The sequence below is a fragment of the Rhodococcoides kroppenstedtii genome, assembly GCF_900111805.1.
GTDB classification, from domain to species: Bacteria; Actinomycetota; Actinomycetes; order Mycobacteriales; family Mycobacteriaceae; genus Rhodococcoides; species Rhodococcoides kroppenstedtii.
This window is the reverse complement of record NZ_FOJN01000022.1, coordinates 1-52,200: the sequence shown is the minus strand read 5'-3', so window position 1 is coordinate 52,200 and position 52,200 is coordinate 1. Positions and strand designations below refer to the sequence as shown.

Genomic DNA, 52,200 nt, shown 5'->3' with positions numbered 1-52,200 from the left:
TGGTGGAACCGGCATTTCGCCCCCAACCCGTGGGCCGACGTCTGTCCGCCCTTCTCGGGGTGGGTGTGGTCGTATTCGGTGATGTGGTCGAGGTCCCCGTCCCACGCGGGTCTGTTGCAGCCGGGCCAGGTGCAGAACAGATCGCGCGCACGGATGTACGCATCGAGGGCTGCAGAGGGGCGGTAGGGGTTCGACGGTTGCGTCGCCGGCAGTGGGGTGTCGGTGCCGTCCCCCAACGGCCGGATGATCGTGCCGGGGTCGGCGGCGAGGTCGCGGACGTGGGCGCCGGAGATGATGCCAATGCCGGGGAGGAACCCGACACCGTCGACGAAGTCCAGGCCGACAGGCTCCTCGCATCCCCGGGAGTGGTCGGCCGCGTCGCCGGCAGCGACATCATCGGTGACGTTCGGTCGATCCGATGACACCGGCTGCGCTGCAACCGATTCTGTTGCCGCACACGCCGACGCGGCCGGTTCCGTCGCAACGGCGTCCGGACCGGACGGTTCCGCCGCGATCGACTCGACCGAGGCCGAGCCCGCGGCCACCGGTTCCGGCGCAGGCGATTCCGGTGCCATCGTCTCGGCCGAGACCGGATTCGCTGCACTGTCGGCCTCGACCTCGTCGGTGTCGGTCTGGGCGTCGGGCCGAAGCGGCGCGGCGGCGTTCAGGTACGGCCGCGGGAGGTGCTGCGGTGACCGGCAGACGCGCTCGTTCTCGGGGGCGGGGACGGGGCCGGTGAGGGTGGTGGTGTCGGTGACCAGATGGATCACGATCCGCGGGGCGGTCGCCGCGAACTTGGTCAGGTCGATGTTCTTGTAGCGGCAGTCGGTGAAGGGGCGGTCACAGTTGCAGCCGAATCCGGTTTGGGTGATCAACGCGTAATGCGCATCGGACGCCCGCGCGGCCTTGGAGCGGGTGTCCTTCGGGCACACCTGCGCAGCCAACCTCGTCACGGCCGCATGGAGCGCGACGATGTCCTCCGCCGGCCGGGTGTCCGTCGCCGACGCCAAACCGTCACGGCCGATCTCGACGGTGAACTCCCGATTCCGCTTCGCCTTCTCCCGCCGGGCGCGGACGGCATCGGGATCACGGCGGTCGACCATCATGTCCACCATGGCCTCCATCCGCGCCGGCGACCACGACCCCGCTCTGCGGAGAGCGCGGGCGATGTCGGCGTCCACCAACGCCGCGTAGCACTGCCCTTCGATGAGTTCGGTGCGGGAGACGATGGTGCGGATGTGATGCGGGGTGACCACCCCGCCCCGCAGGCACTCCGCCACGAGAGGGAGCCGGTCCCGCAACGCGACGGCGTCGGTGAGCAGGGTGCGGGCAGCCCCCTGCGTGATCGACAACGTGGTGGCGATGGTGGCGGCGCAGCGGGTGTGCGCATCGAGCTCACGCCGGTCCTCGTCCTCGAACGGCTCCACCAACTCCGCGTGCATGGCGGCGGCGAGCTGGTATTCGAACCACTTCAGGTACGCGACCCCGGCGGCGGCGTGGACGAGCCCGTCCAGCGCCTGCGAGGAGGGGAGGTCGGTGGTCGCGGGCAGACCCAGGGCAGCGTGATCGAGCGCCGCCCACGGAACGGCACCTGCCCCCACCTGCACACCCGCCATACCTTCGACCCCCCAGTCGCTCGTATGTTCGAGTGTACCGGCACCCACCGACACGGTCCATGACACCCACGCACGAACCGGGAGGCGTCGCAGATCGGGTGGCGCAGATCAGGTGGCGTCGGGGTCGATCGGGGGTCGCTCGTTGCCGGCCAGAGAGTCGCGCGCGGGGTCCTTCGACAGCGACGGGCGCGACGACGGGGACTGTGATCCGGTGGCGGGCGCTCCCCCGGCGGGCTTGTCGAAGTTGCCGGTGAAGATGGAGTCGTCGCCGTCGAGGAGGTGCTTGGTCACCACGGCGCGCGGGGTCATCTTGCGAAGCTGGTTGAGGTCGGCGAGCGGCTTGCGGAGGTCGTCGAAATCGGTTCCCAGCTCGCTCTTGAGCTGAGCGCTGGCGCCGGACGCGTAGTCACGCACCTGACGCAGGGACTTGGTCACCCAGGTGACGGCACCGGGCAGACGCTCGGGCCCGAGGACGACGAGTGCGGCGATGAGGAGGACGAGCATCTCGCCCCAACCGATGTTCGCGAACACCGCTACAGCCTACGGGGCCGAGCCACGGTCACGCGTCCGACGTGGGTGTGACGGTGATGTCCACGGTGCGACCCGATCGCACCACCTGTACCGGGATGGACTGGCCGATCTGCTGCTCCTGGACGGCGACCACGAGCTCGTCGGCGCCGGCCACGGACCGGTTGCCCACCCGCACGATGACGTCGCCCTCGACGATGCCCGCCTGCTGCGCCGGACCGCCCGCCGTCACGTTGGCCACCCGAGCACCACTGAGCGCGTCGTTGACGACGGTGCGCGCCGTGACCCCGATGTCGGGATGGATCATCGACCCGGTGCGAATGAGCGACTGCACCACCTCGGTGACGTCGTCGATCGGGATCGCGAACCCCAGTCCGACCGAGCCGCCGCTCTCGCTGCGGATCGCGGAATTGATGCCGATGACCCGTCCCTCGGCGTCGACGAGGGGGCCACCGGAATTGCCCGGGTTGATGGCGGCGTCCGTCTGCACGGCGTCGATGACCGCATCGGTGTCGGTCCCCTCGCCGGACAGCCGCACCGGTCGATCGAGCGCACTCACGATCCCTCGGGTGACGGTCTTGCTCAGACCCAATGGAGATCCGACCGCGACGACGTCGTCACCGACCTGAACGTCCTCGGAGCGTCCCAGCTGCGCGACGGTGAGGCCGGCGACGTCGGTCGACAGGACGGCGAGGTCGGTCTTGGTGTCGCGGCCGACGATGCGCGCCGGCACCTTGGTCCCGTCGGAGAAGGTGACCGACAGGGTCGCGTCGGGATTGGTGGCGGCCATCGAGATCACGTGATTGTTGGTGACGATGTACCCCGCGCCGTCGACGACGACGCCGGACCCGGTGCCGGCGCTCTCTCCGAACGTCTCCTGCACCGACACCACCGACGGCAGGACGGCCTCGGCCACCCGGGCGACCTGGCCGGGCGGGAGGTCGCTCCCCTCCTGCGCGAGCGTCACGCGGGAGCTCGTCAGCGACCCCCCGAGATCGGCGGCAATACTGCCGACCACGCCACCCAGCAGGCCAATGACCAGCGCCACCGCGGCGAGGGCGGCGAGCGCACGAGCGCCGACACGACGACCGAACAGCACCTCCCGGACGCCCAGCTTCTCCCCCGGCGCCAGGGGCACCGGATCCGGAGGTACCTCGGCCGGGGATACCGAGGTCACCGGTGCGGCCGGGTCACGCCAGGGATCGACCGGTGCGGGGACCTCCTCGGCCGGACCGTCGTCCGCCGGCTCCCGCATCAGGGACTCGGTCGCCCCCGGCGGACGTCCGAACGCCTCGGCGAGCATCGGGTCGGGCGGTGGCGACGACGGAAGACCGTCCGAGGTGCGATCCGAGGGCGCCGGGAACGAGCCGTCGACGCCGTCGGGACGCCCGAACGCCAGGGACGTATGGGAATCGACGACGGGTCGATAGAGGGGACGCGGCGGCAGCCGACGCTCGGCGTCGGTCCGATCGGCCGGGGCGTCCGTTCCGTCAGGCTCCACTCGCGCAGGCTACCGTCGCCGGAATCGGCCGGACAGGCCGGACGCGATCCCCCCGCGGAACGACGGCAGCGCGCCGGGGCGGCTGTCACCGGGAGCGCAGGGATGACGGTCGGGGATCTGGTGGAGGAGTCCCATGAGCGAACTCGGCATGGTCACCTGCTCCGACGACCGCAGCGCGATCCGCGCCTGCTGCTGCGCATCCACCTCGGCCGCGCAGTCCGGACACTGCGACACGTGGTGGGCGGCGCGCAGGTATGCGTTCATCCGCAGTTCGCCGTCGACGTACGCCGCCACGGCCTCGCTGGCGAGGTGTTCGGTGGGGTTGAACTGACGACGCTCGCGGGTCATGGTTCTCCTCCACTGCTGTGCGCGGACTGCCGGTGCGGTGACGCTCCCTTACGAAGATACTGAACGGACGGCGGGACCGATCAGTTCCCGCGCGACCCGGCCCGTGTCCCGCTCTCGGTGCGGGTGGCGGCCAGGTGATCACGCAGGGCCTGCCGACCGCGGTGGATCCGGCTGCGCACCGTGCCGAGCTTGACCCCGAGGGTCGCGCCGATCTCTTCGTACGACAGGCCTTCGATGTCGCACAGGACGATCGCCGCGCGGAACTCCGGCGCCAGCGAGTCGAGGGCGGCCTGCAGGTCCGGGTCGAGGCGGGCGTCGTGGTAGATCTGCTCGGGGTCCGGCCGATCCGACGGCACCCGCTCGTAGTCCTCCGGCAGGGCCTCCATCCGGATGCGGCTCCGGCGACGCACCATGTCCAGGAAGAGGTTGGTGGTGATGCGGTGCAGCCAGCCCTCGAACGTGCCGGGCTGGTAGTTCTGCAGGGAGCGGAACACGCGGATGAAGGTGTCCTGCGTCAGATCCTCGGCGTCCTGCGCGTTGCCGGAGAGCCGGTAGGCCAGGCGGTAGACCCGATCACCGTGCTCACGGACCAATTCGTCCCAGGACGGCATGGACGTGGCGTCGCCGGTGGCGTCGAAGACCGCGGTTCCGGACAGCGGGGCCTCGGTATGGGAGGTGTCGGCCAGGGAGGTGCCGGGCAGGGCGTCTCCGGACGCGGAGGTCTCGGCGGCATGTTCGCGTGCACTGGTGTTCATGTGATCCTCTGGGTCCTCCTGGTCGGGGGATCGACGATCGGCCGTCGGCTCTGGCCGTGATTCGGTGATGCGGACAACTCGGACTGGTGCCCGTTTGTTCCGGTACCCGTTTCTGCCACGTCCGACGCCGTGCGTGCGCTCCGGCGAACTCGCGTAGTAGAAGCATGACCGCCGCGGGTGTGCGACCCGTGTGAGAAAGCTGAGCGCCCCCTGAGAGTCCGAGCCGCTGCATCGTCCGCCGCGGGCCGGACCCCGTTCGCTACTGTCTGCGCTGTGACTGTCGACGCCGCGACGATGCTGACCTACGCCGAGAACTCCGTCGTCGAGGACGACGTGCTGGTGGCCGCGCGCGAGCGGGCCGACGATCTCGGCGCTGCCCCGGTCCCCCCGTCCGTCGGCGCGGCGCTGAGCATGATCGCGCAACTGTCCGGCGCCCGCACCGTGGTGGAGGTCGGCACCGGCGCCGGTGTCAGCGGACTGTGGCTGCTCGACGGCATGCGTGCCGACGGCGTCCTCACGACCATCGACAGCGAACCCGAGCACCAGCGCGCGGCGCGGGAGTCGTTCCGCGCCGGCGGCATCGCCCCGTCGCGAACGCGGTTGATCAACGGACGGGCGATGGACGTTCTCCCCCGGCTCGCCGACGCGTCCTACGACCTGGTCTTCGTCGACGCCACACCGCGCGACCACGTCGGGTTCGTGACCGAGGGCGTGCGCATGCTGCGTCCCGGCGGCGCGCTGATCCTGCACAACGCGTTGCTCGGCGGGCGGGTGGCCGACACGGCCGCGCGTGACGAGGCCACCGTCGCGGTCCGGGCCGCGGCGCGGGCGATCGCCGAGAACGAGGCGCTCACCGCCGTCGTCCTGCCGCTGGGCGACGGCCTGCTCTGCGCCTCGCGCCTGCCGGAGTGACGCGCGGGAGCTAGATCCACACGCCCTTGCCGACGGCGACCACGCCGCCGGCCGAGACGGTGAACCGGTCCTTGTCGCGTTCGCGGTCGACCCCGATGATCTCGCCGGGGTTCACCACGACGTTCTTGTCCAGAATGGCGTTGCGCACCACGGCGTTCCGACCGATGCGCACCCCCGGCATGATGACGCTGCCCTCGACCGTGGCACCCGCGTCGATCATGACCGACGAGCTGAGGACCGAATTCCGAACCGTGGCGGCGGAGAGGATGCTGCCGGCACCGACGATCGACTCCTGCGCCAGTCCGCCCTGGACGAACTTCGCGGGCGGCAAATTCTCGGCGGCGCCGCGAATGGGCCACCGCTTGTTGTAGAGGTTGAACACGGGGTGCACGGACACCAGATCCATGTGCGCGTCGTAGAACGCGTCGATGGTGCCGACGTCGCGCCAGTAGCCCTTGTCGCGCTCGGTCGCCCCGGGCACCACGTTGTCCTTGAAGTCGTACACCGACGCCATGCCGGCCTCGACGAGAGCCGGAATGATGTTGCCGCCCATGTCGTGATCGGAGTCGGTGTTCTCCGCGTCAGCCTTGATCGCGTCGACGAGCACCTTGGTGGTGAAGACGTAGTTGCCCATCGAGGCGAAGGTCGTCGTGGGATCGTCCGGCGTCCCCGGCGGATCGGCCGGTTTCTCGAGGAACTGCGTGATGTTGCCCGCGGCGTCGCTGTCGATGCAGCCGAAAGCCGTTGCCTCGCTGCGCGGCACGCGAATACCGGCGACGGTGACCCCGGCGCCGGAATCGATGTGCTGCTGCACCATCTGCTCGGGGTCCATGCGGTAGACGTGGTCCGCGCCGAACACGACGATGTACTCCGGATCCTCGTCGTACACCAGGTTCAGGGACTGGAAGATCGCGTCCGCACTGCCGGTGTACCACCGCGGGCCGAGACGCTGCTGCGCCGGCACCGGGGTGATGTACTCGCCGCCGAACCCGGAGAGCCGCCATGTCTGGGAGATGTGCCGGTCCAGGGAGTGGGACTTGTACTGCGTCAGCACGCACAGGCGCAGATACCCGGCGTTGACGAGGTTGCTCAGCACGAAATCGATGAGGCGGTAGGCACCGCCGAAGGGCACCGCGGGTTTCGCCCGATCCGCCGTCATGGGAAAGAGCCGTTTGCCCTCGCCGCCGGCGAGCACGATTCCGAGTACATGCGGCTGGGTCCTCACGAGTACCAACCTATCGGGTTGTGACGGGGCAGCGTCGGATATGGATCGAATGGACTCCGACGCGTTACGTTTCTCTCATGCGCGTCGCGATGATGACCAAGGAATATCCCCCGGAGATCTACGGCGGCGCCGGTGTGCACGTCACCGAATTGGTCCGGCGCCTGCGCGATCTGTGCGAGGTCGACGTCCACTGCACGGGCGCCCCGCGGGACACCGCGATCGTTCACTCCCCCGATCCGGCGCTGGCCGACGCCAACCCGGCCCTGACCACCCTGTCGAGCGGGCTGCGCATGGCCGCGGCCGCCGCCGAGGCGGACGTCGCCCACTCGCACACCTGGTACACCGGCCTCGCCGGTCACCTGGCGGCCGAGCTCCACGGCATCCCGCACGTGCTCACCGCCCACTCGCTCGAGCCTCGCCGTCCGTGGAAGGCCGAACAGCTCGGCGGCGGGTACCGCGTCTCGTCGTGGTCCGAGCGGAACGCCGTCGAGTACGCCGACGCCGTCATCGCGGTCAGCGACGGCATGAAGGCCGACGTCCTGGACTGCTACCCCCGGCTCGACCCGGCCCGAATTCATGTGGTGCGCAACGGAATCGACACCACCGTGTGGCACCCCGGTCCCGCCGAGGCGAACGACGAACCCGCCCTGACGTCCCTCGGCGTCCGCACCGACCGCCCCATCGTCGCGTTCGTCGGCCGCATCACCCGCCAGAAGGGCGTCGGACATCTGGTGGCCGCCGCCCACGCGTTCGACCCGTCGATCCAGCTGGTGCTCTGCGCCGGCGCGCCCGACACTCCCGAGATCGCCGTCGAGACCGAGCGCGCCGTGGCCGAGCTGTCGGAGAAGCGCGGCAACGTCTTCTGGGTGCGCGAGATGTTGCCGACCGAGCAGATCCGCCAGATTCTCACCGCTGCTGCGGTGTTCGTCTGTCCGTCGGTGTACGAGCCGCTCGGCATCGTCAACCTCGAGGCGATGGCATGCGAGACGGCCGTGGTCGCGTCCGACGTCGGCGGCATCCCCGAGGTGGTCGCCGACGGCCGCACCGGCACCCTGGTCCATTACGACGCCGCCGACACCGGCGCCTTCGAGGCCGATCTGGCCGCGGCCGTCAACGCCCTGGTGGCGGACGAGGAACGCAGCCGGGCCTTCGGCGTCGCGGGCCGCGAGCGTGCCGTCGCCGAGTTCGCGTGGGAGTCGATCGCGCAGCAGACGCTGGAGGTCTACACGGCGGCGGGCCGGTAGACCGAGACCGTCACCGCCACGGTGACCTCGATCGGGGTCGGGAGGGCCGTCACCCGCGCCGCCAGCTCGGCGGGGGTGACGTGGCGCGCCGACGGGCCCATGCCGACCACGGCGCCGACCTCCTCCGGCGCCAGCGACATCGGGTAGCCGACCGCGCGGCGGTCCGTGCGGTCGAAGGTCCCGGCGAGGGAGTCGCCGAGTCGACGCGTCTTGTGCTCGTCCACGCGGATCAGGTCCAGCGCCGTCACCAGCTCCTGCAGGTGTCGCTCGGTGGGAGTGACCACGACCAGTCGACCGCCGGGCGCCAGGACGCGCGCCAGCTCCGGCACGTTGCGCGGGGAGAAGATCGACAGCGCCGTGTCGATCACGCCCGTGCGCACGGGAAGTGCGGTCCACACGTCGGCGACGACGGACGCGGCACGCGGATGCGCTCGGGCGGCCCGCCGCGCGGCCGCCTTGGACACGTCGACTCCGACCCCCACTGCACTGTCGCCCACGGTGTCGAGGACACGCGCGAGGTACTGGCCCGTCCCGACCCCGACGTCGAGGATCCGGTGACCGTCCGCCACGTCGGCGACGGCATCCATGATCGGGTCGTACAGGCCCGAGCCGAGGAACCGATCCCGCGCGGCCACCATCTCCGTGCTGTCGCCGGTGAACTTGCCGCCACCGCCGGACAGCAGGCTGACGTGCCCGCCCCGCGCGACGTCGAAGGTGTGGCCGCTCTCGCACAGCAGCGTGGGCGGGTCGGCGTCCAGTCCGGCGCCGCAGTGCGGGCAGGCCAGCAGGGCCACGGCCTCGTCGATCATCGGTGCAGCCTCTCCTCCGCTCGTGCAGGGCCCTGTGCCGGCGGCAGCCCCAGTGACGGCAACAGCCCCGCCGGAACATCCGACGGGGCCGTGCGCGAGTGCAGTTCGCTTCTCAGCCGGTGACGCCCTTGAGCTCGTCGCCCAGTGCGGCCGCCTCGTCGGGAGTGAGCTCGACGACCAGACGTCCTCCGCCCTCGAGTGGAACCCGCATGACGATTCCTCGTCCTTCCTTGGTCGCCTCGAGCGGACCGTCGCCGGTCCGGGGCTTCATGGCCGCCATCCTCTGCTCCCTCCAGATCTGCGCCGACCTGCTCCGCGCATGACATGTTCCTCTCGCGCTCCGCCGGGGTCCGGCGAGGTGCGTGGACCATATTCTTCCCTATCGAACGGAACGACGGGGAACGGACACCCCCTTCCGCGCCCTGCGCACATCCCCTCCGCGCCCAGCGCACGCCCAGCGCACACCCCTCAGCGCGTCCGCGGAACCCAGCAGTCCTGCAGGTGGTCGTCGACCATTCCCGTCGCCTGCATGAGGGCGTAGGCCGTCGTCGGACCGACGAAGCGGAAGCCCCGTTTCTTCAGCGCGGTCGCCATCGCGGTCGACTCGGCCGTCACCGCCGGGACGTCGGCAGCGGTGATCGGCCGCGGACGCGGCGGGGGCGCGTAGGACCACAGCAGGGCATCGAGGTCGACGTTCTCCGACACCAGGACACGCGCGTTGGCGACCGTCGCGAGGATCTTCGCGCGGTTGCGCACGATGCCGGCGTCCGCGAGCAGCCGCTCGACGTCGTCGTCGCCGAACGTGGCGACGACGTCCGGGTCGAAGTCCGCGAACGCGGACCGGAACGCCTCGCGCTTGCGGAGCACCGTGATCCACGACAGGCCCGATTGGAACGCCTCGAGGCTGAGGCGCTCGAACAGAGCACGGTTACCGCGCACCGGTTGCCCCCACTCCTCGTCGTGGTAGCGCGAGTAGAGGGGGTTCTCGGCCGGGTCCGGAGACCAGGTGCAGCGGACCCGACCGTCGCTGTGGATCACGGGTCGGCCGGCTCCGGAGGGGGTGCGGTCCTGTCTCGCTCGGCGAGACGCGTTCGCAGCGAGTCGATCTCGTCGGCGAGACGGTCGAGGGCCCAGTCGACCTCGCCGCAGTCGTAGCCGCGCGGGCGCAGCCGGAACCGCAACGCGCGGACGTCGCGCCCCGTGACGCCCTGTGCGGGCAGCGCCGTGGCAGTGGTCTCGGGCGGGAGCGGTTCCATCTCCTCGCCCCGCCCGAACACCACCGAGGCGAGGAGGAACAGCACGACGGCCACGACCGCGATCGAGACGACGTACAGCAGGATCGTCACCATGGCGCCGATCCTGTCACGAGGGATGCGGTTCGAGTCACCGCGTGCGGTCGGCCCACGGTCGGACCGTGCGCATCGGCGGCCTGTCGGCGAGAGAGACGTCGGTGACCGAGGCGACGAATTCGCTTCCCTCCGGGCGGAACTGGGTGATGCCGACGCCGGAATCGGTGATCCCGGACCGGCCGAGCATGGTGCCGACGACCTGCCGACTCATGGCCCCCAACTGGTCGAGGGGGCGGTTCCGGTGCCGCCTCACCCCCAGATCCACCTGTCCGATCGCCCCGAGGCCGTACCGGTCGTAGGTGTCCATGAGCAGCCCGATCTCCACGCCGTACCCCGGCGCGAACGGCACCGCGGTCAACAGCTCGCGGGTGCCGGCGTACTCCCCGCCGAGCGGTTGCACGATGCCCCCCAGCTCCGGCCGCAGCGCGGCGAGCAGGGGACGGGCGACGAGTTCGGTGACCCGCCCGCCGCTGTGGGCCTCGCTCGACCCGGCGAGCGGACGACGATAGAACCCTTTCACCAGATGCAGGCCGCGTCGGGTGAGCAACGGCCCGAGGAGCTTCGGGACGAAGCCCGGGTCCGGGTCGATGAGATCGGAGTCGACGAACACCACGATGTCCCCCGTGGTGGCGGCCAGTGACCGCCACAGCACCTCGCCCTTGCCGGGAGCAGTCGCGACCTCCGGGACCGCCTCCTCCCGTGTGACGACGTCCGCCCCGGCCTCCCGCGCGCGGGCGGCGGTGGCGTCGGTGGACCCCGAGTCCAGGACCACCAGTTCGTCGACGAGTCCGCCGACCAGCGGCGAGATGGAGGCGACGACGCCGCCGACGGTGGCCTCCTCGTCGAGCGCGGGCAGCACCACCGAGACGGTTCGATCGCCCTTCGCCGCGACGAGTTCGTCCACGGTCCACCGGGGATCGGACCAGGTGGTGCCGACGTCGGCGAGAGCGGGAACGGCCGACGAGGTCACGCGAGACCCCGCACCGTGCGAGCGGGCGGACGCGTTCCGGCGATCGCGGCGACCATGTCGACGACGCGTCGGGTGGGCCCGACCTCGTGGACCCGGAACATGCGCGCTCCGCGTTCGGCGCTCAGTGCTGTCGCGGCCAAGGTTCCCTCCAAGCGTTCGGCGAGTCCGACTCCCAGAGTCTCCCCCACGAAATCCTTGTTGCTCAGCGCCATCAGGACCGGCCATCCGCTGTTGACCAGACTGTCGACGTGCCGTAACAAGGCGAGCCCGTGGTGGGTGTTCTTGCCGAAGTCGTGCGTGGGATCCACCAGGATGCCGTCCTCGCGCACGCCGGCCTCGGCGGCGGCTTCGGCGGCGCGCGTCACCTCGGTCACTACGTCGTCCACGACGTCGGTGTACCGCACCCGGTGCGGGCGGGTGCGCGGCACGGCGCCACCGGTGTGCGAACACACGATGCCCGCCCCGACCTCGGCGGCCACGCCGACCAGATCGGGGTCGGCCCCCGCCCAGGTGTCGTTGATCAGATCGGCGCCCTCGGCGCAGGCCCGCCGCGCCACCTCGGCGCGCCAGGTGTCGACGCTGATCACCACGGTCGGATACGCCGACCGGATGGCCGCGACGAAGGGCACGACCCGTCGGGTCTCCTCCTCGACGTCCACGACGGTACCGGGGCCGGCCTTGACCCCGCCGATGTCGAGCACGTCGGCACCCTCGTCCACGGCACGATGCACCGCGGCCATCGCGGCGTCGTCGCCGAACGTCGCTCCCCGGTCGTAGAAGCTGTCCGGGGTGCGGTTGACGATGGCCATCACCAACGCGCGGTCGGTCGCGACGGGACGGCCGCAGAGGGTCGGGAACGGGTGCACCCGACCATCTTGCCTTCCCGCCGCGCCGGCCTCGCTCGGCCCCGCGACGCTCGGCCCCGCGACGCTCAGCCCTTGGGCAGCTTGCCGCCGCCGACCTCGTCGGCGTAGCCGTCGTAGAACTCGACGTAGCCGTCGGCCTTGCCCTTGAGCACGTACAGATCGCCGTCGCCGTCGCCGTACCCGGTCTTGCGCAGCTCGACCTTCTTGCTCTTGAAGGTGGAGGTGGCCTCGAGGGACTCGACCACGCGGACGAAGAGCGGAACCGCGTAGCTGGGCAGCGACTCGTACGCGTGGGTGGCGAGAGAGGCGCCGTCGAACTTCTTGCCGCTGCGCAGCGTCAGGGCCGCCATGCCGGCCTTGCCGTCGGTACCGGGGACGTCGACCCCGAAGACGACGGCCTGGTCGACGTCCGGGTGCGATCCGAGTGCGCCCTCGACCTGCGTGGTGGCGACGTTCTCACCCTTCCAGCGGAACGTGTCACCGAGCCGGTCGACGAACGAGACGTGGCGGAAACCCTGCTGGCGCACCAGGTCTCCGGTGTCGAACCAGCAGTCGCCGTCCTTGAAGCCGTCCTGCAGGAGCTTCTTCTTGGTGGCGTCCTCGTCGGAGTACCCGTCGAACGGTGCGCGGTCGGTGATCTTCGACAGCAGCAGACCCACGCCGCCGGCGGACACCTTGGTGAGCCGGCCGTTGCTGTCACGCTTGGCCTTGCCCGTCTCGTCGTCGTACTCGACCACGGCGTACGGCAGCGGACAGAACCCGGCCGTACGGTCGAGATTGAAGGCGTTGATGAACGCGATGTTGCACTCGCTGGCACCGTAGAACTCGGCGACGCGCGAGATGCCGAACCGGTCCTTGAATTCGTCCCAGATCTCCGGCCGCAGACCGTTGCCGACGATGAGCCGGATGGTGTTGTCCTTGTCGGTCGGCTTCTCGTCCTGGGTGAGCAGGTACCGGCAGAGCTCGCCGATGTAGGTGAACGCGGTGGCCTCGTTGGCCCGCACGTCGTCCCAGAACCGGGAGACCGAGAACTGGCGGCCGATGGCGATCGCCGCACCGGACGCGAGGACCGACGACAGCGACACCGTCAGCGCGTTGTTGTGGTACAGCGGGAGGCAGCAGTACAGCACGTCGTCCTTGCGGAGCCGCACACCCATGCTGCCCAGGCCGGACATCGACTTGAGCCACCGGAAGTGACTCATGAGGCTCGCCTTCGGCATGCCCGTCGTGCCGGAGGTGAAGATGTAGTACGCCTTCTCCTTGGCCTGGATCTCGGCCGTGACGGTGGGGTTCTCCGCACTGGCGGACTCGGCCAGCCGGTCGAGCTCGTCCGCGTGCAGCACCACCTTCTCCGGCAGGGCCTCGTCGAGGGAGTCGAGCGCCTCGAGGCAGTCCTCGTCGATGACGACCACCCGAGCGTCGAGGATGCCGAGACTGTGCTCGAGGACGTCGCCGCGCTGGTTGAAGTTCAACATGCCCGCGGTGGCGCCGAGCTTCACCGCCGCCAGGGCCACGAGCAGCGTGCGCATCGAGTTCTTGGCCAGTACGCCCACCACGTCGCCGCGCTGGACCCCCCGGTCCACGAGCACCGACGCGTAGCGGTTGACCAGATCGTTGGCCTGCCCGTACGTCAGGGTGTCGCCCTCGAAGCGGACGAAGGGACGCTCGGGGTGCTTGGCCGCGGCACGCTGGAAGATGAAGCCGATGGACTCCTTGTCCGTCGGCTTGCGCAGGAATCCCGGCACTCCCCGAATCACCGTCGGCAGCGCCGGGGCCATCTTCGCTGTCGCGGTGGCGAGATCCAGCAATCCGATCTTGTGACGAGCGTCGGCAGCCATACGTTTCCTCCCTGACGAGCCGGCCTTCGTCTGCGTCCGGCTTGTGACGATGCTTACCTTACCGATTGGTAAGTTTCACCACACGTCACACGACGAGATTGCACGCGTCGAGAGCGGCGCCGACGGTCTCCACCCGAATCAGGCGAGCGAGGGACGACGGGGAGACGAAACCGGTTCCCGACAGACCGTCGAGCCAGTCGAGCAGCGGCGCGAAGTGCCCAGTCGGATCCAAGAGCACGACCGGCTTGGAGTGCATGCCGAGATAGCCGGACGTCCAGGTCTCGAACAGCTCCTCGAGCGTGCCGATGCCTCCGGGGAGAGTCACGAAGGCGTCCGCGCGGTCGTCCATGATGCGCTTGCGCTCACGCATGGTCTCGGTGACCACCAACTCGTCGGCCTCGACGTCGGCGACCTCGCGTTCGACCAGCGCACGGGGGATGACACCCACGGTCCGACCCCCCGCCGCCCGGGTGGCCCGCGCGACCGCACCCATCATCGAGACGTTGCCACCGCCCGAGACGAGCGAGCCCCCGCGCCGGCCGATCTCGGTACCCAGCGCGGCTGCCAGGTCGAGGTGCCGTTGCTCGACCGGACCCGACGCGCAGTAGACGCAGACGGCCGTCCCGGCCGAACCCGCGGCCGTCACTGCTGCGCGCTCTCGTCGATCCACCGGACGACCTCGTCGACGTCGTCGGCGCACCGGATCAAGGCCACGTCGGACTCCGAAACGGTGCCCGCCTCGACCAGCGTCGTGGTGATCCACTCCAGCAGACCACCCCAGAATTCCGTGCCGAACAGAATGATCGGGAAGCGCGTGATCTTGCGGGTCTGGACGAGGGTCAGCGCCTCGAACATCTCGTCGAGCGTGCCGAAACCGCCCGGTAGACAGACGAACGCTTGCGAGTACTTCACGAACATCGTCTTGCGCACGAAGAAGTAGCGAAAGTTCACCCCGAGGTCGACCCACGGGTTGAGGGACTGCTCGAACGGCAGCTCGATGCCGAGGCCGACCGAGAGTCCACCCGCTTCGCACGCGCCCTTGTTGGCCGCCTCCATCGCGCCCGGGCCGCCGCCCGTCACCACGGCGTAGCCCGCCTCGGCGAGCGCGGCGCCCAACCGGACGCCCGACTCGTACACCGGCGACTCCGACGGCGTGCGTGCGGATCCGAACACCGTGACGGCGCGGGGCAGTTCGGCGAGCGCCCCGAACCCCTCGACGAACTCGCTCTGGATACGCAGCACCCGCCACGGGTCGGTGTGTACCCAGTCCGAGGGTCCTCGGTTGTCGAGCAGCCGTTGGTCCGTCGTCGAGTTCGCCCGAGTGCGGCGGTCCAGTATCGGGCCGCGGTAGCGCGCGGCCTGGCGATCCTGCGTCATGAGGGTGAGGTTAACGGCCCGACGCACCGCGTCCTGTGGTGAGGTGTCCGGTGGTGAGGTAGCGACGCAGGACGTCCGTCACGTGCGTGATCTGCTCGGTGGGCACGCGCTCGTCGCGCTTGTGGGCCAGATTGGGGTCGCCCGGCCCGTAGTTCACGGCCGGAATGCCGAGCGCCGAGAATCGGGAGACGTCGGTCCAGCCGTACTTGGCCCGGAACCGTCCCCCGGCCGCCTCCACCAGTGCGGCCGCGGCCGGCGCCGCGAGACCCGGCAGCGCCCCGGGCGACCGGTCGGTCACCTCGAGTCGCACGCCGTCGCCGGCCAGCACCTCCGAGGCGTGCGCCACGGCGTCGTCCACCGAGCGGTCCGGCGCGAACCGGAAGTTGACGTCGAGGGCCGCCTCGTCGGGCACCACGTTGCCCGCCACTCCCCCGACCACCCGAACGGCCTGCAGCCCTTCGCGATACACGCAGCCGTCGATGTCGACGGTCCGCGGCTCGTACGCCGCGAGCCGAGTCAGGACCGCGCCCAGCCGGTGAATCGCGTTGTCGCCCAGCCAGGATCGCGCCGAATGTGCGCGCACTCCCGCCGTCGTCACGCGGATGCGCAGCGTGCCCTGACACCCGGCCTCGATGAACCCGCCCGACGGCTCGCCGAGGATCGCGACGTCGCCGGCGAGCCACTCCGGCAGCTCGCGTTCGATGCGGCCGAGCCCGTTGGCGGTCGCCTCGATCTCCTCGCAGTCGTAGAAGATCAGCGTCAAGTCCGCGGCGGGGTCGGCCACGGTGGCCGCGAGGTGGAGGAACACCGCGTCGCCCGACTTCATGTCGACGGTGCCGCAGCCGTGCAGGACGTCGCCCTCGGGTCCCCCACGCTCGCGCCGCGACGGCACGTTGTCGGCGATCGGGACCGTGTCGAGGTGGCCGGCCAGGATCACGCGCGTCGGCAGGCCGCGGTGGGTCCGCGCCAGGACCGCGTTGCCCGAGCGGATCACCTCGAAGCCGGTGGTCTGCTCCCGCAGGGCGTGCTCGACGGCGGCTGCGAGCGTGGCCTCGTCGCGGGAGACGCTGGGGATGTCCACGAGGGCGGCGGTGAGGTCGATCGGGTCGGCGTGCAGGTCCAGGACCACGGGTGCGCTCACGATCGTCGACCCTACTGCCGTGTCACTGCCGTGCTCTAGGCTCGGGCACCGTGACCACAGGCGCATCGGCAACAGGACTCGCAACCATCACGACCTCGGGCACGGTGCTCGACACCTGGTACCCCGCTCCCGAACTGGGCGAGGTCACCGAGACCGGCACCACCCGCCTGCAGGGCGCGGACGTGCCCGAGGACCTGGCGTCGCTGGTCGGTGCCGACGACGCGCGCAGCGTCGACGTCGTCGCCGTGCGCACCACCATCGCCTCGCTGGAGGACGCCCCCACCGACGCGCACGACGTCTACCTTCGCCTGCATCTGCTCTCGCACCGCCTGGTCGCGCCGCACGGGGTCAACCTCGACGGACAGTTCGGCCTGCTCGCCAACGTCGTCTGGACCAACCACGGGCCGGCCGCCGTCGACGGGTTCGAGGTCACGCGTGCGCGACTCAAGGCCCGCGGCCCCGTCACCGTCTACGGCGTCGACAAGTTCCCGCGCCTGGTCGACTACGTGGTGCCGACCGGCGTGCGCATCGGCGACGCCGACCGGGTCCGACTGGGCGCGCATCTCGCGTCGGGGACCACGGTCATGCACGAGGGCTTCGTGAACTTCAACGCCGGCACGCTCGGCTCGTCGATGGTCGAGGGGCGCATCTCCGCCGGTGTCGTCGTCGGCGACGGGTCGGACGTCGGCGGCGGCGCGTCGATCATGGGCACCCTCTCGGGCGGCGGCAAGGCTGTCATCTCCGTCGGCGAGCGATGCCTGCTCGGCGCGAACGCGGGCCTGGGCATCTCGCTCGGCGACGACTGCGTGGTCGAGGCCGGGCTCTACATCACCGCGGGCACCAAGGTGACCGGACCCGACGGCACGGTGGTCAAGGCCGCGGCCCTCAGCGGTCGGTCGAACCTGCTGTTCCGCCGAAACTCCGTCTCCGGCGCCGTCGAGGTGGTTCCGTGGAAGGGCACCGGAGTCGAACTGAACTCCATCCTGCACGCCAACGACTGACCGCGGGTGCCGCGATCGGCAGATCCGGGGAGACCATGACCGAACCGTGCCTCGAGACCGTCGCCACCGAGGATCTGACCGAGCACGACGCACACCAGGCGGAAGCCCTGGTGCGGGCGGTGTTCGGCAGCGAGTTCGAACCGCACGACTGGGTGCACGCACTCGGCGGAACCCACGTGCTGGCGCGGCTGGACGGCCTGGTGATCGCGCACGCCGCGGCAGTGCCCCGTTTGCTCGTCCACGACGGCAAGGAGATCGACGGCCGCTATGTCGAGGCCGTGGCGGTCGACTCGGACCGCCGGGGCACCGGACTCGGCCGCATCGTCCTCGACCGTCTCGAAGCGGTGATCGAGGACGAGGGTGCGCTGGGCGTGCTCAACTCGCTGCCCGGCGCGATCGGTTTCTGGGAGGGCCGCGGGTGGGTGCGGTGGCGTGGCCTGCTCGGGGTGGTCGGGAACGGCGAGGACCCCCGGCCGCCGGCCGACGGCGAGAACGTCATGGTGTTCCGCCCGCCCAGCAGCATCGACGTCGAGGGCACGCTGTGCGTCAACAACCGTGTGGGACCGCGCTGGTAGTCGCCCGTCCCGGCAAGACGTGAATTCCCGTTCCACCCTTGACAGGCCTGCGGAACGGGCGTTCACTTCTTGCCGTGGTGTACCGACGAACCGCCGCGGTCCAGGAGCGGCTGGACGCCGCCCGATCCCGGATCGTCACGGCCGCACTGTCCCTCGTGGCCGAACGCGGATACGCCGCGTGCGGGGTGGCCGAGGTCGCCGCCCGCGCCGGCATCGGCGTGGGCACCGTCTACCGCTACTTCCCCGGCAAAGGGGACCTGCTCGCCGAAGTCTTCCGCGACGCCTGCACCCGTGAGGTGACCGCCGCGACAGCGGCCGGGAACAGTGCCGCCGCGACCGGCACGCACGCCGACTCCGTGCTCGCCGCGGTCCGCACCTTCTGCGAGCGTGCCTGCCGCGCACCGACTCTCGCCTACGCCCTCCTCGCCGAGCCCATCGACGCCCTCGTCGAGACCGAGCGCCTCGCCTTCCGGCGGTCGTTCGCCGACGTCCTCGCCGCCGCGATCCGCGCCGCCGTCCGAGACGGCGAACTCCCCGATCAGGACGCGTCCCTGACGGCGGCCTGCCTCGTCGGCGCCATCGGCGAGGCGCTGGTGGTCCCCCTCGCTCGCGGAGACGTCGACGCCCGCGTGATCGACGCCCTCGAGACCGTCACCCTCCGCGCGCTCGGCGCACCGAATCCCGTCGTCAGGAGCACCACATGACCCCCACCCACACCGTCACCAACCAGGTCCCGCCGTTGATCGAGTACGACGTCGCGGATCAGCCCGTGCTGCTCGAGGCGCTCCACCGCGAGGGGGCGGGCGACGCCGAGGCGGAGTTGCACCGAGTGGGCCGACTGGCCGGAAGCGCCCGCGCGCAGCGGTGGGGTGAGCTGGCCGAGGCCCATCCGCCGGTCCTGCACACCCACGATCGCTACGGCAACCGCGTCGACGAGGTGATCTACGACCCCGCCTACCACGAATTGATGCGCACGGCAGTCGATCTCGGCCTGCACGGCGCACCGTGGGCCGAGGAGTCGCCGCACGCGCACCTCGTCCGCGCCGCGACGTCGAGCGTGTGGAGCGTCGTCGACGCCGGGCACGGCTGTCCGATCTCGATGACCTACGCCGTGGTGCCGGCGCTGCGCGCGAACCCGGACCTCGCCGCGCAGTACGAGCCCCTGCTCACCACGCGGGTCTACGACCCGTCGTTCCGGCCGCCGCTGGAAAAGGGCGGGCTGATCGCGGGCATGTCGATGACGGAGAAGCAGGGCGGCTCCGACGTGCGGGCCAACACCACCACGGCCGTGCCGCGGCCGGACGGCACGTGGTCGCTGACCGGCCACAAGTGGTTCACCTCGGCCCCGATGTCGGACATCCTGCTCGTCCTCGCCCAGAGCGAGAGCGGGTTGTCCTGCTTTCTGCTGCCGCGGATTCTGCCGGACGGCACCCGCAACGCCATGGCCATTCAGCGCCTGAAGGACAAGCTGGGCAACCACTCCAACGCCTCGAGCGAAGTCGAGTACGACGGCGCCACGGCGTGGTTGGTCGGCGAGGAAGGCCGCGGCGTGCGGACCATCATCGATATGGTCAACATGACCCGACTGGACTGCACGCTGGGCAGCGCGACGGGGATGCGCGACGCCACGGCGCGGGCGATCCACCACGCGACGCACCGGGCCGCGTTCGGCAAGCAGTTGGTGGACCAGCCGGCGATGCGCAACGTGCTCGCGGACCTCGCCGTGGAGGCCGAGGCCTCGACGACGGTGGCCCTGTGGCTCGCGGCACTCACCGACCGGGCCGCGGCGGGTGACGAGCGTGCCGCGCCGCTCCGCCGGATCGGGCTGGCGGTGAGCAAGTACTACGTGTGCAAGCGCGGCCCGGCGCACGCGGCCGAAGCGTTGGAATGCCTGGGCGGCAACGGGTATGCCGAGGAGTCGGGCATGCCCAAGCTGTACCGGGAAGCACCGTTGCTCTCCATCTGGGAGGGCTCCGGCAACGTCGCCGCGCTGGACACGCTGCGCGCGGTGGCCCGTCAACCGGAGACCCTGACCGTGCTGTTCGACGAGCTCGACAGCGCGGCCGGCGCCGACGACGCCCTCGACGCGGCGGTGCGCCGGGTCAAGTCGGCGTTCACCGACGTCGCCTCGCTCGAACACCGCGCACGGCGCGTCGTGGGCGATCTCGCGCTGACCCTGCAGGGGTCGTTGCTGGTGCGGCACGGCCATCCCGCGGTGGCGGACGCGTTCACCGCCACCCGGCTCGGCGGCGACTGGGGCACCGTCTTCGGCACCCTGCCCACCGGGGTCGACACCGCCGCGATCATCGAGCGCAACACCCCGAAGGTGGGCGCGTGAGCGAGCGCCCGGCCGCCTGGCGGGACGGGTGGGACGAGGGTGCGGGCAGCGCGTTCGCCGAGCGCACCTCGCCGGCGGACGACCACCGTTACGCGACCCTGACCTACGAGGTCACCGGCCGCATCGCGCGGATCACTTTCGACCGGCCCGAGCGCGGCAACGCCATCACCGCCGACACGCCGCTGGACCTCGCGCACGCCGTCGAGCGCGCCGACCTCGATCCTCGGGTCCACGTGATCCTGCTGTCCGGCCGCGGCAAGGGATTCTGCGGTGGGTACGACCTGTCGATCTACGCCGAGAACGGCGCGCGTCCGGCCGACGGTACGGACGGGTCCGGTGCGGAGGGCACCGCCCTCGATGCGACCGTCCAGGCACGCAACCACGACCCGTCGCGGACGTGGGACCCGATGCTCGACTACGCCATGATGAGCCGCTTCAACCGCGGCTTCGCGAGTCTGCTGCACGCCACCAAGCCCGTCGTCGCCAAGGTGCACGGTTTCGCGATCGCCGGCGGCACCGACATCGCCCTCTACGCGGACCAGATCGTGTGCGCCGACGACGCCCGGATCGGCTATCCCCCGACGCGCGTGTGGGGCATTCCGGCCGCGGGCATGTGGGCGCACCGCCTCGGCGACCAGCGCGCCAAGCGACTGCTGCTCACGGGTGACTGCCTGACCGGGCGGCAGGCCGTGGAATGGGGCCTCGCCGTCGAATCGCACCCGGCAGACGAACTCGACGCGCGGACCGAGAAGTTCGTCGAGCGCATCGCGCAGATGCCCATCAACCAGCTGATGATGGTCAAGCTCGCCCTGAACAGCGCGTTGCTCGCGTCGGGGGTGGCGACATCCACCATGATCTCGACGGTGTTCGACGGCATCTCCCGGCACACCCGGGAGGGGTACGCCTTTCAGACCCGCGCGGCGACGGTCGGGTTCCGTGAGGCCGTCCGCGAACGTGACGAGCCGTTCGGCGACGCCAAGCCTCAGGCGCCGGCGGCGACCTGACCGATCCGTCGCGGAGAGGCGTCGGTCATGAGGTCGACGAGCACGCGGGACACCCGCGGGTCGGACAGCAGGGCGAGGTGGCCCGTGCCGGGCAGGGTGTAGACCTCGGACACCGGACCACGCGCGCTGCGCAGGGTCACCAGCCCGTCCCCGACGGCGTCGGCCCACCAGGCGTGCGGATCCTCGGCCAGCGTCGCCTGCACGGCGACGTGTCGGATCCCCGGGGCCAGCGGAACGTCGGTGGCGAGCCGGAGGTCGTCCACGCCCCGGCTACGCACGTCCAGCAGGTCGGACCACACGGCGGTCTGCTTCACCCGCCGCAACGCGCGCGACAGGTGGTACACGCCGCTGGCCAGCGGGGCGCCCTCGTGCGGCGTGCCCAGGTAACAGGCCGTGTGCACCAGCGGTAACCAGGTGGCCCGGCTCGCCTCGACACCGCAGGCGCGGCGCAGCACCAGACCGCCCATGGAGTGCCCGACCAGGTCGATGCGCTCCACCGGAACAGGCCACGCCGTGACGACGCGGTCGAGCAGATCGGCCAGCGCCGCGCCGTTGTCGACGATGCCGGTTCCGGTGTTGTACCGCAGGCATACCGCCGAGATGCCGTGGGCGGCCAACGTCTCGCCGTAGCTGCCGCGACCGTCGTGCCGGTAGTACCACGCCTGTTCGGTCTCGCCGAGACCGTGGACGAGCACCGCGAGGTGCCCGGTCGCGAACGGGAACGCCGTCGTGAGCTCCGCCGTCTCGTTCGCGACGACGCGACGTTGGTGGTGCGGCCCCAGCTCGACGGCGAGGTCGTTCGCCTCCGCGACCAACCGGTCGCCGAGCAGCCCGTTCACCGCGCCCACCACCACCGATCCGGCCGCCGACGACGTCACCGCGTGCGAGACGGTCTCGTCCGGCAGCAGCTCGGACCCGACGGCCACCGCCTTCGCGACCGCGGCACTGCCACCCCGCACCGCGGCGTACACGGCGTCGGCGATGCCGTCGTTCAGCGTGCGGATCGGGGCGGCGGGCCGGCCCAGCACCCCGAACACGACGTCGTTCACCGCGCGATGGGTGCCCTGGACCGGCCGGGACAGGATGTCGACGGCCGAGGCCAGGACGGTCGCCGCGCCGGCCACCTCGTTGCGGCGGCGGGCGCGCGGGCGGTTCGAGTGCACACGTGTACTCTAATCGCGGTCGGCGACCTTCACCACGAGCTTGCCGAAGTTGCGGCCCTCGAGCAGTCCGAAGAACGCGTCGGGGGCGTTCTCGAGCCCCTCCACCACGTCCTCCCGGTAGCGGAAGCGACCGTCGGCAACCCACTCCGACACCTCGCGCTGGAAGTTCTTGTAGTGATCGCGGACGAACTCGTTCTGGATGAAGCCGCGCACGGTCAGGCTCTTGGTGAGCACGCGGGTGAAGAAGCCCGGCAGCCGGTCCGGCCCCTCGGGGGCCTGCGTGTCGTTGTACTGGGCGATCAGGCCGCACACCGGGACCCGGGCGTAGGTGTTGAGTCGCGGCAGCACGGCACGCGCGACCGCGCCGCCCACGTTCTCGAAGTACACGTCGATGCCGTCCGGTGTCGCCGCCGCGAGCTGCTCCCGGAAGTCGTCGGCACGGTGATCGACCGCGGCGTCGAAGCCGAGCTCGTCGATCAGGTACGCGCACTTCTCCGGGCCGCCTGCGATGCCCACCGCGCGGGCGCCCTTGATCGTCGCGAACTGTCCGACCGCGGAGCCGACCGGCCCACTGGCCGCCGCGACCACCACGGTCTCCCCCTCCTTCGGCTGCCCGATCACGGTCATGCCCGCGTAGGCGGTGAACCCCGGCATGCCGAGCACACCGAGGGCCGTGGAGATCGGCGCGCGCTCGGGATCGAGACGACGCACCGACGCGGCGTCGACCACCTCGTGGGTCTGCCAGCCCGAGTAGGACAACACGACCGAGCCGACCGGCAGTGCGTCGCTGCGGGATTCGACGACCTCCGCGACGGTGCCGCCGCACATCACGTCGTCCAACGCGACGGGCTCGGCGTAGGACTCCGCGTCGCTCATCCGCCCTCGCATGTAGGGGTCGAGCGAGAGGTAGAGAACCCTCAGCAGCACCTGACCGTCACCGACCTCCGGGAGGTCGGCGGTCTCGGTGCGGAAGTTCTCGGCGGTCGGAGCTCCGGCGGGGCGGGAGGCCAGGACGATGCGTGTGGAGGTGGTCATGGCCACCGACGCTACTCCAGCAGTGCCTTGCGCACTTTTCCCATGGCGTTGCGCGGCAACGACTCCACGAACCGGACCTCACGCGGACGCTTGTGCGCCGAGAGTTGCTGCGCCACATGGTCGATCACCGCGTCCGGGGCGACGTCGACATCGCTCTCCGGGACGACGAACGCGACGATGCGCTGCCCGAGGTCGTCGTCCGGCAGACCCACCACGGCCACCTCACCGACGCCCGGCACGCCGAGAATCGCGGTCTCCACCTCGCCCGCACCCACCCGGTAGCCACCGGTCTTGATCAGGTCGGTCGACTCGCGTCCGACGATGCGGTGGAACCCCTCCGCGTCGATCGCGGCCACGTCGCCGGTGACGAACCAGCCGTCGTCGGTCCACGTCGCGGCCGTGGCCTCGGGCCTGCCGAGATAACCGTCGAAGAAGCGCCCGCGCAGCTGCAACGAACCGATGGACTCGCCGTCGTGCGGAACGTCGGACCCGTCCTCGGCGCGCAGGCGGGTCTCGATGCCGCGCAACGGAAGTCCGACCCAGCCGGGCCGCCGTTCGCCGTCCGCGCGGGTGCTGACGGTGATCAGCGTCTCGCTCATGCCGTACCGCTCGATCGGCGCGATGCCGGTGAATGCGGCGAGCTTCTCGAACACCGGGACCGGAAGAGGCGCACTACCGGACACGAGCAGCCGTGCACGGCTCAGCGCGCGCGCCGACTCCTCGTCCGCCGCGATCCGCGACCACACCGTGGGGACACCGAAGTACACCGTGCCGCGCGTCGCCGCGTAGCGCTCGGGGGTGGGCTTCACGGTGTGCACCACACGGCTGCCGATGCGCAGCGAGCCGAGGATGCCGAGCACCAGTCCGTGCACGTGATAGAGCGGAAGTCCGTGTACGACGGTGTCGTTCGGCGTCCACGCCCACGCCTCGGCCAAGGCGTCCAGCCCCCGGGCCACCGCGTCTCGGCTCAGTAGAACACCTTTCGGCGGCCCGGTGGTGCCGGAGGTGTAGAGGACCAGCGCAGTGCTCTCCCCTGCGGGCTCGGGATAGCTGTGCCACGACCGTGCGTGCATGCGCACCGGAACCGTCGGCAGTCCGCCGGCGTGCTCCGGCGCCACACCCAGCCAGGCCCGTGCGCCGGAATCGGCCAGCACGTGATCGAGTTCGGCGGGACCGGAATCCGGCGCCACCGGCACCACCGCGACACCCGCGATCAGCGCGCCGACCACGGCGACCACCGTGCGCGCCGTGGGCTCGGCCCACACGGCGACCCGGTCGACGTTGGCGATACGCTCGGCCACCGACGTGGCCGCGCCGATCAGGTCACTGCGCGAGAGGACGGTGTCCCCCACCGTGACGGCGTCCTCGACGTCGTCACCGCGCGCGACCAGGTAGGGGTTCAGCGATCGGAGCAGCACGTCACGACGCCTGCGAGACGGCCACGGAGACCTCGCACGAACACCCACCCGCGACCGCGACGCAGTCGACCACCAACGCGTGACGCTCCCGATGCGCGAGCACACAGCCCGCCTCGGTGCACTCGACGGTGAAGTCGCTGTGAACGACGAGGGTTCCGTGGCAGTGATCCAGCGACCCGGCGCAGTCGAGGCACGCGGGGTCGTGCGGCACGGAGTCGATCGTGACCTGATCCATGACTCCATCAGTACCACCGGCCACCGACACGACCGCCGTCCGACACAGCGGGCCGGTCGGTGACGGTCAGAACAGCACCGTGAGCAGCGTCGCAAGGGTCACGCCACCCAGCATGGCGAGGACCAGCACGGCGGCGACCAGTTTCACGCCGGACCGATCCCGGACCGTCGGCTCGGTCCATTCGTCGAACGCCTCGACGTCGACGCCGTCCTGGGCGACGTAGTGCACCTCGCCCGGCGGCTCCCAGTCGTCCCCCGCCGCGCGGATGCGGGATTCGAGCAGTGCCAGACGTTCCCGCGCCCGCGGTGGGTACGCGCGGGAGGGCGCGTTCATCGGCAGACGCCGCGCCAGCACCACCGATCGGTCGGACGACGCGGCGAACGCGGCCAGGGCGTCCCGCACGACGGGATCGGACTCGTCGCGGTCGGTGAGGAACCACGCCGCGCCGGCGCCGGCCACGTCGTCCATCGCCAGACAGGCGAAAGCGAGGAGGTCCAGCGCGGGTTGCGAGGCCGGCTCCCGTTCGAGCACCGCCCCCAGACGCTTGCGCGCGTTCCACGGTTCACCGCGGGCGAGGTCCTCCTGCACGCGGTCGAGGGCGCCCACGGGCCGCCTCAGACCGTCAGGCGCGCGACGGCGGCGGCGATCCGCTCGTCCGTCGCCGTGAGCGCGATACGCACGTGCTGCTCGCCGTCCGGGCCGTAGAACTCACCGGGGGCGACCAGGATTCCGCGGTCGGCGAACCACGACGCCGAGGCGCGCCCGGACTCGCCGCGCGTCGCCCACAGGTACAGGCCGGCCTCGCTGTGGTCGATGCGGAATCCCGCGGCGGTGAGCGCGGCCGCCAGGGCCGTCCGCCGCGCGCGGTAGCGCTCGCGCTGTTCGGCCTCGTGCTCGTCGTCGGACAGGGCGGCCGTCATGGCCGCCTGCACCGGGAGCGGCACCATCATGCCCGCGTGCTTGCGCACCGCGAGCAGCTCGGCGACCAGGGCGCCGTCGCCGGCGACGAAGCCCGCCCGGTAGCTGGCGAGGTTGGACGTCTTGGACAGCGAGTGCACGGCCAGCAGACCGGTGTGATCACCGCCGCTCACGTCGTCGGCGAGGATCGACACTGCCGGCGCGTCCCAGGACAGACCCAGGTAGCACTCGTCGGACACCACCACCGCGCCGCGCTCGCGCGCGAACTCGACCACCTTGCGCAGGTGCGCCGCGCCGAGAACGCGCCCGCTCGGGTTCGACGGCGAGTTCACGAAGATCAAGGACGGGTTCTCCGGGCCGAGGCGGGTCAGGCCGTCGGCACGCAGCGTGCGCGCCCCGGCGAGCCGTGCGCCCACCTCGTACGTCGGGTAGGCGAGTTCCGGCACGACCACGAGATCGTCGGACCCGAGAGCCAGCAGCGTGGGCAGCCACGCGATGAGCTCTTTCGTTCCGATGACGGGGAGCACCGCGTCGTCGGCCACGCCCGCGATGCCGTAGCGACGCTGCAGAGCCGCCGTCGCGGTGGCCCGGAGTGCGGCAGTGCCCGCCGTCGTCGGGTAGCCGGCCTGCTCGGCGACCGATGCCAGCGCGTCCCGGATGACCGGCGCCACCGGATCGACCGGGGTGCCGACGGAGAGGTCGACGATGCCGTGCGGGTGCGCCGACGCGGTAGTCTTCGCCTCCGCGATCGTGTCCCACGGAAAGACCGGGAGACGGTCCGACACACGCCGCCGCGACACGCGCGTCGCGAGTTCGGCCGACGGCGCCTCGGTCACGCTCAGCTCTCGCCCATCGGCGGGAGCGACTTGATGAAGGGCGGGTCGTAGTCGGTCTTGCCGACCTTGGCGGCACCGCCGGGCGATCCGAGATCGTCGAAGAAGTCGACGTTCGCGGCGATGTAGGCGGACCACTGTTCGGGGACGTCGTCCTCGTAGAAGATGGCCTCGACGGGGCACACGGGCTCGCAGGCGCCGCAGTCCACGCACTCGTCGGGCTGGATGTAGAGCATCCGGCCACCCTCGTAGATGCAGTCGACCGGGCATTCCTCGATGCAGGCCTTGTCCAGGACATCGACGCAGGGTTCGGCAATCGTGTACGGCACTGACGTTCTCCTTTAGCCTTTCCGAACTACGGGCGCGGACGTGCTACGCCGCTCGATCCAGGTTCGACCCGACTTCGCCGCGCGGACGAGTGCGCCGCGCTCGCCGAAGTAGCCGGCCACCGCACCGACCACCGGCAGGTTACCGAGCCACCGATAAACGGTACGGCTGCGGGGTCGCTTGTCCAACTCGTCCGTCACCGCGCGGAGGATCTTGGTGACCGACCACAGCGTGGAGAGCAGTGCGAACGGGGATCGGGACAGCCTCTGCGAGCCCCGCTGCTCCTCCTCCGCGGCTTCCTGCGGAGCGGGGGCGTCCACCGAGGCGCCGACGGGCAACTCGCGGTTGCACAGCACGGATGCCAGCAGGCGGACCTGCTCGTCGCGATCGTCGATGCCGTACTCCCGCGCGACCGCCACCAGGACGATGGCCTGGTTGGCGAAGCCGAGTACGTCGCCCAGCGGCAGTCGCCGGGCCAACACGCCGAAGATGCCGGGGAACGCCACGGCGACCGTGCTGATGCCGCCGACGCGTCGCACCCACCAGTTCACGCGCTGGTCCACCGTCATGGACTCCCACGACTTCGTCCCCGGCGTGTCCGCCGCGTCGAAGACCTTGGCGACGGCGTTCAGGGCCGTGTCCACCGACCCGGTCGAGCCGCCGGTCCCGGCGTCGGTGAAGGTGCGCCGCTTGATGCCGAGCGGATCACGATCGGCGAGCAGCTCGAGCATCGGGTCGATGACCCGGACGGCCGCCCGCAGCACACCGGCGACGCGCTGGTCACCCAGACGGTCGGGGCTCACGCCGCGGTCCGATCCGCGTAGGCGGTGGTGCGCTGCACCGCGGTCCGTCCGATGCCCGCTGCGATCTCGTGCAGTTCCGCCACCGTCTTCTCCGATCCGTGCTGCGATCCCGCCATCCGGCTGATCGTCTCCTCCATCAACGTGCCCCCCAGATCGTTGGCTCCGCCGGTCAACATCACCCGTGTACCCGCCACGCCCAATTTGACCCAGCTCGTCTGGATGTTGTCGATGCGGCCGTGCAGCATGATCCGCGCCAGCGCGTGGACCGCGCGGTTGTCGCGTTGCGTCGGACCCGGACGGGAGGCCCCGGCGAGGTAGAGCGGCGAGGACTGGTGCACGAACGGCAGCGGAACGAACTCGGTGAAGCCACCCGTCCGGTCCTGAATGCCCTTGAGCACGTTGAGGTGTCCGACCCAGTGCGACGGGTTGTCGACGTGGCCGTACATCATGGTCGAACTCGACTTCAGACCCACCCGGTGCGCGGTGGACACCACGTCGACCCACGTCCGCGCGGGCAGCTTGCCCTTGGTGAGCACCCACCGGACCTCGTCGTCGAGGATCTCCGCGGCGGTCCCCGGAATCGTGTCCAGCCCCGCCTCGCGCAACGCGATCAGCCAGTCCTCCACCGACTGTCCGCCCCGCGAGGCACCGTTGACGATCTCCATGGGCGAGAAGGCGTGCACGTGCATCGACGGCACACGGGCCTTCACCGCGCGGACCAGATCGGCGTATCCGGTGACGGGCAGCTCGGGGTCGATTCCGCCCTGCATGCAGACCTCGGTCGCGCCGAGAACGTGGGCCTCCCAGGCCCGGTCGGCCACCTCGCTCGCCGAGAGCGAGAACGCGTCCTCGTCCCCCTTGCGCTGCGCGAACGCGCAGAACCGGCAACCGGTGTAGCAGATGTTGGTGAAGTTGATGTTCCGGTTGACCACGTACGTGACGTCGTCGCCCACGGTGTCCCGGCGCAGGGCGTCGGCGAACGCCGCCACCGCGTCGAGCGCCGGACCGTCGGCCGTCGCCAACGCGAGGTACTGCTCGTCGGACAGGCCCGCCGGATCGTGCTCGGCCGCCTGCAACGCCGCTGCGACGTCGCGGTCGAGACGCTCCGGCGCGGTGGCCGCGCGCTCGGCCAACGCCGCGACCTGCTCGCGGACCGAGTCCCAGTCGCCGAACGCCGACCCGATGTCGCTGCGCGTCTCCGTGTTCCGGCCGTCGGTGTCGATGGCGGTGTGCAGGTCGGTCCGTCCGGTGGACTCCCAGACCTCGTCCGGTTCCTGCCACGGCAGACCGGTCGGACGGACGTCGGCCGCGAGGCCCGTGGCGGGGTCGGACACCGCGCGCACGTGGGCGGCGATCCGAGGATCGATCCACGGCGATCCGGCGCGGACGTACTTCGGTTGCGCCGCAGTGCGTTCGGTCAGGACGAATCCGGCGGCCGCGCTGATCTCGGCGAGGGTGTCGAGGTTCGGCCACGGCCGTTCGGGGTTGACGTGGTCCGGTGTCAGCGGCGACACCCCGCCCCAGTCGTCCACTCCCGCAGCGAGAAGCGACGCGCACTCGTCCGGCGACACCAGGTTCGGCGGTGCCTGGATGCGCATCGCCGGACCGAGCAGGATCCGGGCGACGGCGATGGTGGCGCGGAACTCCTCGAGGCCCGCGTCGGGCGCCGACCGCATCGCGGTGTCGTGCTTGGCCAGGAAGTTCTGCACGATCACCTCCTGCACGTGCCCGAACTGCTTGTGCGACGCGCGGATCGCGACGATCGACTCGGCGCGGTCCCGCACGGTCTCGCCGATTCCCACCAGGATGCCGGTGGTGAACGGGACGGTGAGACGGCCCGCGTCGGTGAGCACCTGCAGCCGCACCGCGGGATCCTTGTCCGGACTGCCGTAGTGCGCCTGCCCCTTCTCCTCGAACAGCCGACGCGACGTGGTCTCGAGCATCATGCCCATCGACGGCGCCACGGGCTTGAGCCGCGAGATCTCCTCCCAGCTCAGCACGCCCGGATTCAGGTGCGGCAGCAGACCGGTCTCCTCGAGCACCCGGATCGACATGGCCCGGAGGTAGTCGACCGTGGACCCGTAGCCACGGGACTCGAGCCACTCCGCGGCCTCGGGCCACCGGTCCTCGGGGCGGTCCCCGAGCGTGAACAGCGCTTCCTTGCACCCCAGTTCCGCTCCGCGGCGGGCGATGTCGAGCACCTCGTCCGGGTCGAGGAACATCCCTCGTCCCTCGGCGCGCAGCTTCCCCGGCACCGTCACGAAGGTGCAGTAGTGGCACGTGTCGCGGCACAGCCGGGTCAACGGAACGAACACCTTGCGCGAGTAGGTCACGGTGCCCGACCGGCCCTCGGCGAGAAGCCCGGCGTCGCGGACCCGGGCTGCCGAGGCGCACAGGTCGACCAGGTCCTCCCCGCGCGCGTGCAACAGGGTGGTGGCCTCGTCGACACTGATCACCACGCCGTCGCGAGCGCGCCGCAGCGCGCGACGCATCGCCGACGGGGTCGGGGCGGGCGCCTCGGTGGAAGCTCCCGCGTCGGGGCGTCCGGTGGTGTCGGTGCGCGCGGGTGTGGTCGGATCGGGCAACATCGTCACCGTCCGATCATGCGCCCTCCTCGTAGGGCCCGGCCACAGCAGGGGTGAACGACGTGTCCGACAGCACGAATCGGTCGCCGCTCATCGTGCGCGACCCGGCCGAACGGCTGGGCCCGCGCGCCGTCACGCTGTGGACCGTCGCCGCGGGTCTGCTGTGGGCACCGATTCTCCTCGGGCTCGTGGTGTGGGCCGTGCTCCTGGTGACCGTCGCGGACCGCCCGCTCTGGCCCCCGTTGCTGATCCTCGCCCCGATCGCACTGGTGGCAGCCGCCGTCCACGTGCTCGTCGTGCCTCGCTGGCGCTACGCGGTGCATCGCTGGGAGGTCAGCGACACCGCCGTGTACACCCGGACGGGGTGGTTCGACCAGGAACGGCGCATAGCCCCGCTGAACCGGGTCCAGACCGTCGACACCGAGCGCGGGCCCCTCGAGCGCGCGTTGGGCCTGGCGACGGTGACGGTCACCACGGCGTCGTCCGCCGGCGCGGTGCGTATCGCCGCGCTGGACCTCGAGACGGCGGACCGGGTGGTCGCCCGCGTCACCGAGGCGGCGGCGCGCTCGCGGGGGGACGCGACGTGAGCGTGCCGGCACCCGAGGACTCGGCTGCCGCCGAGGCTCGCGAGGACGCGATGCCGTGGTCTCGCCTCGATCGCCGGATGCTGCTGGTGCACCCGGTCACCGAGGTGGTCCGGCTGCTGCCGGTCCTCGTGGTCTCCCTGGTGGTGGGCAGCACCAGCGGCAACCACCTCTGGAGCGCGATCGTGCTGGCCGTCGTGGTGGCTGCCGCGATTGCCCGCTGGGTGACCACCGGCTACCGGCTCGGCCCGGTGCACGTGCAGCTGCGCACGGGTGTCCTCCAGAAGAAGGTGCTCTCGATCCCGCGGGGCCGGATCCGCAGCGTGGACGTGCAGGCGGGGCCCCTGCACCGACTGCTCGGGTTGGCGGTGCTCACCGTGGGGACCGGTCGGCACGCCGGCAAGGGCGAGACGTTCGAACTGAACGCGCTCGACGCGCGCGTCGTTCCGGCGCTGCGCGAGGAACTGTTGGCGACGGCCGTGGCCCCACCATCCGATCCCGCTGCCGGCGGAGACGTCCCCGCTCCCCCGGAGCGCGAACTGGCGCGCGTCGACCCGGCCTGGGTGCGGTACGCCCCGTTCACGCTGACCGGTCTCGCCGTCGTCGGGGCCGCGGCGGGACTGCTCGGGCAATCGGGCGCCGCCGGCGCCGTGGCGTCGTCGGCAGTGGTCGACGACACCTACCGCCGCGTCGTGTCGCTGGGCGTCGTCGCGGCGGTCTCGATCGCCGTGGTCGCCGCCCTCGTGGTCTCCAGCGCGATCGCCGCCGCGCGCTACCTCCTCGTCTACGGCAATCTGCGCGTGACCGACGACGGCGAGCGACTCCGGGTCGAACACGGTGTCCTCTCCACCCGTCACGCCAGTTTCGACCGCGCCCGGTTGCGAGGGGCGTCGATCCGCCGGCCGCTGCTGCTCCGGCTGGCCGGCGGCGCGCGCCTCGACGCGGTCATGACCGGGGTCAGCGCCTCCGAGCACGAGTCCTCGCTGATCCTGCCGCCCGCGCCGCGTGCCGCGGTGACGTCGACGGCGGCCACCCTGCTGCCCGACGCCGCGGACGCGGCGACCGCGCCGCTGACGGCGCACGGACCCGTGGCCCGACGACGACGCCTCACCCGCGCCCTCCTGCCGGTGGCGGCGGCCCTGGCGGCGACGGCCGGCTACGCGGTGAGTGGGCGGGCGGTACCGACGTGGGCGTGGATCGTGCTCGGACTCGTCGCCGTCGCCGCGATCGCGCTGGCGCTGGACCGGTACGCGGCCCTCGGTCATCGGGTCCGGCCCGGATTGCTGGTGACCGAGCACGGCAGCCTCGACCGCCGACGAGTGGTGCTCGACGCGCGGGGTGTCGTCGCCTGGACCGTGCGCCAGACCTTCTTTCAACGACGGGCCGGCGTCGCGACGCTCGTCGCCGCCACGGCGGCCGGAACCGGCGCCTACCGGGTTCTCGACGTACCCGTCGACCGCGCGTGGGCCATCGCCGAGGCGGCCGCGCCCGGCGCGACGGACGTCTGGGGCTGCGACCGATGACCCGCACCGGGCCGGCCGAACCTGCTCAGCCGCCGCCGCGCTCTCTCGCCGAACTCGACACCCGCGTGTCCGAGTGCCGCGCGTGCCCCCGGTTGGTGGAGTGGCGGGAGCGCGTCGCGCGCGAGAAACGCGCCGCGTTCCGCGACGAAACTTATTGGGGCCGACCGGTTCCCGGGTTCGGACCGCCCGATGCGCGGCTGCTGATCGTCGGACTCGCCCCTGCCGCCCACGGCGCGAACCGCACCGGCCGCATGTTCACCGGCGACCGCAGCGGCGACGTGCTCTACGCCGCCATGCACGCCGTCGGTCTCGCGTCGCAACCCACCGCGACCGCGATCGACGACGGACTCGAACTCGTCGGCACGCGCATCACGTCCCCGGTGCACTGCGCACCACCGGAGAACAAACCGACGCCGGCGGAGCGCGACCGGTGCGGGTCCTGGCTCGAGAGCGAGCTGCATCTCCTGGCTCCCACGGTGCGAGCCGTCGTGGTGCTGGGCGGATTCGGATGGCAGGCGCTGATGCCGGTGCTCGCCGGCGCGGGGTGGGACGTGCCGCGCCCGCGGCCGCGCTTCGGCCACGGCGCGCAGGTGACGCTCGCCCCGATCGCCCCCGATCTGCCCGAGCTCACCGTGTTCGGGTGCTTCCACGTCAGCCAGCAGAACACCTTCACCGGGCGCCTCACCCCGGCGATGGTCGAGGACGTGCTCGCCCGAGCCGCCGACGCTGCCGGGGTCTCGCGCAGCAGGTGAGTCAGCGCGCCCCGAGGGCGGTCAACCGTCGGAATCGCAGTGCGAAGAGCTGCACCACGGGCGGCAGCAGGCCACCGGCCAGGAGGACCAGCAGGCGCCAGTCGGCGAGCACGAGGACGTCGCCGCCGGGCCCGCCGAGCATCGCGAGGAGGAGGCCGAGGGCGAAGCCACCCAGCGGCAACGCCGCTCGGCCGCCGTTGTGCGAGACGGAGTACGCCACGCGGACGAGCAGAACGTTGACGGCCCCGGCGAGCAGGCCGCTCACCGGAAACGGGGTGCTGCCGAGGTACGCGGGCAGGAACAGGACCGCACCGAGAGCGCACAGGAATCCGTCGAGGGTGAGCGCGGCGAGGATGGCGGCCTTGACGCCCGTCACCACGGACTCTCCGGCGTGGCCGCTCACGCGGTCACCCACTCGCCGCCGGGACGGCGGGTCGTCAGCGCGGCGGGTAGCCGATGGAGGTGAGGAAATTGCTCACGGTGGTGGCGAACCCGGACACCGCGTCGAGGTAGATCGCCCGCTGCAGGTCCGCGGTGGGGCGCAGCGAATCGACGAACGCCACGATGGCGTTCTGCAGGTCGTAATTGAAAATCACGCGATCTCCTGGTGACGGTAGGGCGAGATGTCGGCGCCGACGCCGGACCCCGCTCCGTGACAGCGCTCACAGCATAACCCGGCAGATTCCCCGTTTCGACGACGGGGTTCACGACACTCCCGCGAAGAGGTCCGTCTCACGGCCGGACGCGTCGACCTCGCCGAGGGTGCCACGCACCAGCACGTACTGCTCGTCGGGCAGCACCGGCTGGGCGATGTCGTTCGACAGTGCGTAGGCCGTGCCGGCGTCGGACACGGTGACCTGGGTCGCGTGGGCGCGCAGGGCCGCCCTCTTGGCGTCCAGGACGTCCCGGACGTCGATGCTCGTGGTCACCTCACCGTCCGGAACACTCGGCAGCTCACCGGGTTCGGGCATCCGCCAGGTGTCCGGCAGGGGGCCGAGGGCGGCCAGTCCGTCCGAGAGTTGCGAGGCCCCGGTGACCGTCCAGTAGGCCTTGGCCACCGACCACGGCTCGCCCCGATCGGACGACGACGGGTCGGCGGCGCGGTCCAGGGCCGCCCCGGCGAGGCGGTGCACCTGCTGGTGGTCGGGATGGCCGTAGCCACCCTCCGGATCGTAGAAGACCACCACCTGCGGCCGGATCTCCCGGATGACACCGACCATGGCGGCGAGCGCCTCGTCGACGTCCGCCCGGACGAAGGCCCGAGGGTGCAGCGCAGCCGGGGTCCCCGCCATGCCCGAGTCGCGCCACCGTCCCGCACCACCCAGGAAGCGTGGCGGCCGCGCCCCCAGCGCCGCGAGCGCGACGGTGAGTTCGTGGATGCGGTAGCCACCCAGCTGATCCGCACGATCGGCGGTCAGACCCGCCCAGCGATCACCGATCACCTCGCCCTCCTCGCCCAGCGAGCAGGTGAGCACGGTGACGTCCGCGCCGTCCCGACGCGCCCGAGCGATCGTGCCGCCGGTGGTGATGGACTCGTCGTCGGGATGGGCGTGGATCAGGAGCAGTCGGCGGGTCACGGAACCTCTCTCGCCCAGCGGTCGGCATCTCCGAAGATGCCCACCTCGATCGGACCGGTCAACGCGGCGCCGCTCACGCCGGGCCCCACGGCGACCACCGACGAGTCCTGGACTATCGGCAGCACGGTGTGCAGTGCCCACAGGCTCGGCTGCAGCGCCATCACTGCGGCGACCGGATCGGCCGCGGTCTCGGTCGCGGCGATCGCCGGGCCCAGCGCGGGATCGCAGACACCGGACAGCGGGCCGACGACGGCGGCGTCCTCGGCGTCCGGACCGGTCACCTCCACGGGCGGCACGGCGGCGCAGCCGAACCGCGAGGCCAGCGCCGTGGCCGGGTCACCGCCGGCTCGCGACCACCCCACCACCGCGTCCACGGCGCCCGTCGCGAGCGCGGTGCCGTAGAGCTCCTCCGGGTCGAGCGGCGTCACCCGGGCGTCGACTCCCGCGTCGCGCAGTTGATCCGCGGCAGTGTTGGCCACTGCGACCGCGATGGCGTCGTTCTGCGGCGCGCCCAGCGTGAGGCTCAGCGGCTGCGCGCCCGAGACGAGCGGCGGCTCGGTCTCGGTCGTGGTGCTCGCCCCCGACGTCGGGGCCAGGGCGGGCGGCAACGGAACCGGGGTGAATCCCGCCGCGACGAGACCGGCGACGGCCTCCTCGCGCGGCAGCGGCGCGGGACGGGTCGGCGCGTACCCCGGCTGGGACGGGGAGACGATCTGCGCCCGGGCGGCCGAGACCCCCGCAGTGGCGCCCGAGGCCACCGTCGAGAGCAGGTCGACGTCGAGCAGACCCATGACGGACTGCCGCACCGCCGGATCGGCCAGTGCCGGCACCCGACCGTTGAGCGTGAGTTCCAGTGTGCGCGACCGGAATCGAGTGTCCGTCCGCACGTTCGGGATGGCGTCCAGTTGCGCCGTGAGCGACGGCCCACCGCGTACCTCGGCGAGTTGGGCGTCACCGGACCGCAGGGAATCCGCCACCTGCGCATCGGTTCCGCCGCGGCGCAACAGAATTTGGTCCGGCGTCGCGGGCGATCCCCAGAACCGATCGTTGCGCTCGAGCAGAATCTCGTCACGGCCCCGGTCGACGGTGTCGATCCGGAAGTGACCACCCGAGACGGACACGTTGTCGCGCAGTCCCCGTTCGAACCCACCGGGCAGGTCCTTCAACAGGTGGGACGGAACCAGGTTGGTGAACAGTTCGCGCCACGCGGGATACGGACGCGAGAACACCACCGACACCGTCTTGCCACCGTCACCGGATTGGAGGTCCTCGATCGCGGCGTAGCCCGCGGGGTCGACGACCCCGGGCGCCTCGATCATCTGTTGCCACAGGTACCGGAAGTCCTCGGCCGCGATGGGCGCGCCGTCCGACCACTGCGATTCGGTCCGCAGCCGGTAGGTGACGGTGAACGGCGCCTCGGAGGTGACGTCCGCGGAGACCAGGAGCGACGTGTCCGGAACCCACTCCGTGCGCGCACCGTCGACCGAGCGCACCGGGCGGAACGCGCTCGGAAACACCAGCGTCGACACGGCCGTCGTCGCCGGGGACTGATCGGCCGTCAGGTGCGGGTTGAATCCCGTTCCGACGTCGTCGATGGCGACCACCACCGGGTTGCCGGTGGCGGTCGGTGCGGCCGGGGGCGTGGTCGTCGCCGTCTCGGTGCTCTGGATGGCCGGCGGCGGGTCGGCGGTGCACGCGGTCAGGAGAGCGGCGGTGACCGCCAGCACCCGGACCGCGGGCATCGCCGCACGCGCGCCGACCACGTCAGAGAGCAGCCTTGTCGCGCGACTTCGCCCGCGACCGCTCGCGCGCACGCTCGTTGGAGTCCAGGTGCAGCTTGCGCACCCGCACCACTTCCGGGGTGACCTCGACGCACTCGTCGGCGGCGCAGAACTCCATGGCCATCTCGAGGTCGAGCTTCTTCGGCTTGGCCAGCGTCTCCATGACGTCCGCCGAGGACTGACGCATGTTGGTCAGCTTCTTCTCGCGCGTGACGTTGATGTCGAGGTCCTCCTGGCGCGGGTTGATGCCCACCACCATGCCCTCGTAGGTGTCCGCGCCCGGCTCGACGAAGAACGTGCCGCGGTCGGCCAGCTGGATCATCGCGAACGGCGTCACGCTGCCCTGGCGATCGGACACCAGCGACCCGGTGTGCCGCGCGCGGATCTCACCGGCCCACGGGGCGTACCCGTGGAAGACGGCGTTGGCGATGCCGGTGCCGCGGGTCTCGGTGAGGAAGTCGGTGCGGAAGCCGATCAGGCCGCGCGACGGCACGATGAACTCCATACGGACCCACCCCGCGCCGTGGTTGGTCATCTGGACCATCTTGCCCTTGCGGGCGGCCAGCAGCTGGGTGATGCCGCCGAGGTGCTCCTCGGGGCAGTCGATGGTCAGCTCCTCGTAGGGCTCGTGCGTCTTGCCGTCGACCTGCTTGGTCACCACCTGCGGCTTGCCGACGGTGAGCTCGAAGCCCTCGCGTCGCATCTGCTCCACCAGGATCGCGAGCGCGAGCTCACCACGACCCTGCACCTCCCACGCGTCGGGGCGGCCGATGTCGAGAACGCGCAGCGAGACGTTGCCCACCAGCTCCTGATCGAGGCGGGCCTTGACCATGCGGGCGGTCAGCTTGTGGCCCTGCACGCGACCGACGAGCGGGCTGGTGTTGGTGCCGATGGTCACCGAGATCGCCGGCTCGTCCACCGTGATGCGGTGCAGCGCAACGGGATTCTCCGGATCCGCCAGCGTGTCGCCGATCATGATCTCCGGGATGCCGGCCACCGCGACGATGTCGCCGGCCACGGCCACCTCACCGGGACTGCGCTCGACGCCGACCGTCTTGAGCAGCTCGGTGATCTTGACGGTCTTCACGCCGTCCTCGTTCATCCACGCGACGTTCTGACCCTTGCGCAGCTCGCCGTTGTGCACGCGGACGAGAGCCAGACGGCCGAGGAAGGCCGAGGCGTCGAGGTTGGTGACGTGCGCCTGCAGCGGCGCGTCGCTGCTGCCCTTCGGCGCCGGCACGTAGTTCAACAGCACGTCGAACAGCTCGTCGAGATTCTCCGCGTCCGGAGCCTGACCGTTCTCGGGCTGCTTCGTGGACGCCTTGCCCTCACGACCCGACGCGTACAGCACCGGCAGGTCGAGAGCGAGCTCCGCGGCCTCCGACGCCTCGTCGTCGAGGTCCGACGCCAGATCGAGCAGCAGATCGTGGCTCTCGGAGACGACCTCCTCGATCCGCGCGTCGGGACGGTCCGTCTTGTTGACCACGAGGATCACCGGCAGCGACGCGGCGAGCGCCTTGCGCAGCACGAAGCGCGTCTGCGGCAGCGGACCCTCGGAGGCGTCCACGAGCAGCACCACGCCGTCCACCATCGACAGGCCGCGCTCGACCTCGCCGCCGAAGTCCGCGTGACCCGGCGTGTCGATGACGTTGATGACCGTGACCGAACCGTCGGCGTGGTGCCGGTGCACCGCCGTGTTCTTGGCCAGGATCGTGATGCCCTTCTCCTTCTCCAGGTCACCCGAGTCCATGACGCGGTCGACCAGTTCCGCGCGGGCAGCGAACGCGCCCGACTGGCGAAGCATCGCGTCGACGAGCGTCGTCTTGCCGTGGTCGACGTGGGCGACGATCGCGACGTTGCGGAACGACGTGGGGGTGGTGGGGCTGGTCACGCGGGAATCTCCATCGTGTTCGAGTACGGGGCGCGTACGGCGGGTGAAGAGCAGGCGACTACCTCTCCCGGAGCACGCGCTGCGTCGCGAACGAGACGTGCGACTCGAAAAAGTTTACTCGGTCGGACCGGGTGACTGCGCTCACGCGGTCTCCGGTCCCCTCCGACCTGGACGCTCACGCGGTCTCCGGTCCCCTCCGACCTGGACGCTCACGCGGTCTCCGGTCCCCTCCGACCTGGACGCTCACGCGGTCTCCGGTCCCCTCCGACCTGGACGCTCACGCAGACCCATCACTCAGCAACACCACCAGATCGGCGATCCACTCACGGTCGGCGGGCACCCAGTCCACCTCGTGCAGGTCGCCCGCACCGACCCACCGCACCGCGTCGTGATAGAGCGCGGACGGCGTCCCCGCGACCCGCCGCACGGCGTAGGCCCGCAGGACGTGACCCGACGGCAGCGGCACGTCGACCCCCACCGGGTCGCCGACCGTGACGTCGATTCCGAGTTCCTCCCGCAGTTCGCGGACCAGCGCGTCCTGCGGCGTCTCCCCCGGTTCGATCTTGCCGCCGGGCAGTTCCCACCGGCCGGCCAGCTCCGGCGGCGTGGCGCGCTGGGCGAGCAGAACGCACCCGTTCTCGATCACCGCGCCGGCGACGACCGTCGCGGCGGCGGGCGGCGGTGGCACCATCGCAGTATGGCCGAACTGCTCACCGGCGACGACGTCCGTCGCGTGCTCTCCGATCTCCCCGGCTGGTCGCGGGACGGGGACGCGATCACCCGCACCGTCACCTGCTCGTCCTTTCTCGCCGGCATCGACCTGGTGCGCCGGGTGGCCGACGCGGCCGAGTCCGCCGATCATCACCCGGACATCGACATCCGGTGGACGGCGATCACGTTCCGACTCTCCACGCACTCCGCCGGCGGCATCACCGACAAGGACGTCACGCTCGCGCGGACGATCGACTCGCTGGCCTCCTGACCGAGCGGCCGTGCGCGGCCACCACCCCGAACAGTCCGAGGGTGCCCACCGCGTACGCGGCGCCCGCCACCGCGAGGATCAGCGGACGGTCGATCTCCCAGATGGACGGCTGCAGGAAGCTCAGCACCCACGGCACGCCGACGAGGGTGACCACGAGCCAGTACCCGACCAGCACGCGAACTCCGCGCGCGTGGCGCAGCGGCCCGTGCACGAGCCAGATCAGCATCGGCACGATCCACACCCAGTGGTGGGACCACGAGATCGGGGACACCGCGAGCCCCACGAAGGACACGATCACCAGCGTGCCCAGCCGATCGTCCGGTCCGAGCGCGCGCCACGCCGCCAGCGCGGCGAGGAGCAGGATCGCCACGGCGACGAGCCAGATCGGCCCCTGACCGACGTCGTGGCCGACCAGGCGGGAGAGGGCGCCGCGGAGCGACTGGTTCCACACCGATCCCACCGGTCCGATGCGATCGGCGTCGCCGAGCAGCGTGGTGAAGTACTCGGTGGCCGCGGAGCCCATGAGCAGGAAGCTCACCCCGACGGTGCCGACGAAGGTCACCGCCGAGAACGCCGCGGCACCCCAGCGCCGTCGCGCGAGGAAGTACAGGCCCGTGATCGCCGGGGTCAGCTTCACCCCGGCGGCGAACCCCACCAGCGCGCCCGACACCCACCACCGAGCGCTGCGCGCCGCGAGCATCGCCAGCAGAACGAGGAAGACGTTCACCTGGCCGTAGTCCAGGGTGGTCCGCAGCGATTCGGTCCACAGTCCGACGGCGGTCCACAGCAACGCGGCCCGACGCCACTCCACGGTGTCCGCGCGGTCGCCACCCACGAGGCGCAGGGCGATGCGAACGACGGCGTACAGCGCGAGGCCGGTCGCGATCATCCAGAGCGCGCCGACGAGCGGGAACGGCAGGAAGTGCAGCGGGTAGAAGACGAGGGCCGCGAACGGGGGGTAGGTGAACGGAAGCGGGAAGTCCGGGGTCTCCTCCGAGTAGGTGAAGTCGTAGAGCGACCCGTCGAAGGCCGACGCCGACCCGTCCACGTAGACGTGGAGATCGACCCAGTTACTGCCGTTGGGGGTGGCCACCGTCCACAGCACGCGCAGCAGCACCGTCACCACCAGCAGGGCGGGGGCCGCGCGGAGGAGCACGGGGAGCCGCGGGGCGGGGTTCGGAGCACTCACGGCAGGGGGTTCTCACGATCGAGAAGAGGGACAGGACCGTGCGCGAGGGTAGTCGGTGCGGTGACCCGCCCCGAAGGTCACGTCCGATGCATTGTCGCGTGCCACGTCCCAGCAGTCACAATCGCATCACTGTTCGCAAGAGTCGCATCCGTCGCTCTTGTAACAGGCTAACGTCGGGTACCCGCGCAACGACACGGTCCGAGCGCCCGAGCACACGCTGTACAACCGTCGAACGGTGTCATTAGAGTGACGTCGCCTGCCCGTCCACGACGGGCGGAGGGGGTCGTGGGCAGTCGTTCGAGCCGGCAGACGAGGAAGCGGGAACACCATGCAGACAACGGATTCGACACGCCGACGGGCCCGTCGACGCACGCGCAGCATGGTGGCCGGCATGGCTGTCGCCGCCGCCTGCGCCGTGGCCGCCCCCGGCGTCGCCGCCGCGCAGCCGGCGCTGCCGATTCCGAGCGACCCGCAGGTCGTCCCCGGCTACGAGGCGCTCGCCGCCCTCGCTCCGTCCCTGCTGGACGCCGCTGCCGTCGATGCCGCGAACCCCCAGAACGAGCTGCTCGCCCGCGCGAAGCAACTGCTCGACACCGCGCCGCTCTCGCCGGACGCCAAGCGGATCCTGACCTCGATCATCACGTTCCTGGACGGCAGCCGCGGCGGTGGTCCGGAGATCCCGCAGGACGGACCCGTCATCGCCCAGTTCCTCTACCCGACGGTCGGACGCGGGTGCATCTCCCCCACGGCCGATTCCGTGGGCGCCGCACTGGCGGTACCCGGCCCGGCCGAGCTGCCTCCGCCCGGACCCGCCGCGGGCACGGCGGGCTTCGTCTTCACGGCCCTCGGCACGGCGCCGCTCGCGGATCGCCAGGCCGCTCCGCTGACCGCGCAGTGGGTCAACGTCGACACCGGGAGGACCGGCGCGACCGTGCTGACTGGGGCCGCGAACATCAACCCCGACGGGCCCGCCACGCTGTCGGCGATCGCGGACACCGGGCGCGGCCGCGTCCTCGCGGCGATCTCGGGCTCCATCTCCACCGACGCCGGGATCACGTGCAGCTTCCTGCCCACGGTCGGCGCCTTCGTCGTGAACTGACGCCCCTGTCCGCAGAACCCGGACCGACGAGAAGACCGGTGGCCGAGTACGGCCACCGGTCTTCTCGTGTCGGGGGTCAGGAACCGAAGTACTCCGAGAACTGCGTGTAGAGCGCGCCGGCGATGGCGTAGAGCACGTCGATGAACGTCATGAGAATGCCTCCAGGGTGCGAATCAGGGTGGATGCGAGATCCGGTCGCGCGGCGGGGTCGCCGACCGGCGTCGTGGGAACCGAGGTGTCCGGTTCGGGCGTGACCACGTCGGCCGCGAGCGACCACTGTCCGTAGTCCGCCTTCAGCACCGTGTTGACGTCGATGCCGACGCCCTCGATGCGGCGCTTGTCGATCTCGATCTGGTGCAGGTGGGCCGCCGGGTGCACGAATCCCTTCGGGGTGCCCCAGTTGTGCTGCCAGTACCAGGATCCGAGTCCGGCCGCGGCAGCGAGGGTGATGGTGGGGCCGTTGGCGTACACCCCGGTGTTCTCCCGGCCGACGACGGAGTGCCAGCCGAGCAGGTAGGGCCCGATCATCGAGGCGAACTCCGCGGCCGTGGGGTTGTCGTCGATCGCGGCGTAGATCGGCCGGTTCGCGGGTCCGCCTGCAGCCGTGTGCAATTCGAGTCCACGCGTCGCGTGCGTCACTCCGGCGTCGTACCCGCCGCGCCAGTCGGCGGTGGCCCCCTTGCCGAACTGGTAGCAGGACACCACCTGCAGACCCTCGCCCGTGAGGGCACTCGCCTCGGCGGCGGTCATCGGCTTGCCGGTCATCCACTCGGCGCCGGGGCGGCGGTCGGAGACGTACCGGATCGCTCCCACGTGTCCCGCGGCGGCGATGGCCGCGGCGGACGGCACGCCGGCTGCGTAGTCGACGATGGTGCCGAGACCGGGGTTCGCTGCGGCGACGGACCGTCCTGTCGCTCCGAGGCCGACGGCGACACCACCGACGGCGGCGTAGCGGAAGAGCTGTCGACGGGATACCTGCACGAGCACCTGCCTTCGCGACTCGCCCGGCGCGCCTCCCCGGACGGACGACGACGGACTGCTAATTTTCTCGGTTTCGGTCACTCCAGTGGTGCCGAGCCGCAATTGCACCACACACACCTCGAGGCTCGCCAGTCACTGCAGACACTCGACGACGCGCTCCACGGCGTGTCGCAGGCGTGTCGCGTAGACGTCGGGGTCGACGACTCCCGCGCTCGTCGTCACCGAGAGCGTCACGGTGTCCCCGATCCCGTGGACGCCGTGCGTCAGTCCGACCGTCGGAGACAAGGCGGGGAAACCCGCCGTCATCAGGACCGGGTGACCGCCGAGCATCAGATCGGACGCACCGCGGTACACGCTCGACACGACGGTGTGTCCGCCCACCGTGGTCTGGACCGCCTCGAGATCGGCCCGCGCGACGTCCGCGCGGATCACGGCGGCCGGGACCGCCTCCGTCGCTCGGTCCCCCACCCCGAACGCCGGGTGGTCGAGCCGCCGACGTCGGTCGCGCAGCGAGTCGGCGATCGCCTCCGCGCGTCGGGAGAGGTCCTCGACGCCCGGGTGCAGATCGACCCCCGCGACGTGAAATGCGTTGCGAGCAAGCGTCGTTCGAGACGCGGGCGGAACACCGATGGTGACCTCGGCGCCGAGGTCGTCGGGCACCTCCGCGCCCACGGCCTCGAGGTGGTCGACGAGCGCCACCGAGATCGCGGTGAGCGCCGCGACGGTGACGCTGACGGGCCCACCGGCCAGGGCGGTCGTCGGCAGCACCAGGCAGCGCATCGCGACGCCGCCGGACGCGAGGCGGGACAGCACAGTCGGAGTGCGGCCGACCGGGGGCGCCGGAAGCCGGCCCGACGCGGTGGCCTCGCGCCGGTCGCGGTCGGCCGCGGCGGCGTCGCGCGCCCGTCGGGCCGTCCGCGCCACCCGCGCGGGGAATTCGAGCACGCCGAGCGCGGCGGCGATCGCGCCGGTCGGTGCCGCCGGTGGCTGCGCGGGGGTCGGCGGGTCGACGGCGAACAGTGCCCGCGCCGTCGCGGACGCTCGGGCGCCGTCGGCCAGCGCGTGCGCCACCTGCAGCACGGCCACGGAGGCGACGCCCGACGCGCCGGGCACGCCCGTGACCGCGGGAGACAGGTGCAGGCGCCACGGCGAGACGGTGGCGTCCACCTGGTCGGCGGTCGACGCCGCGACGCGATCGAGACACCCCTGCCAGTCCGGGGTGTCGTCGACCCGCACGAGATCGGGGGTCGGGGACCGCGGAACCCAGTACGGGTAGTCGAGCGCGGCCGGCGTCTCCCGTACTCGCACGCAGAGGTCCGCCACCGTCTCCGCGCGCGCGAGCAGCGAGTGCGCCACGGACGGACCGTCGACCGCCCCGTCGAACGCGAAGAGCAGGAACTGATCACTGGCCAGCCGTCGGGACAGCCAGAACATCCGCGCGTCGACCGCGGTGAGGCGCGCTCCGGTCAGTCGCGGCGGCACAGGCAGAACAGGTGCCCCACCGGGTCCTGGAAGACGCGAAAGCCGGGATGGTCGGCGTCGTCGTCCACCGTGCGCGCGCCGAGTCCGACGGCGTACTCGGAGGCCCCGTCCATGTCGTCCACGATCAGGTCGAGGTGGATGCGAATGCCCTCGCGAGGCCAGTAGAGGGGGACGAACTCGTCGGACTTCTGGAAGGCCAGCCCCTGGCCTCCGGGTCCGCGGACCACCGACCAGTCGGGGTCGTCCCGCTCGGACGGCCACCCCAGCAGGGCCGTGTAGAACCGCGCGAGGGCCTGCGGGTCCGGGCAGTCGAGGACCGTGTAGTCCATCTCGATCGTCGGACGGGACGCCGGGGAACCGGACGCGGACGGGGAGTCGGCAGTCATGTCCGGAGTCTAGGGACGCGGCGGCGGATCCGCCGCGACGCGCGGTGGTTCGGACTCGGTCCGAACATCCGCATCGCCCTCGGCACCGTCGTCCTCGGGCCGCCGCGCGTCGAGCACGATCCAGTCGGACTCCGGCCGCCACGGATCGAGCGACCACGTCGAGAAGCGTTGCACGGCGACGAACCCCACCGCCGCGAGGTCGCGCAGCGCATCGTCCGGGGAGTAGGCGCGATCGGTGGCGAAGCCCGCGATCACCCGACCACCGGGCCGGAGGGCGTCGTACCACCGACGCAGGACCGTCGACTCCGTGCCGGGGGCGAGGAAGACCAGCACGTTGCCGGCGGCGACGACGGCGTCGAAGGACGCCGGGTCGAGGGGAACGGTGAGGAGGTCCCCCAGCACGACGTCGATCCCGGCGCGCGTCCTGGCTTCGGCCACCAGAACGGGGTCGAGGTCGACCCCGGTCACGCGGTGACCGCGACGCGCGAGTTCGGCGGCGAGCCGCCCGGTGCCGCACCCCGCGTCGAGAATGCGCGACCCGCGGGCGACGGCCGCGTCGACCATGCGAGCCTCACCGTGCAGGTCGGCGCCGGATCGTTCGAGTTCGCGGAACCGCTCGACGTACGCGTGCGAGTCGGCCGCGGAGCGTTCGAGATGCCACCGCGTCGGCGCGCTCATCGGTCGAGGTAGAAGCGTGCGGTCTCGGTTGCGACCGCCGCGACGACGTCGGCGAGCGGTCGGTCGTCCGGCGTCAGTGCCGCCACGGCGTCGGCCAGGGCGGCGTCGCGCAATCCCTTCTCGCGCAGCAGGTCCCAGGCCCGGCCGATCAGTCGCACCGATTCGGCGTGGGTCAGGTCCGGCCGATGCGAACGCAAGGCGGTGGCCGCCCAGTCGGGATCGAACGTCCCGCCGGGCGGCCCGAACACCCGCTCCCCCGTGGTGTACGGAACGGGGTCCGAAAGTTGCTCGCCGCGCGCGTCGTCCGTCACCCCGCCACGGTAACCCGCGTCAGGCCCCCGCGGCGGTCCCGGCGGACGACTCGGCTCCGGCCGACTTGGCGCCGGCCGACCAGGCGTAGGGCAGGTCCTCGCCGTTGAGGACGTGCGCGCCCACCGAGCGGGCCTTGTAGAGCACCGGGTTGTGCACGGAGATGGTGCGGGCGTTGCGCCAGTGCCGATCGAATCCCGTGCGCTCGGAGACGATCGAGGCCCCACCCACCTCGAACAGCTGCGTCGTCGCGGTCAGCACCAGATCGACGACGGTGTTCTGCGCGTGCGCCGTGGACAGTTCGGCGCGGTCGAGTGCCTCGGCCCCGTCTTCGGCCCCGCCGGCCTCGACCGCCCGCACGACGTCGGCCGCCGCGGCGAGCACCAGGGCACGGGACGACCACGCCGCCGCCTCCAATCGGCCGATCAGCTGCTGCACCACCGGGTCGTGCCGCGGCAGGTCCGCCGCGGCGTGAGTGTAGCTGCGCGTGCGCCCGCGAACCCAGTCGATCACGTCGTCCGCGGCGCGACGCGCGATCCCGGCGAGCACCGCGAGCTGCACCAACTGCAGATACGCCGTCGCGTAGGTGCGGCCGGGGCCGCCGTAGCCCGGTCCGAGAAGGCGATCCGCCGGCACCTCGACGTCGGTGAAGACCGTGGTGCCGCTGACGGTGAGGCGCTGACCGAAGCCGTCCCAGTCGTCGCGCTGGGTGACGCCCGGCGCGTCCGCGTCGACCAGGACCGACACTCGCTCCCCGTCCAGGTCCGCCGCGACGAGGATGTGGTCGGAGTACAGGCTCCCGGTGCTGTAGAACTTCTCGCCGGTCAGGCGCAGGGTGCCGTCGTCGGCGCGGGTCACCGTGGTGCGGTACCGGTCCACGGCGCCCACACCCGGTTCGGTGATGGCGTTGCCCACGAGGGTGCCGCCGGCCACGGCCCGCAGCCACCTCTCGCGCTCCGGGCTCGGGTCGGCCGCGAGCTGGTCCTCGACGAAGCTCCAGTGCACGCGCAGCGCCTGTGGCAGGTTCGATTCGGCAGCGGCAAGGTCGATCAGGAGCGCGAAGAGCTGCTCCACCGAGGCCCCGAGGCCGCCGAACTCCACGGGGACGCGCAGCGCGCCGAACCCCGCCTCACGGAGCAGAGCGATCTCGTCGTGCGCCAGGCGGCGGTCGCGCTCGCGATCGAGAGCACCGGCCGCGATGCGCTCGAACACGGGCCGGAACCGGGCGGCGAGCTCGGCATCGGACGGGCGGGTGGCTGTTCTGCAGTCGGTCACGGCGGGAACGATGCCGTCCCGCCGTGGCCCGTCACAGCATTGTGCTCGAGCCGATTCTTTCCGCCGCCGCGGGCTCTACGGTCCGTGCATGTCCTCGATCGTCGACGTGCTGACCCGGCTGGGACTGGCCGATCGGGTGCCCGCCGAAGTGCTCGCCGATCCGTACGCGGCGCTGCTCCCCACCCCGATCACGTCCGACCCGTTCTTCGTGGAGTCCGCGGCCGATGCGCCCTCCACCGACGTCCCGCCCGGCACCGTGCTGCGCAGCCGCGAGATCACCGGCCTCGTACCCAGGCCGCGCACTCGCCTGCGTCAGTTCGCCGTCGCATCGCGAGACGCGCAGGGCCGCCCGGTCACGGTCACCGCCTCGCTCATGGAACCGCGACGCCCATGGCGGGGGCCGGGGCCACGTCCGGTCCTGGTCCACAACGTCGCGATCGACTCGCTGGGGCTGGCCGCGACGCCGTCGTACCGCCTGGTGCACGGGCTCGGCCAGGACTTTCCGGCGGTGGTTCCGCTGTGGCTGCAACGCGGGTACGCCGTGCTGATCGTCGACCACGAGGGCCCGCGGATGGCCTACGCGGAGGGCACCATGGCCGGGCACGCCGTGCTCGACGGGCTGCGCGGCCTGCCGAGCCTCGACGAGACGTACCGCGACAGTCCCGCCGTCATGTACGGCTACAGCGGCGGCGCCATCGCCACGGTGTGGGCGGCGCAGCTGCAGCCGAGCTACGCACCGGAGGTGCCGCTGATCGGGGCGATCGCCGGCGGCACACCGACGAACGTCGGGCTGTTGCGCGAGACCATGAACGGCACCATCGCGTCGGGACTGTTCGGCGCCGCGGTGATCGGTCTGGCCCGCGAACACGAGGCGCTGGCCCGCGAGTTCGGGCCCTTGGGGCTCTATCTCGCCACGCGCATCAAGAACCTGTCCGTGATCCCGCTTGCCCTCGGCGGACTGGCGCGGCTGCCCCTGGAGGCACTCGCGCACGATCCGAACGTCTTCGATTCCCCCGCCGCGCGCGCGGTGATCGAGGCCAACACCCCCGGAGCCACCGCGCCGACAGTGCCGTTCGCGTTCTACCACGGTGCGCGGGACCGCTGGATTCCCGAACACGGCGTGCGGACCCTGGCCGACGACTGGCGCGCGCAGGGTGCGGACGTCGAGGTCCGCCGCGTCGTCGGCGATCACTTCGTGGGGTCGGTGTCCGCCCTGCCGTTCGTGACGCGGTGGGTGGCCGCGCGATTCACGACTCGGTGAACAATCGAGTCTGCGACTCGGTGATCCACCACGCGGCGTAGGGCGGCATCCAGGACATTCCCGCGTCGTCGGGCTCGATGGCGTGATGCGACAACACCTCTCGCGGATCGACGACGTGGCGGGTGATGACGTCGTACAGCACCGGGCGGTGCTCGCCGGTCACGTTGACCAGGCCGAACAGGGTCCCACTGGGGTGACGACGCAGGACCCCGAGTACGCCGTCGTCGAGACCGGGAACGAGATCCACCGGTGCCTCGGCGTGCAGCATGGGCAGGCCGGCGCGGGTCCGCATGATGTGAGCGAGACCGTCGTAGGCCCGCTGGGCGTCCGAGCCCGGCTCGCGGCATGCGGCGCGATCCGCATCGGTGACGGCCGGTCGATGCACCCATCTGTTGTCGGCGGCGTGCGCGGGGTCGTCAGCCCACGCGGGGTCACCCGGGGACGCGATCTCGTCCCCGCTCCAGATCACCGGGATGCCGCCCCACACGGCGACCAGCGCGTGGGCGAGGAACAGCCGGGCGAACGCGCCGTCGGGATCGCGACGCGACGGCCCGAGTCCGGTGAGCGCCGCCGTCGTGCCGCTGATGCGCCGGTCACCGGTGTCCGGATTGTGTTGGAAGACCAGACCTTCCGCCGGAGAGCCCGGGAAATCGCCCGTGTACCAGTCCGACAGGAACCGACGATGGCCGTCTCCGCTCAGGCCCACCGCGGCGGCGTCGCCGTCGTCGATGGCCCACCCGATGTCGTCGTGACACCGGACGTAGGTCACCCACGTCCCGCTGGACGGCGTGGGCGGCAGGGCGCCGAGTGCGTGTTCGGCCAGTCGGGTGGAGCCCGACGCCAGCATCGACCAGATCTGCACCATCAGGCTGTTGTGATACGCGACGTCCGATACCCGGCCCGTGTGCCGGCCCTGCCCGAGGTAGGGCAGCAGCTCGCGGGGTCCCACGATGGCCTCGGCCTTGAACAGCACTGCGGGCGCGGCCATTCGAGCCGTGGCGCGCAGTGCCTGCGTGATCGCGTGCACCTCCGGCTGGTTCTGGCAGTCGGTGCCGAGGCGCTTCCACAGGAAGGCGATGGCATCGAGCCGGAGGACCTCGACGCCCAGGTTGGCCAGATACATCACGATTTCGGCGAACTCCACCAGCACGGCGGGATTGGCCCAGTTCAGATCCCACTGCCACGCGTTGAACGTCGTCCAGACCCAGCCGTTCACGTCGTCGTCGAACGTGAAGTTGCCGGGCGCGAAGTCCGGGAAGACCTCGGGGAGGGTGCGCTCGTAGGCGTCGGGCGTCGTGCGGTCGGGGTGGATCAGGAAGTAGTCGCGGTACTCGGGGTCGCCGGCACGGGCGCGTTCGGCCCAGTCGTGTTCGCGCGCAACATGGTTGAGGACCAGGTCGACGACGAGCGAGATGCCGCGGGACCGGAGGTCCGTGGCAAGGTCGCGCAGGTCGTCGATCGTGCCGAGGTCCTCGCGGACCGCCCGGTAGTTCCGAACGGCGTACCCGCCGTCGTTGTCGCCGGGGCGCGGGTCCAGGAGCGGCATGAGGTGCAGGTAGGTCACGCCCAGGTCGGTGAGGTGATCGAGGCGCTCCCCCACCCCCGCCAGCGTTCCGCCGTAGCGGTCGGCGTAGCAGGCGTAGCCGACCATGTCCGGGCGGCGGAACCAGTCGGGATTCAGCAAGCGACGGTCGTCCAGGGCGTGCAGCTCGGCGGGCCGGGCCGCGAACCCCGCGGCCGCCGTCGTCACCAGCCGAGCCGCGACGTCGTCGGGCGACGGGTAGACGGCCGCGACGGCGTCGTGCAGGTCCGGCCACCACCGCTCGAGTCGCAGCGCGAACGCGTCGCGACGATGTTGTGGCAGATCAGCCAGAGCGGCGTCGACGAGGTCGGTGATCGCATCCGGAACGGCGCTGCGCGGCATGCGCGGATTCTGTCACTGGTTTGACCGTCGAGGCCGTAGGGGTACTGCGACGCATGGTCAACTTCGGAGAGATCAAACGCAAGCTCGACGCCAACGAGGACAAGGTCGAGAAGGGCCTGGACAAGCTCGGCGACGCGGCGAAGAAGAAGTTCGCGGGCCACGACTCGCAGATCGACCAGGGCATCGACCGCGCCAAGGACGCCATCGGGGAGAAGAACTCCGAGCGTCGCGACGCCCCGCCGGCCTAGTGGTTCCGCAGGGGGGACGCATCGGGGGCGTGCTGGACACCGCGCTCGACCTGGCGATCGTGCCGGGGTACAGCCGTGTCGGCTCCTGGGTGCGGCGTCGGTTCTGGGCCGCGGACGCAGCGCCCTTCCCGGCGCCGGTCGACGTGGTGGTGACCGGCGGCGGGTCCGGTCTGGGTGCCGCGACCGCCCGACAGCTGGCCCACCTCGGCGCCCGTGTGCATCTTGTGGGGCGTACGGAACGGCGTCTCGATGCATCGGCGTCGGAGATCCGGCACACGGTGCCGGGATCCGTCGTCGAGACGCACGTGTGCGACGTCAGTGATCTGGACGCCGTCGCCGCCTTCGGTACGGAGCTTGCGGCGCAGGTGACGTCGCTGCATGCCCTGGTGCACTGCGCGGGAGTGATGCCGCCGTCACGGATCGAGACGGCGCAGGGGCACGAAAGCGCCTACGCAACGCACGTCCTGGGCCCGACCCTGCTCACCTACGCCGTGCGGCCACTGTTCGACGCCGGCTCGCGGGTCGTGTTCGTCTCGAGCGGCGGGATGTACGCGGTGCCGCTCACCAACGCGGATTTCGAGTACCGGACCGGCCGATACTCCGGCACGACGGCCTATGCCCGCACCAAGCGCATGCAGGTGGTGATGGCCGGGCTGCTCGGCGACCGCTTCGACGGACCCGACGATCCGGTGGTCCACAGCATGCACCCCGGCTGGGCGGCCACTCCCGGCGTGACCGATTCGCTACCGCTGTTCGACACGGTGATGCGACCTCTTCTGCGCTCGGCCGACGAGGGCGCGGACACCATCGTCTGGCTCACCGCCTCCGACACACCGTTGGCGACGACGGGCGGCTTCTGGCACGATCGAGCCCCGCGCCCGACCCACTATCCCCCGTGGCGACGCGACGATCCCGAGGTGCGCGCCGCTCTCTGGCGCGACGTGACGGCGGCGACGGGAATCGGCTGATCGGTCACCGTGCGCGGCGAACGATGTTCACCACCGTGCCGTCGGGTGCCCCAGCCGAGGTCGAACTCCACCTCGCTCAAGCCGAGGACGTCGCGATAGAAGGGGGCCGCCGACGGGATGTCGGCGACGGTCAGGTCGGCGGTGATGCGGACGACTCCACGGCGACCTCCTCGCGCTCCGCGGGTCGAGATTGACATGGCGTTCGCGTGATCGACACGGGTTCGTGCGTGGGTGTCATGGACTGTGTCGGTGGGTGACGGTACACTCGAACATACGAGCGACTGGGGGGTCGACGGTATGGCGAGTGTGCAGGTGGGGGAAGGTGCGACGCCGTGGGCTGCGTTGGACCACATCGCGCTCGGCCTGCCCGCCACCACCGACCTCCCCTCCTCGCAAGCGCTGGACGGGCTCGTCCACGCCGCCGCCGGCGTCGCGTACCTGAAGTGGTTCGAATACCAGCTCGCCGCCGCCATGCACGCCGAACTGGTCGAGCCGTTCGAAGACGAGGACCGGCGTGAGCTCGATGCGCACACCCGCTGCGCCGCCACCATCGCCACCACGTTGTCGATCACGCAGGGGGCGGCCCGCACCCTGCT

54 protein-coding genes and 1 pseudogene are annotated in these 52,200 nt (G+C 71.3%); 16 read left to right on the top strand and 39 right to left on the bottom strand.

Going from position 1 to position 52,200, the window contains the following annotated elements:
• The 5 genes from BMZ18_RS18690 to sigE form a co-directional block, all read right to left on the bottom strand.
• On the bottom strand, positions 1 to 1,616 hold a 1,616-nt coding region (locus tag BMZ18_RS18690; protein WP_074922381.1), incomplete at its 3' end, for a DUF222 domain-containing protein.
• A 108-nt stretch (positions 1,617 to 1,724) separates the two neighbouring features.
• Positions 1,725 to 2,147 (bottom strand): Sec-independent protein translocase protein TatB, encoded by a 423-nt coding sequence (tatB, locus tag BMZ18_RS18685; RefSeq protein ID WP_068366413.1) that lies wholly within the window; start codon positions 2,145 to 2,147, stop codon positions 1,725 to 1,727.
• 28 nt (positions 2,148 to 2,175) lie between these two features.
• Entirely contained in the window at positions 2,176 to 3,645 is a 1,470-nt protein-coding gene (locus BMZ18_RS18680; protein WP_068366416.1) for a S1C family serine protease, read from the bottom strand.
• 9 nt (positions 3,646 to 3,654) lie between these two features.
• Positions 3,655 to 3,993: a hypothetical protein gene (locus tag BMZ18_RS18675; RefSeq protein WP_068366418.1), complete on the bottom strand. Its 339-nt coding sequence runs from the start codon at positions 3,991 to 3,993 to the stop codon at positions 3,655 to 3,657.
• An 80-nt stretch (positions 3,994 to 4,073) separates the two neighbouring features.
• Complete coding sequence (gene sigE, locus BMZ18_RS18670; RefSeq protein WP_068366421.1) at positions 4,074 to 4,748, bottom strand: RNA polymerase sigma factor SigE; 675 nt, start codon at positions 4,746 to 4,748, stop codon at positions 4,074 to 4,076.
• Between the two features lie 294 nt (positions 4,749 to 5,042).
• On the opposite strand from sigE, the gene BMZ18_RS18665 reads away from it, so the two are divergent.
• Complete coding sequence (locus BMZ18_RS18665) at positions 5,043 to 5,660, top strand: O-methyltransferase (RefSeq protein ID WP_068366473.1); 618 nt, start codon at positions 5,043 to 5,045, stop codon at positions 5,658 to 5,660.
• Between the two features lie 10 nt (positions 5,661 to 5,670).
• Here BMZ18_RS18665 and glgC read toward each other — a convergent pair whose 3' ends face one another.
• The gene (gene glgC / locus BMZ18_RS18660; RefSeq protein ID WP_068102310.1) at positions 5,671 to 6,885 is read right to left on the bottom strand and encodes a glucose-1-phosphate adenylyltransferase; all 1,215 of its coding nucleotides are present in this window, start codon (positions 6,883 to 6,885) and stop codon (positions 5,671 to 5,673) included.
• Between the two features lie 77 nt (positions 6,886 to 6,962).
• On the opposite strand from glgC, the gene glgA reads away from it, so the two are divergent.
• Positions 6,963 to 8,129, top strand: coding sequence for a glycogen synthase (gene glgA, locus BMZ18_RS18655; RefSeq protein ID WP_068366424.1), 1,167 nt, complete (start codon positions 6,963 to 6,965; stop codon positions 8,127 to 8,129).
• Here glgA and BMZ18_RS18650 read toward each other — a convergent pair.
• The 10 genes from BMZ18_RS18650 to dapE all read right to left on the bottom strand — a co-directional run bounded on the left by BMZ18_RS18650 (position 8,108) and on the right by dapE (position 16,479).
• A complete protein-coding gene (locus BMZ18_RS18650) occupies positions 8,108 to 8,938 on the bottom strand; it encodes a methyltransferase domain-containing protein (protein WP_068366426.1) in 831 nt (276 codons plus the stop codon). The genes glgA and BMZ18_RS18650 overlap by 22 nt on opposite strands.
• A 112-nt stretch (positions 8,939 to 9,050) precedes the next feature.
• A complete protein-coding gene (locus tag BMZ18_RS18645; RefSeq protein WP_008714277.1) occupies positions 9,051 to 9,218 on the bottom strand; it encodes a DUF3117 domain-containing protein in 168 nt (55 codons plus the stop codon).
• A 188-nt stretch (positions 9,219 to 9,406) separates the two neighbouring features.
• Complete coding sequence (locus tag BMZ18_RS18640) at positions 9,407 to 9,973, bottom strand: DNA-3-methyladenine glycosylase I (protein WP_068366476.1); 567 nt, start codon at positions 9,971 to 9,973, stop codon at positions 9,407 to 9,409.
• Positions 9,973 to 10,287 (bottom strand): DivIVA domain-containing protein, encoded by a 315-nt coding sequence (locus tag BMZ18_RS18635; RefSeq protein WP_068102315.1) that lies wholly within the window; start codon positions 10,285 to 10,287, stop codon positions 9,973 to 9,975. The genes BMZ18_RS18640 and BMZ18_RS18635 overlap by 1 nt, the downstream gene beginning before the upstream one ends.
• 34 nt (positions 10,288 to 10,321) lie before the next feature.
• The gene (locus BMZ18_RS18630) at positions 10,322 to 11,257 is read right to left on the bottom strand and encodes a glucosyl-3-phosphoglycerate synthase (RefSeq protein WP_068366429.1); all 936 of its coding nucleotides are present in this window, start codon (positions 11,255 to 11,257) and stop codon (positions 10,322 to 10,324) included.
• Positions 11,254 to 12,123, bottom strand: a complete 870-nt coding sequence (gene folP, locus BMZ18_RS19925) for a dihydropteroate synthase (RefSeq protein WP_068366432.1) — start codon at positions 12,121 to 12,123, stop codon at positions 11,254 to 11,256. The genes BMZ18_RS18630 and folP overlap by 4 nt, the downstream gene beginning before the upstream one ends.
• Before the next feature lie 65 nt (positions 12,124 to 12,188).
• Positions 12,189 to 13,961: a long-chain-acyl-CoA synthetase gene (locus BMZ18_RS18620; RefSeq protein WP_068366435.1), complete on the bottom strand. Its 1,773-nt coding sequence runs from the start codon at positions 13,959 to 13,961 to the stop codon at positions 12,189 to 12,191.
• Positions 13,962 to 14,046: 85 nt separating this feature from the next.
• Positions 14,047 to 14,631 carry an LOG family protein gene (locus tag BMZ18_RS18615; RefSeq protein ID WP_244516603.1) on the bottom strand — a complete coding sequence of 195 codons (585 nt, stop codon included), beginning with the start codon at positions 14,629 to 14,631 and terminating at the stop codon, positions 14,047 to 14,049.
• On the bottom strand, positions 14,604 to 15,338 hold the full coding sequence (locus BMZ18_RS18610) for an LOG family protein (protein ID WP_068366441.1): 735 nt from the start codon (positions 15,336 to 15,338) through the stop codon (positions 14,604 to 14,606). Before BMZ18_RS18610 ends, BMZ18_RS18615 begins: the two co-directional genes overlap by 28 nt.
• A gap of 10 nt (positions 15,339 to 15,348) precedes the next feature.
• Positions 15,349 to 16,479: a succinyl-diaminopimelate desuccinylase gene (gene dapE, locus BMZ18_RS18605; protein ID WP_068366445.1), complete on the bottom strand. Its 1,131-nt coding sequence runs from the start codon at positions 16,477 to 16,479 to the stop codon at positions 15,349 to 15,351.
• Between the two features lie 50 nt (positions 16,480 to 16,529).
• On the opposite strand from dapE, the gene dapD reads away from it, so the two are divergent.
• The 5 genes from dapD to BMZ18_RS18580 all read left to right on the top strand — a co-directional run bounded on the left by dapD (position 16,530) and on the right by BMZ18_RS18580 (position 21,397).
• Entirely contained in the window at positions 16,530 to 17,480 is a 951-nt protein-coding gene (gene dapD / locus BMZ18_RS18600) for a 2,3,4,5-tetrahydropyridine-2,6-dicarboxylate N-succinyltransferase (RefSeq protein WP_074922379.1), read from the top strand.
• 35 nt (positions 17,481 to 17,515) lie between these two features.
• Entirely contained in the window at positions 17,516 to 18,055 is a 540-nt protein-coding gene (locus tag BMZ18_RS18595; protein ID WP_068366448.1) for a GNAT family N-acetyltransferase, read from the top strand.
• 74 nt (positions 18,056 to 18,129) lie between these two features.
• A complete protein-coding gene (locus BMZ18_RS18590) occupies positions 18,130 to 18,759 on the top strand; it encodes a TetR/AcrR family transcriptional regulator (RefSeq protein ID WP_068366452.1) in 630 nt (209 codons plus the stop codon).
• Entirely contained in the window at positions 18,756 to 20,393 is a 1,638-nt protein-coding gene (locus BMZ18_RS18585; RefSeq protein ID WP_068366455.1) for an acyl-CoA dehydrogenase family protein, read from the top strand. Before BMZ18_RS18590 ends, BMZ18_RS18585 begins: the two co-directional genes overlap by 4 nt.
• The gene (locus BMZ18_RS18580; RefSeq protein WP_068366458.1) at positions 20,390 to 21,397 is read left to right on the top strand and encodes a crotonase/enoyl-CoA hydratase family protein; all 1,008 of its coding nucleotides are present in this window, start codon (positions 20,390 to 20,392) and stop codon (positions 21,395 to 21,397) included. Before BMZ18_RS18585 ends, BMZ18_RS18580 begins: the two co-directional genes overlap by 4 nt.
• Here BMZ18_RS18580 and BMZ18_RS18575 read toward each other — a convergent pair.
• The 9 genes from BMZ18_RS18575 to BMZ18_RS18535 all read right to left on the bottom strand — a co-directional run bounded on the left by BMZ18_RS18575 (position 21,376) and on the right by BMZ18_RS18535 (position 30,717).
• Positions 21,376 to 22,560: a lipase family alpha/beta hydrolase gene (locus tag BMZ18_RS18575; RefSeq protein WP_068366461.1), complete on the bottom strand. Its 1,185-nt coding sequence runs from the start codon at positions 22,558 to 22,560 to the stop codon at positions 21,376 to 21,378. The two genes, BMZ18_RS18580 and BMZ18_RS18575, sit on opposite strands and share 22 nt — an antisense overlap.
• Positions 22,561 to 22,569: 9 nt before the next feature.
• Entirely contained in the window at positions 22,570 to 23,595 is a 1,026-nt protein-coding gene (gene curA / locus BMZ18_RS18570) for an NADPH-dependent curcumin/dihydrocurcumin reductase (RefSeq protein WP_082895283.1), read from the bottom strand.
• A gap of 11 nt (positions 23,596 to 23,606) precedes the next feature.
• Complete coding sequence (locus BMZ18_RS18565; RefSeq protein ID WP_068366468.1) at positions 23,607 to 25,013, bottom strand: acyl-CoA synthetase; 1,407 nt, start codon at positions 25,011 to 25,013, stop codon at positions 23,607 to 23,609.
• Position 25,014: 1 nt separating this feature from the next.
• Entirely contained in the window at positions 25,015 to 25,248 is a 234-nt protein-coding gene (locus BMZ18_RS18560) for a hypothetical protein (protein ID WP_068102340.1), read from the bottom strand.
• Positions 25,249 to 25,314: 66 nt separating this feature from the next.
• Positions 25,315 to 25,854, bottom strand: a complete 540-nt coding sequence (locus BMZ18_RS18555) for a DUF6584 family protein (protein ID WP_068102342.1) — start codon at positions 25,852 to 25,854, stop codon at positions 25,315 to 25,317.
• A gap of 8 nt (positions 25,855 to 25,862) precedes the next feature.
• A complete protein-coding gene (gene dapC / locus BMZ18_RS18550; protein ID WP_371828518.1) occupies positions 25,863 to 27,002 on the bottom strand; it encodes a succinyldiaminopimelate transaminase in 1,140 nt (379 codons plus the stop codon).
• 2 nt (positions 27,003 to 27,004) lie between these two features.
• Positions 27,005 to 27,328 carry a ferredoxin gene (gene fdxA, locus BMZ18_RS19920; protein WP_068102344.1) on the bottom strand — a complete coding sequence of 108 codons (324 nt, stop codon included), beginning with the start codon at positions 27,326 to 27,328 and terminating at the stop codon, positions 27,005 to 27,007.
• Between the two features lie 12 nt (positions 27,329 to 27,340).
• Positions 27,341 to 28,129 carry a hypothetical protein gene (locus BMZ18_RS18540; protein ID WP_235606278.1) on the bottom strand — a complete coding sequence of 263 codons (789 nt, stop codon included), beginning with the start codon at positions 28,127 to 28,129 and terminating at the stop codon, positions 27,341 to 27,343.
• Positions 28,126 to 30,717 (bottom strand): bifunctional FO biosynthesis protein CofGH, encoded by a 2,592-nt coding sequence (locus tag BMZ18_RS18535; protein WP_068366485.1) that lies wholly within the window; start codon positions 30,715 to 30,717, stop codon positions 28,126 to 28,128. Before BMZ18_RS18535 ends, BMZ18_RS18540 begins: the two co-directional genes overlap by 4 nt.
• A 59-nt stretch (positions 30,718 to 30,776) precedes the next feature.
• Between BMZ18_RS18535 and BMZ18_RS18530 the strand changes: the two genes are divergently transcribed.
• Genes BMZ18_RS18530 through BMZ18_RS18520 form a run of 3 tightly spaced genes read left to right on the top strand, consistent with a single transcriptional unit; the run spans position 30,777 to position 33,573 of the window.
• Positions 30,777 to 31,301 (top strand): PH domain-containing protein, encoded by a 525-nt coding sequence (locus BMZ18_RS18530; protein WP_074922384.1) that lies wholly within the window; start codon positions 30,777 to 30,779, stop codon positions 31,299 to 31,301.
• A 50-nt stretch (positions 31,302 to 31,351) separates the two neighbouring features.
• On the top strand, positions 31,352 to 32,821 hold the full coding sequence (locus tag BMZ18_RS18525; protein ID WP_082895287.1) for a PH domain-containing protein: 1,470 nt from the start codon (positions 31,352 to 31,354) through the stop codon (positions 32,819 to 32,821).
• Complete coding sequence (locus tag BMZ18_RS18520) at positions 32,818 to 33,573, top strand: uracil-DNA glycosylase (protein WP_068366512.1); 756 nt, start codon at positions 32,818 to 32,820, stop codon at positions 33,571 to 33,573. Before BMZ18_RS18525 ends, BMZ18_RS18520 begins: the two co-directional genes overlap by 4 nt.
• Before the next feature lies 1 nt (position 33,574).
• On the opposite strand, the gene BMZ18_RS18515 is transcribed toward BMZ18_RS18520, so the two are convergent.
• The 6 genes from BMZ18_RS18515 to BMZ18_RS18495 form a co-directional block, all read right to left on the bottom strand.
• Positions 33,575 to 33,976, bottom strand: a complete 402-nt coding sequence (locus BMZ18_RS18515; protein ID WP_068106023.1) for a hypothetical protein — start codon at positions 33,974 to 33,976, stop codon at positions 33,575 to 33,577.
• A gap of 34 nt (positions 33,977 to 34,010) precedes the next feature.
• A complete protein-coding gene (locus BMZ18_RS19855) occupies positions 34,011 to 34,169 on the bottom strand; it encodes a hypothetical protein (RefSeq protein WP_156511667.1) in 159 nt (52 codons plus the stop codon).
• Between the two features lie 108 nt (positions 34,170 to 34,277).
• The gene (gene mshB / locus BMZ18_RS18510) at positions 34,278 to 35,150 is read right to left on the bottom strand and encodes an N-acetyl-1-D-myo-inositol-2-amino-2-deoxy-alpha-D-glucopyranoside deacetylase (RefSeq protein ID WP_068366500.1); all 873 of its coding nucleotides are present in this window, start codon (positions 35,148 to 35,150) and stop codon (positions 34,278 to 34,280) included.
• Positions 35,147 to 36,892 (bottom strand): ABC transporter family substrate-binding protein, encoded by a 1,746-nt coding sequence (locus tag BMZ18_RS18505; RefSeq protein WP_068366510.1) that lies wholly within the window; start codon positions 36,890 to 36,892, stop codon positions 35,147 to 35,149. Before BMZ18_RS18505 ends, mshB begins: the two co-directional genes overlap by 4 nt.
• A 22-nt stretch (positions 36,893 to 36,914) precedes the next feature.
• Entirely contained in the window at positions 36,915 to 38,822 is a 1,908-nt protein-coding gene (typA, locus tag BMZ18_RS18500; protein WP_068102352.1) for a translational GTPase TypA, read from the bottom strand.
• A gap of 277 nt (positions 38,823 to 39,099) precedes the next feature.
• Positions 39,100 to 39,510 carry a (deoxy)nucleoside triphosphate pyrophosphohydrolase gene (locus BMZ18_RS18495; RefSeq protein WP_244516602.1) on the bottom strand — a complete coding sequence of 137 codons (411 nt, stop codon included), beginning with the start codon at positions 39,508 to 39,510 and terminating at the stop codon, positions 39,100 to 39,102.
• A gap of 9 nt (positions 39,511 to 39,519) precedes the next feature.
• Between BMZ18_RS18495 and BMZ18_RS18490 the strand changes: the two genes are divergently transcribed.
• Positions 39,520 to 39,804 carry a 4a-hydroxytetrahydrobiopterin dehydratase gene (locus BMZ18_RS18490; RefSeq protein ID WP_068366494.1) on the top strand — a complete coding sequence of 95 codons (285 nt, stop codon included), beginning with the start codon at positions 39,520 to 39,522 and terminating at the stop codon, positions 39,802 to 39,804.
• On the opposite strand, the gene BMZ18_RS18485 is transcribed toward BMZ18_RS18490, so the two are convergent.
• Positions 39,767 to 40,993, bottom strand: coding sequence for a mannosyltransferase (locus BMZ18_RS18485; RefSeq protein ID WP_074922378.1), 1,227 nt, complete (start codon positions 40,991 to 40,993; stop codon positions 39,767 to 39,769). The two genes, BMZ18_RS18490 and BMZ18_RS18485, sit on opposite strands and share 38 nt — an antisense overlap.
• A gap of 391 nt (positions 40,994 to 41,384) precedes the next feature.
• On the opposite strand from BMZ18_RS18485, the gene BMZ18_RS18480 reads away from it, so the two are divergent.
• Positions 41,385 to 42,092, top strand: a complete 708-nt coding sequence (locus tag BMZ18_RS18480) for an Rv1157c family protein (RefSeq protein WP_068106029.1) — start codon at positions 41,385 to 41,387, stop codon at positions 42,090 to 42,092.
• A 147-nt stretch (positions 42,093 to 42,239) separates the two neighbouring features.
• Here the strand turns inward: BMZ18_RS18480 and BMZ18_RS18475 are convergent, their stop codons facing one another.
• From BMZ18_RS18475 to BMZ18_RS18450, 6 genes are all read right to left on the bottom strand, one after another.
• Positions 42,240 to 43,073: a glycoside hydrolase domain-containing protein gene (locus tag BMZ18_RS18475; RefSeq protein ID WP_082895294.1), complete on the bottom strand. Its 834-nt coding sequence runs from the start codon at positions 43,071 to 43,073 to the stop codon at positions 42,240 to 42,242.
• 132 nt (positions 43,074 to 43,205) lie between these two features.
• The gene (locus tag BMZ18_RS18470; protein ID WP_083400217.1) at positions 43,206 to 44,555 is read right to left on the bottom strand and encodes a WS/DGAT domain-containing protein; all 1,350 of its coding nucleotides are present in this window, start codon (positions 44,553 to 44,555) and stop codon (positions 43,206 to 43,208) included.
• A complete protein-coding gene (locus BMZ18_RS18465; RefSeq protein ID WP_068366745.1) occupies positions 44,540 to 44,941 on the bottom strand; it encodes a VOC family protein in 402 nt (133 codons plus the stop codon). Before BMZ18_RS18465 ends, BMZ18_RS18470 begins: the two co-directional genes overlap by 16 nt.
• A gap of 9 nt (positions 44,942 to 44,950) precedes the next feature.
• Positions 44,951 to 45,619 carry a class I SAM-dependent methyltransferase gene (locus BMZ18_RS18460; protein ID WP_068366743.1) on the bottom strand — a complete coding sequence of 223 codons (669 nt, stop codon included), beginning with the start codon at positions 45,617 to 45,619 and terminating at the stop codon, positions 44,951 to 44,953.
• Positions 45,616 to 45,930, bottom strand: a complete 315-nt coding sequence (locus BMZ18_RS18455; RefSeq protein ID WP_068102363.1) for a hypothetical protein — start codon at positions 45,928 to 45,930, stop codon at positions 45,616 to 45,618. The genes BMZ18_RS18460 and BMZ18_RS18455 overlap by 4 nt, the downstream gene beginning before the upstream one ends.
• 19 nt (positions 45,931 to 45,949) lie before the next feature.
• A complete protein-coding gene (locus BMZ18_RS18450; protein ID WP_068366740.1) occupies positions 45,950 to 47,203 on the bottom strand; it encodes an acyl-CoA dehydrogenase family protein in 1,254 nt (417 codons plus the stop codon).
• An 88-nt stretch (positions 47,204 to 47,291) separates the two neighbouring features.
• Between BMZ18_RS18450 and BMZ18_RS18445 the strand changes: the two genes are divergently transcribed.
• Positions 47,292 to 48,464 carry a lipase family protein gene (locus BMZ18_RS18445; protein ID WP_074922376.1) on the top strand — a complete coding sequence of 391 codons (1,173 nt, stop codon included), beginning with the start codon at positions 47,292 to 47,294 and terminating at the stop codon, positions 48,462 to 48,464.
• Here BMZ18_RS18445 and BMZ18_RS18440 read toward each other — a convergent pair.
• A complete protein-coding gene (locus BMZ18_RS18440) occupies positions 48,451 to 50,388 on the bottom strand; it encodes an alpha-amylase family protein (protein WP_068366682.1) in 1,938 nt (645 codons plus the stop codon). The genes BMZ18_RS18445 and BMZ18_RS18440 overlap by 14 nt on opposite strands.
• Before the next feature lie 53 nt (positions 50,389 to 50,441).
• Here BMZ18_RS18440 and BMZ18_RS18435 point away from each other — a divergent pair, with 53 nt between their 5' ends.
• The 3 genes and pseudogenes from BMZ18_RS18435 to BMZ18_RS19850 form a co-directional block, all read left to right on the top strand.
• Complete coding sequence (locus BMZ18_RS18435) at positions 50,442 to 50,636, top strand: antitoxin (protein ID WP_068102369.1); 195 nt, start codon at positions 50,442 to 50,444, stop codon at positions 50,634 to 50,636.
• A gap of 29 nt (positions 50,637 to 50,665) precedes the next feature.
• Positions 50,666 to 51,604, top strand: a complete 939-nt coding sequence (locus BMZ18_RS18430; protein ID WP_244516601.1) for an SDR family NAD(P)-dependent oxidoreductase — start codon at positions 50,666 to 50,668, stop codon at positions 51,602 to 51,604.
• A 297-nt stretch (positions 51,605 to 51,901) separates the two neighbouring features.
• A pseudogene (locus BMZ18_RS19850) lies at positions 51,902 to 52,200 on the top strand (hypothetical protein); the annotation flags it as partial.

Excerpts from the sequence above, each read along its gene's own strand:
- BMZ18_RS18650 (WP_068366426.1), bottom strand. The coding sequence starts at position 8,938 with ATGATCGACGAGGCCGTGGCCCTGCTGGCCTGCCCGCACTGCGGCGCC.
- BMZ18_RS18645 (WP_008714277.1), bottom strand. The coding sequence starts at position 9,218 with ATGGCGGCCATGAAGCCCCGGACCGGCGACGGTCCGCTCGAGGCGACC.
- glgA (WP_068366424.1), top strand. The coding sequence starts at position 6,963 with ATGCGCGTCGCGATGATGACCAAGGAATATCCCCCGGAGATCTACGGC.
- BMZ18_RS18505 (WP_068366510.1), bottom strand. The coding sequence starts at position 36,892 with ATGCCCGCGGTCCGGGTGCTGGCGGTCACCGCCGCTCTCCTGACCGCG.
- curA (WP_082895283.1), bottom strand. The coding sequence starts at position 23,595 with ATGACCACCTCCACACGCATCGTCCTGGCCTCCCGCCCCGCCGGAGCT.
- BMZ18_RS18440 (WP_068366682.1), bottom strand. The coding sequence starts at position 50,388 with ATGCCGCGCAGCGCCGTTCCGGATGCGATCACCGACCTCGTCGACGCC.
- BMZ18_RS18460 (WP_068366743.1), bottom strand. The coding sequence starts at position 45,619 with ATGAGCGCGCCGACGCGGTGGCATCTCGAACGCTCCGCGGCCGACTCG.
- BMZ18_RS18665 (WP_068366473.1), top strand. The coding sequence starts at position 5,043 with ATGCTGACCTACGCCGAGAACTCCGTCGTCGAGGACGACGTGCTGGTG.
- sigE (WP_068366421.1), bottom strand. The coding sequence starts at position 4,748 with ATGAACACCAGTGCACGCGAACATGCCGCCGAGACCTCCGCGTCCGGA.
- BMZ18_RS18675 (WP_068366418.1), bottom strand. The coding sequence starts at position 3,993 with ATGACCCGCGAGCGTCGTCAGTTCAACCCCACCGAACACCTCGCCAGC.
- BMZ18_RS18490 (WP_068366494.1), top strand. The coding sequence starts at position 39,520 with ATGGCCGAACTGCTCACCGGCGACGACGTCCGTCGCGTGCTCTCCGAT.
- BMZ18_RS18635 (WP_068102315.1), bottom strand. The coding sequence starts at position 10,287 with ATGGTGACGATCCTGCTGTACGTCGTCTCGATCGCGGTCGTGGCCGTC.
- BMZ18_RS18445 (WP_074922376.1), top strand. The coding sequence starts at position 47,292 with ATGTCCTCGATCGTCGACGTGCTGACCCGGCTGGGACTGGCCGATCGG.
- BMZ18_RS18480 (WP_068106029.1), top strand. The coding sequence starts at position 41,385 with ATGGCTGTCGCCGCCGCCTGCGCCGTGGCCGCCCCCGGCGTCGCCGCC.
- BMZ18_RS18535 (WP_068366485.1), bottom strand. The coding sequence starts at position 30,717 with ATGTTGCCCGATCCGACCACACCCGCGCGCACCGACACCACCGGACGC.
- BMZ18_RS18465 (WP_068366745.1), bottom strand. The coding sequence starts at position 44,941 with ATGACTGCCGACTCCCCGTCCGCGTCCGGTTCCCCGGCGTCCCGTCCG.
- BMZ18_RS18620 (WP_068366435.1), bottom strand. The coding sequence starts at position 13,961 with ATGGCTGCCGACGCTCGTCACAAGATCGGATTGCTGGATCTCGCCACC.
- BMZ18_RS18525 (WP_082895287.1), top strand. The coding sequence starts at position 31,352 with ATGCCGTGGTCTCGCCTCGATCGCCGGATGCTGCTGGTGCACCCGGTC.
- BMZ18_RS18610 (WP_068366441.1), bottom strand. The coding sequence starts at position 15,338 with ATGACGCAGGATCGCCAGGCCGCGCGCTACCGCGGCCCGATACTGGAC.
- BMZ18_RS18595 (WP_068366448.1), top strand. The coding sequence starts at position 17,516 with ATGACCGAACCGTGCCTCGAGACCGTCGCCACCGAGGATCTGACCGAG.
- BMZ18_RS18520 (WP_068366512.1), top strand. The coding sequence starts at position 32,818 with ATGACCCGCACCGGGCCGGCCGAACCTGCTCAGCCGCCGCCGCGCTCT.
- BMZ18_RS18585 (WP_068366455.1), top strand. The coding sequence starts at position 18,756 with ATGACCCCCACCCACACCGTCACCAACCAGGTCCCGCCGTTGATCGAG.
- BMZ18_RS18560 (WP_068102340.1), bottom strand. The coding sequence starts at position 25,248 with ATGGATCAGGTCACGATCGACTCCGTGCCGCACGACCCCGCGTGCCTC.
- BMZ18_RS18435 (WP_068102369.1), top strand. The coding sequence starts at position 50,442 with ATGGTCAACTTCGGAGAGATCAAACGCAAGCTCGACGCCAACGAGGAC.